Annotated in this window: 59 protein-coding genes and 1 tRNA gene (1 of these 60 cut by a window edge); 20 read left to right on the top strand and 40 right to left on the bottom strand. The window is 38.2% G+C overall.

Features of this window, described 5'->3' with window-relative positions:
• The first annotated feature begins 139 nt into the window (after window positions 1-139).
• Complete coding sequence (locus PLEUR7319_RS43430; RefSeq protein ID WP_083892551.1) at window positions 140-319, top strand: CHASE domain-containing protein; 180 nt, start codon at window positions 140-142, stop codon at window positions 317-319.
• Between the two features lie 44 nt (window positions 320-363).
• Here the strand turns inward: PLEUR7319_RS43430 and PLEUR7319_RS0107805 are convergent, their stop codons facing one another.
• The 4 genes from PLEUR7319_RS0107805 to PLEUR7319_RS0107795 form a co-directional block, all read right to left on the bottom strand.
• Window positions 364-2,097, bottom strand: a complete 1,734-nt coding sequence (locus tag PLEUR7319_RS0107805) for an ABC transporter ATP-binding protein (protein ID WP_019504659.1) — start codon at window positions 2,095-2,097, stop codon at window positions 364-366.
• Window positions 2,098-2,619: 522 nt separating this feature from the next.
• Window positions 2,620-3,012 (bottom strand): response regulator, encoded by a 393-nt coding sequence (locus PLEUR7319_RS0107800; RefSeq protein ID WP_019504658.1) that lies wholly within the window; start codon window positions 3,010-3,012, stop codon window positions 2,620-2,622.
• Window positions 3,013-3,094: 82 nt separating this feature from the next.
• Entirely contained in the window at window positions 3,095-3,292 is a 198-nt protein-coding gene (locus PLEUR7319_RS40550) for a hypothetical protein (RefSeq protein WP_144054268.1), read from the bottom strand.
• A gap of 374 nt (window positions 3,293-3,666) precedes the next feature.
• Window positions 3,667-4,950: a serpin family protein gene (locus PLEUR7319_RS0107795; protein WP_019504657.1), complete on the bottom strand. Its 1,284-nt coding sequence runs from the start codon at window positions 4,948-4,950 to the stop codon at window positions 3,667-3,669.
• A gap of 182 nt (window positions 4,951-5,132) precedes the next feature.
• Between PLEUR7319_RS0107795 and der the strand changes: the two genes are divergently transcribed.
• Window positions 5,133-6,494: a ribosome biogenesis GTPase Der gene (gene der / locus PLEUR7319_RS0107790; RefSeq protein WP_019504656.1), complete on the top strand. Its 1,362-nt coding sequence runs from the start codon at window positions 5,133-5,135 to the stop codon at window positions 6,492-6,494.
• Between the two features lie 143 nt (window positions 6,495-6,637).
• On the opposite strand, the gene PLEUR7319_RS0107785 is transcribed toward der, so the two are convergent.
• The 4 genes from PLEUR7319_RS0107785 to PLEUR7319_RS37900 all read right to left on the bottom strand — a co-directional run bounded on the left by PLEUR7319_RS0107785 (window position 6,638) and on the right by PLEUR7319_RS37900 (window position 9,635).
• Window positions 6,638-6,973 (bottom strand): STAS domain-containing protein, encoded by a 336-nt coding sequence (locus PLEUR7319_RS0107785; RefSeq protein WP_019504655.1) that lies wholly within the window; start codon window positions 6,971-6,973, stop codon window positions 6,638-6,640.
• A gap of 556 nt (window positions 6,974-7,529) precedes the next feature.
• Window positions 7,530-8,048 (bottom strand): hypothetical protein, encoded by a 519-nt coding sequence (locus PLEUR7319_RS0107780; RefSeq protein ID WP_019504654.1) that lies wholly within the window; start codon window positions 8,046-8,048, stop codon window positions 7,530-7,532.
• A 42-nt stretch (window positions 8,049-8,090) separates the two neighbouring features.
• Complete coding sequence (cysC, locus tag PLEUR7319_RS0107775) at window positions 8,091-8,627, bottom strand: adenylyl-sulfate kinase (RefSeq protein ID WP_019504653.1); 537 nt, start codon at window positions 8,625-8,627, stop codon at window positions 8,091-8,093.
• 177 nt (window positions 8,628-8,804) lie between these two features.
• On the bottom strand, window positions 8,805-9,635 hold the full coding sequence (locus PLEUR7319_RS37900) for a response regulator transcription factor (protein WP_144054267.1): 831 nt from the start codon (window positions 9,633-9,635) through the stop codon (window positions 8,805-8,807).
• Between the two features lie 272 nt (window positions 9,636-9,907).
• On the opposite strand from PLEUR7319_RS37900, the gene PLEUR7319_RS0107765 reads away from it, so the two are divergent.
• The 3 genes from PLEUR7319_RS0107765 to PLEUR7319_RS0107755 all read left to right on the top strand — a co-directional run bounded on the left by PLEUR7319_RS0107765 (window position 9,908) and on the right by PLEUR7319_RS0107755 (window position 12,909).
• Complete coding sequence (locus PLEUR7319_RS0107765) at window positions 9,908-11,620, top strand: ABC-F family ATP-binding cassette domain-containing protein (protein WP_019504651.1); 1,713 nt, start codon at window positions 9,908-9,910, stop codon at window positions 11,618-11,620.
• An 11-nt stretch (window positions 11,621-11,631) separates the two neighbouring features.
• Window positions 11,632-12,093, top strand: coding sequence for a hypothetical protein (locus PLEUR7319_RS0107760; protein ID WP_019504650.1), 462 nt, complete (start codon window positions 11,632-11,634; stop codon window positions 12,091-12,093).
• 336 nt (window positions 12,094-12,429) lie between these two features.
• Entirely contained in the window at window positions 12,430-12,909 is a 480-nt protein-coding gene (locus PLEUR7319_RS0107755; protein WP_026102376.1) for a hypothetical protein, read from the top strand.
• 20 nt (window positions 12,910-12,929) lie between these two features.
• Here PLEUR7319_RS0107755 and PLEUR7319_RS0107750 read toward each other — a convergent pair whose 3' ends face one another.
• From PLEUR7319_RS0107750 to PLEUR7319_RS0107740, 3 genes are all read right to left on the bottom strand, one after another.
• On the bottom strand, window positions 12,930-13,280 hold the full coding sequence (locus PLEUR7319_RS0107750; RefSeq protein ID WP_019504648.1) for a carbon dioxide-concentrating mechanism protein CcmK: 351 nt from the start codon (window positions 13,278-13,280) through the stop codon (window positions 12,930-12,932).
• Between the two features lie 177 nt (window positions 13,281-13,457).
• The gene (locus PLEUR7319_RS0107745; RefSeq protein ID WP_019504647.1) at window positions 13,458-13,772 is read right to left on the bottom strand and encodes a carbon dioxide-concentrating mechanism protein CcmK; all 315 of its coding nucleotides are present in this window, start codon (window positions 13,770-13,772) and stop codon (window positions 13,458-13,460) included.
• A gap of 51 nt (window positions 13,773-13,823) precedes the next feature.
• A complete protein-coding gene (locus tag PLEUR7319_RS0107740; RefSeq protein WP_019504646.1) occupies window positions 13,824-14,432 on the bottom strand; it encodes a hypothetical protein in 609 nt (202 codons plus the stop codon).
• Window positions 14,433-14,586: 154 nt separating this feature from the next.
• On the opposite strand from PLEUR7319_RS0107740, the gene PLEUR7319_RS0107735 reads away from it, so the two are divergent.
• Together PLEUR7319_RS0107735 and PLEUR7319_RS0107730 are read left to right on the top strand one after the other, a co-directional pair.
• A complete protein-coding gene (locus tag PLEUR7319_RS0107735; RefSeq protein WP_019504644.1) occupies window positions 14,587-14,817 on the top strand; it encodes a hypothetical protein in 231 nt (76 codons plus the stop codon).
• 87 nt (window positions 14,818-14,904) lie between these two features.
• The gene (locus tag PLEUR7319_RS0107730) at window positions 14,905-15,513 is read left to right on the top strand and encodes a hypothetical protein (protein WP_019504643.1); all 609 of its coding nucleotides are present in this window, start codon (window positions 14,905-14,907) and stop codon (window positions 15,511-15,513) included.
• A 34-nt stretch (window positions 15,514-15,547) separates the two neighbouring features.
• On the opposite strand, the gene ilvA is transcribed toward PLEUR7319_RS0107730, so the two are convergent.
• From ilvA to PLEUR7319_RS0107715, 3 genes are all read right to left on the bottom strand, one after another.
• Entirely contained in the window at window positions 15,548-17,059 is a 1,512-nt protein-coding gene (gene ilvA, locus PLEUR7319_RS0107725) for a threonine ammonia-lyase, biosynthetic (protein ID WP_019504642.1), read from the bottom strand.
• Between the two features lie 317 nt (window positions 17,060-17,376).
• Window positions 17,377-19,098 (bottom strand): ATP-binding protein, encoded by a 1,722-nt coding sequence (locus tag PLEUR7319_RS0107720; RefSeq protein ID WP_019504641.1) that lies wholly within the window; start codon window positions 19,096-19,098, stop codon window positions 17,377-17,379.
• 179 nt (window positions 19,099-19,277) lie between these two features.
• Complete coding sequence (locus PLEUR7319_RS0107715; RefSeq protein ID WP_019504640.1) at window positions 19,278-19,508, bottom strand: hypothetical protein; 231 nt, start codon at window positions 19,506-19,508, stop codon at window positions 19,278-19,280.
• 170 nt (window positions 19,509-19,678) lie between these two features.
• Here PLEUR7319_RS0107715 and lepA point away from each other — a divergent pair, with 170 nt between their 5' ends.
• Together lepA and PLEUR7319_RS0107705 are read left to right on the top strand one after the other, a co-directional pair.
• Complete coding sequence (gene lepA / locus PLEUR7319_RS0107710; protein WP_019504639.1) at window positions 19,679-21,493, top strand: translation elongation factor 4; 1,815 nt, start codon at window positions 19,679-19,681, stop codon at window positions 21,491-21,493.
• A gap of 60 nt (window positions 21,494-21,553) precedes the next feature.
• On the top strand, window positions 21,554-23,011 hold the full coding sequence (locus PLEUR7319_RS0107705; protein ID WP_019504638.1) for a BCD family MFS transporter: 1,458 nt from the start codon (window positions 21,554-21,556) through the stop codon (window positions 23,009-23,011).
• Between the two features lie 233 nt (window positions 23,012-23,244).
• Here PLEUR7319_RS0107705 and PLEUR7319_RS0107700 read toward each other — a convergent pair whose 3' ends face one another.
• Window positions 23,245-23,628, bottom strand: a complete 384-nt coding sequence (locus tag PLEUR7319_RS0107700) for a hypothetical protein (protein ID WP_019504637.1) — start codon at window positions 23,626-23,628, stop codon at window positions 23,245-23,247.
• Between the two features lie 350 nt (window positions 23,629-23,978).
• On the opposite strand from PLEUR7319_RS0107700, the gene PLEUR7319_RS0107695 reads away from it, so the two are divergent.
• Window positions 23,979-24,052, top strand: a tRNA-Lys gene (locus PLEUR7319_RS0107695).
• A gap of 85 nt (window positions 24,053-24,137) precedes the next feature.
• On the opposite strand, the gene PLEUR7319_RS0107690 is transcribed toward PLEUR7319_RS0107695, so the two are convergent.
• On the bottom strand, window positions 24,138-24,725 hold the full coding sequence (locus tag PLEUR7319_RS0107690) for a gamma-glutamylcyclotransferase family protein (RefSeq protein ID WP_019504636.1): 588 nt from the start codon (window positions 24,723-24,725) through the stop codon (window positions 24,138-24,140).
• A gap of 89 nt (window positions 24,726-24,814) precedes the next feature.
• Complete coding sequence (gene rpoD, locus PLEUR7319_RS0107685; protein ID WP_019504635.1) at window positions 24,815-25,945, bottom strand: RNA polymerase sigma factor RpoD; 1,131 nt, start codon at window positions 25,943-25,945, stop codon at window positions 24,815-24,817.
• A gap of 411 nt (window positions 25,946-26,356) precedes the next feature.
• Between rpoD and PLEUR7319_RS40545 the strand changes: the two genes are divergently transcribed.
• The 7 genes from PLEUR7319_RS40545 (at window position 26,357) to PLEUR7319_RS0107655 (ending at window position 31,165) form a co-directional block, all read left to right on the top strand.
• Entirely contained in the window at window positions 26,357-26,788 is a 432-nt protein-coding gene (locus PLEUR7319_RS40545; protein WP_019504634.1) for a hypothetical protein, read from the top strand.
• 78 nt (window positions 26,789-26,866) lie between these two features.
• On the top strand, window positions 26,867-27,199 hold the full coding sequence (locus tag PLEUR7319_RS40540; protein ID WP_019504633.1) for a hypothetical protein: 333 nt from the start codon (window positions 26,867-26,869) through the stop codon (window positions 27,197-27,199).
• Window positions 27,200-27,284: 85 nt separating this feature from the next.
• Window positions 27,285-27,776: a hypothetical protein gene (locus PLEUR7319_RS0107675; RefSeq protein ID WP_019504632.1), complete on the top strand. Its 492-nt coding sequence runs from the start codon at window positions 27,285-27,287 to the stop codon at window positions 27,774-27,776.
• A gap of 14 nt (window positions 27,777-27,790) precedes the next feature.
• A complete protein-coding gene (cbiM, locus tag PLEUR7319_RS0107670; protein WP_019504631.1) occupies window positions 27,791-28,429 on the top strand; it encodes a cobalt transporter CbiM in 639 nt (212 codons plus the stop codon).
• A gap of 3 nt (window positions 28,430-28,432) precedes the next feature.
• Window positions 28,433-29,221, top strand: coding sequence for a cobalt ECF transporter T component CbiQ (gene cbiQ / locus PLEUR7319_RS0107665; protein WP_019504630.1), 789 nt, complete (start codon window positions 28,433-28,435; stop codon window positions 29,219-29,221).
• Window positions 29,222-29,266: 45 nt separating this feature from the next.
• On the top strand, window positions 29,267-30,034 hold the full coding sequence (locus PLEUR7319_RS0107660; RefSeq protein WP_019504629.1) for an energy-coupling factor ABC transporter ATP-binding protein: 768 nt from the start codon (window positions 29,267-29,269) through the stop codon (window positions 30,032-30,034).
• Between the two features lie 54 nt (window positions 30,035-30,088).
• The gene (locus PLEUR7319_RS0107655; protein WP_019504628.1) at window positions 30,089-31,165 is read left to right on the top strand and encodes a RuBisCO accumulation factor 1; all 1,077 of its coding nucleotides are present in this window, start codon (window positions 30,089-30,091) and stop codon (window positions 31,163-31,165) included.
• 46 nt (window positions 31,166-31,211) lie between these two features.
• Here the strand turns inward: PLEUR7319_RS0107655 and PLEUR7319_RS0107650 are convergent, their stop codons facing one another.
• From PLEUR7319_RS0107650 to PLEUR7319_RS0107615, 8 genes are all read right to left on the bottom strand, one after another.
• Window positions 31,212-31,634 carry a hypothetical protein gene (locus PLEUR7319_RS0107650; protein ID WP_019504627.1) on the bottom strand — a complete coding sequence of 141 codons (423 nt, stop codon included), beginning with the start codon at window positions 31,632-31,634 and terminating at the stop codon, window positions 31,212-31,214.
• A gap of 154 nt (window positions 31,635-31,788) precedes the next feature.
• The gene (locus tag PLEUR7319_RS0107645) at window positions 31,789-32,676 is read right to left on the bottom strand and encodes a carbohydrate ABC transporter permease (protein ID WP_019504626.1); all 888 of its coding nucleotides are present in this window, start codon (window positions 32,674-32,676) and stop codon (window positions 31,789-31,791) included.
• 55 nt (window positions 32,677-32,731) lie between these two features.
• The gene (locus PLEUR7319_RS0107640) at window positions 32,732-33,484 is read right to left on the bottom strand and encodes a DNA alkylation repair protein (protein ID WP_019504625.1); all 753 of its coding nucleotides are present in this window, start codon (window positions 33,482-33,484) and stop codon (window positions 32,732-32,734) included.
• Between the two features lie 60 nt (window positions 33,485-33,544).
• Entirely contained in the window at window positions 33,545-35,251 is a 1,707-nt protein-coding gene (locus PLEUR7319_RS0107635; RefSeq protein WP_019504624.1) for an NAD+ synthase, read from the bottom strand.
• A 198-nt stretch (window positions 35,252-35,449) separates the two neighbouring features.
• Window positions 35,450-36,292: a hypothetical protein gene (locus tag PLEUR7319_RS0107630; protein WP_019504623.1), complete on the bottom strand. Its 843-nt coding sequence runs from the start codon at window positions 36,290-36,292 to the stop codon at window positions 35,450-35,452.
• Window positions 36,293-36,439: 147 nt separating this feature from the next.
• Window positions 36,440-37,186: an NUDIX domain-containing protein gene (locus PLEUR7319_RS0107625; protein WP_019504622.1), complete on the bottom strand. Its 747-nt coding sequence runs from the start codon at window positions 37,184-37,186 to the stop codon at window positions 36,440-36,442.
• 20 nt (window positions 37,187-37,206) lie between these two features.
• Window positions 37,207-37,791 carry a nicotinate-nucleotide adenylyltransferase gene (locus PLEUR7319_RS0107620; protein WP_019504621.1) on the bottom strand — a complete coding sequence of 195 codons (585 nt, stop codon included), beginning with the start codon at window positions 37,789-37,791 and terminating at the stop codon, window positions 37,207-37,209.
• A 3-nt stretch (window positions 37,792-37,794) separates the two neighbouring features.
• Complete coding sequence (locus PLEUR7319_RS0107615) at window positions 37,795-39,165, bottom strand: nicotinate phosphoribosyltransferase (RefSeq protein ID WP_026102374.1); 1,371 nt, start codon at window positions 39,163-39,165, stop codon at window positions 37,795-37,797.
• A gap of 311 nt (window positions 39,166-39,476) precedes the next feature.
• Here PLEUR7319_RS0107615 and PLEUR7319_RS41575 point away from each other — a divergent pair, with 311 nt between their 5' ends.
• A complete protein-coding gene (locus PLEUR7319_RS41575; RefSeq protein ID WP_019504619.1) occupies window positions 39,477-39,638 on the top strand; it encodes a hypothetical protein in 162 nt (53 codons plus the stop codon).
• A gap of 120 nt (window positions 39,639-39,758) precedes the next feature.
• Here PLEUR7319_RS41575 and PLEUR7319_RS0107605 read toward each other — a convergent pair whose 3' ends face one another.
• Together PLEUR7319_RS0107605 and PLEUR7319_RS0107600 are read right to left on the bottom strand one after the other, a co-directional pair.
• A complete protein-coding gene (locus PLEUR7319_RS0107605) occupies window positions 39,759-40,190 on the bottom strand; it encodes a hypothetical protein (RefSeq protein WP_019504618.1) in 432 nt (143 codons plus the stop codon).
• 45 nt (window positions 40,191-40,235) lie between these two features.
• Window positions 40,236-40,643, bottom strand: a complete 408-nt coding sequence (locus PLEUR7319_RS0107600; protein ID WP_019504617.1) for a phasin family protein — start codon at window positions 40,641-40,643, stop codon at window positions 40,236-40,238.
• Between the two features lie 196 nt (window positions 40,644-40,839).
• On the opposite strand from PLEUR7319_RS0107600, the gene PLEUR7319_RS0107595 reads away from it, so the two are divergent.
• A complete protein-coding gene (locus PLEUR7319_RS0107595; protein WP_019504616.1) occupies window positions 40,840-41,640 on the top strand; it encodes a hypothetical protein in 801 nt (266 codons plus the stop codon).
• 30 nt (window positions 41,641-41,670) lie between these two features.
• On the opposite strand, the gene PLEUR7319_RS0107590 is transcribed toward PLEUR7319_RS0107595, so the two are convergent.
• The 4 genes from PLEUR7319_RS0107590 to PLEUR7319_RS0107575 all read right to left on the bottom strand — a co-directional run bounded on the left by PLEUR7319_RS0107590 (window position 41,671) and on the right by PLEUR7319_RS0107575 (window position 45,878).
• The gene (locus tag PLEUR7319_RS0107590) at window positions 41,671-42,777 is read right to left on the bottom strand and encodes an acyl-CoA dehydrogenase family protein (protein WP_019504615.1); all 1,107 of its coding nucleotides are present in this window, start codon (window positions 42,775-42,777) and stop codon (window positions 41,671-41,673) included.
• Complete coding sequence (gene kaiC, locus PLEUR7319_RS0107585; RefSeq protein WP_019504614.1) at window positions 42,767-44,356, bottom strand: circadian clock protein KaiC; 1,590 nt, start codon at window positions 44,354-44,356, stop codon at window positions 42,767-42,769. The genes PLEUR7319_RS0107590 and kaiC overlap by 11 nt, the downstream gene beginning before the upstream one ends.
• A 117-nt stretch (window positions 44,357-44,473) precedes the next feature.
• A complete protein-coding gene (gene kaiB / locus PLEUR7319_RS0107580) occupies window positions 44,474-44,782 on the bottom strand; it encodes a circadian clock protein KaiB (protein ID WP_019504613.1) in 309 nt (102 codons plus the stop codon).
• A 109-nt stretch (window positions 44,783-44,891) separates the two neighbouring features.
• Window positions 44,892-45,878, bottom strand: coding sequence for a hypothetical protein (locus PLEUR7319_RS0107575; protein ID WP_019504612.1), 987 nt, complete (start codon window positions 45,876-45,878; stop codon window positions 44,892-44,894).
• A gap of 418 nt (window positions 45,879-46,296) precedes the next feature.
• Between PLEUR7319_RS0107575 and PLEUR7319_RS0107570 the strand changes: the two genes are divergently transcribed.
• On the top strand, window positions 46,297-49,122 hold the full coding sequence (locus PLEUR7319_RS0107570) for a hybrid sensor histidine kinase/response regulator (protein ID WP_019504611.1): 2,826 nt from the start codon (window positions 46,297-46,299) through the stop codon (window positions 49,120-49,122).
• 58 nt (window positions 49,123-49,180) lie between these two features.
• Here PLEUR7319_RS0107570 and PLEUR7319_RS0107565 read toward each other — a convergent pair whose 3' ends face one another.
• From PLEUR7319_RS0107565 to nusA, 9 genes are all read right to left on the bottom strand, one after another.
• The gene (locus PLEUR7319_RS0107565) at window positions 49,181-50,050 is read right to left on the bottom strand and encodes a metallophosphoesterase (protein ID WP_019504610.1); all 870 of its coding nucleotides are present in this window, start codon (window positions 50,048-50,050) and stop codon (window positions 49,181-49,183) included.
• A gap of 248 nt (window positions 50,051-50,298) precedes the next feature.
• Window positions 50,299-50,847, bottom strand: coding sequence for a ribosome recycling factor (gene frr / locus PLEUR7319_RS0107560; protein WP_019504609.1), 549 nt, complete (start codon window positions 50,845-50,847; stop codon window positions 50,299-50,301).
• On the bottom strand, window positions 50,834-51,556 hold the full coding sequence (gene pyrH / locus PLEUR7319_RS0107555; RefSeq protein ID WP_019504608.1) for a UMP kinase: 723 nt from the start codon (window positions 51,554-51,556) through the stop codon (window positions 50,834-50,836). The genes frr and pyrH overlap by 14 nt, the downstream gene beginning before the upstream one ends.
• A gap of 105 nt (window positions 51,557-51,661) precedes the next feature.
• The gene (locus PLEUR7319_RS0107550) at window positions 51,662-52,201 is read right to left on the bottom strand and encodes a redoxin domain-containing protein (protein ID WP_019504607.1); all 540 of its coding nucleotides are present in this window, start codon (window positions 52,199-52,201) and stop codon (window positions 51,662-51,664) included.
• A gap of 196 nt (window positions 52,202-52,397) precedes the next feature.
• Window positions 52,398-52,592 (bottom strand): hypothetical protein, encoded by a 195-nt coding sequence (locus PLEUR7319_RS0107545; protein WP_019504606.1) that lies wholly within the window; start codon window positions 52,590-52,592, stop codon window positions 52,398-52,400.
• 198 nt (window positions 52,593-52,790) lie between these two features.
• Entirely contained in the window at window positions 52,791-53,405 is a 615-nt protein-coding gene (locus PLEUR7319_RS0107540; protein WP_019504605.1) for a low-complexity tail membrane protein, read from the bottom strand.
• A 90-nt stretch (window positions 53,406-53,495) separates the two neighbouring features.
• Entirely contained in the window at window positions 53,496-56,456 is a 2,961-nt protein-coding gene (infB, locus tag PLEUR7319_RS0107535; RefSeq protein ID WP_019504604.1) for a translation initiation factor IF-2, read from the bottom strand.
• 269 nt (window positions 56,457-56,725) lie between these two features.
• Entirely contained in the window at window positions 56,726-56,980 is a 255-nt protein-coding gene (locus tag PLEUR7319_RS0107530; protein WP_019504603.1) for a YlxR family protein, read from the bottom strand.
• Between the two features lie 106 nt (window positions 56,981-57,086).
• A protein-coding gene (nusA, locus tag PLEUR7319_RS0107525) for a transcription termination factor NusA (protein WP_019504602.1) crosses the window boundary here: on the bottom strand, window positions 57,087-57,234 show its 3' portion. Its footprint extends 1,256 nt past the window's final position; 148 of the gene's 1,404 nt are visible here — the last part of the coding sequence; the start codon falls outside the window, past its right edge; its stop codon occupies window positions 57,087-57,089.

Here is a 57,234-nt window from a genome sequence, read left to right as displayed (position 1 = left end):
TAATAGCAGTTGTTATTGTGGCTCTTGGCGATAGAGACTGATTCAGCGATCGCCCTGGATTTAGTAAATTCTTTCTCCTCAAACACATTAGGCTGGAAAATAGAACTTATGTTCCTATTCTAACGATTTTTCTCAAGCGATCTCGACAGTTCCCATTACCTTAGCCCAAAAAAGTCATCTGTCCAAAAAAGGCTTTTTAGTTTTCTCCCCAATTTATAAAAACCAGACCTCGACTAAGACAGTTGGCGATCGCCGTCAAAATCTTCAAGGTTTTGCTTTAGGGGTATTTATGATTGAAGATATTGTTGTTCTTCGATAAATTGAGGCGATCGCCTCAATCTGGAGTGATGGCAACTGTATTTTTCAATCAGCTTGAAATTGTCGAGCATAAAAACTGGCATAAACACCATTTTTATCTAGTAGTAATTCCTGATGATTACCAGATTCAACTATTTGTCCTTTTTCTAATACCAAAATTCGGTCTGCCCGTCGCACTGTGGCTAAACGATGAGCAATCACGAAGACAGTGCGTTTCTGCATAATTCGTTCTAAAGCTTCTTGCACTAAAGCTTCTGATTCTGAGTCTAATGCTGAAGTTGCTTCATCTAAAATCAGGATACGGGGATTGAGCAAAATAGCACGGGCGATCGCAATTCTTTGCCGTTGTCCTCCTGAGAGGTTGACACCCCTTTCCCCCACATAAGTGAAATAGCCTTGGGATAGTTCAGTAATAAACTGGTGAGCATTAGCAATCTTGGCAGCAGCTTCCACATCTTTTAATTCATAATCAGTTTTGCCAAAGGCTATGTTTTGAGCAATCGTTCCCGAAAATAGAGTAGTTTCTTGAGGAACGATACCTATTTGTTGGCGGAGACTTTTAAGGGTTACATCTTGAATATTTACGCCATCAATCAATATTTCCCCCCGATCAAGATTATAAAAACGGGGTAATAAATTAACTAAGGTGGATTTACCTGCTCCAGAAGAACCCACCAGGGCAATTGTCTCTCCAGGATTGGCAACTAAACTGAGATTGTTAATTACAGGTACGTTCGTAGTGTAGCTAAAGCTAACGGAATTATATTCAACTTTTCCTGTTACCCCTTCCAGAGCGATCGCCTTATCTTTCTCGATTACGGTTGGTTGAATTGCTATTAACTCAAAAATTTTATCTGCTGAGGCTTGTCCTTCTTTAAAGCCATTATAGTTACTAGTAATATGGCTAATTGGGTCAATTAATAATGCTACCCCGGCTAGATAACTAACAAATTCTTTCCCTGTTAGGTTGCCCTGGGAAATTTGCCAGCCACCCAAGAAAAAAATAAAGACTACACTCATTGCTAGCAAAAAACCTACTACCAAAAACTGAAATGCTTTGGCTTTTTCTGCCTGATATTTTGCCTGACGATTGCCTTCTGCTTCCTGACTAAAGCGTTCTAGTTCATAACTTTCTGCGGCAAAAGCCTGGACTAAACGAATTCCGCCTAAGACTTCGGTTAATAATGCCGATAAATTAGAGATCCGATTTTGACTCCGTCGTGAATACTGCAAAAGTTTTTCCCCAAATGCCCCAATAATTACCGCCATTAGAGGAGCTAAAACCAAAGTTGCTAAAGTTAATTGCCAGTTTAGCCACAGCATATAGCCCAACACGACAATTAACTGCAAAATACAAGGGACAAAATCATGGAAAAACTGGTTAATTACTTCTCCAATGCGATCTATATCCTCTGTTAAGCGATAAGTTAGATCCCCTGTTTTAGCTACCTCGAAATAATTTAAACTCAACTTTTGTAAATGACTATAAACGACTTTACGCAGGTTTAAAGCAATAGTAAGAGCTGCTTTTGCCATCAGGGAATCTTGTCCATATTGAACAATACCTTTGGAGAGAAAAATAATTGCCGCAATTCCTGCAAGTCCCGCAATACCCTTAAGATCTCCTTTGCCAATATATTCTGTCATTTCTCCTGCTAGCCAAGCTTGAGCTGGCCAGAGAGTAGTAAACAAGAGAGTACAAATAAAAGCCAAGGTTATAGTCAGGCTTTGAGGTCTAATAAAAGGAATTAGCTGCCAGTAGCTAGAGCGATTATTCACGTCTATCTTCGGAGTGGAATGGTAGTCCTCAGTCTACACCAGAGCCTAATGCTGTCAATTTATTTATCACTAAATATGGCAATTAATGAGCAAAAATTGCCAAAAAAAAAGCGCGTTAGGTAGCAACGCACTGATTAAAATTGGTAAATAATAATGAATATCTAGTCTTAAATTTATTATTTCACAATTTTTTTAAAATTTTAATTTGTTCATAAAATCTTGTTGTAATTGTAGTTTTCTTCATCTTAACTTTACAAAATTCTGGCTCTTACTTTAATAAGCGATTATACTCACGGGCAATCAGCCAATAGCATTCGCAAGCAGCATTTTCTAGCTTCGCTTGAGAAATAATTTTGATCAAACCACGTTTATAGTGAATAATGCCAGCTTTTTGAAATTTACTAGTGATCGCTGAAGCGTTGGTATTCTGGTTGAGATAGTGCTGCTAATATATCGTTGCTTGCTGGAGTATTCAATCTTGAGGAAACTTTTTTTTCCTACTGAAATTTAGTTTATAAGTAACTAATGACGTAGTGTTGAATACTGATCGTACAGCTTAATTACTTCATTCTTTAGTTTGACAATATTAAAAGGCTTAGTAATTAGCTCTGCATTTTCAGTAATTCGCAAGGTAATTATTTTCTTCATTCCCACCATAGCTGTTAAAAAAATAACGGGTATAGCACAGGTAGTCCAATTAGACTTGAGCAAGGAATAGACAGTTAATCCATCATGTTTAGGCATTGATGTATCAAGTAAAATCACATCTGGCTGATATACTTGTGCTTTAGAAATTCCTTCTTTCCCATTCAAAGCCGTGAAAATATTCCAGTTCGTATCGTATCTTAAAACAAACTTAACTAGAGTATTGAAATCATTATCACCGTTAATCAATAAAAGGCTTTTAGGAATCATACTTAATTAGACACTTTTGTTCAAATGCTGATTTCAACTGCTCTATCATATTTAATTTGAGAAGCGGGTGTAAAAAGTGACTTTAATCTATCAACCAATGAGCCGATAATCTCGCAAATTCTTTTGCTGTATATGTAGCTTCATAACCACACCGATGACAGTTAAAGCTAAATTTTCGATTCCGTTCTACTTCGTAGTATTTGACCTCAACCGAGCCACAACGGGGATACAAACCTTCAAGAACAGTTGTCTCTAAATCCTTTTGTCTCTGCTGGTTCAATATATTATCGGTAATCTTCAAATAAGAATAAAAACTACTAAGAGAAGTCCAGATCAACCAAACAAGCGTCCAAACCCCCTAACTGGCTGGTCGATATCTTACCCAATTCGGATCAAGCTCGATGTTTAGTTTTCTAGAGTTCCCCAATAGCCGTAAATTAATTAGGATAATACCGTTATATTTTTGATTTCAACCAATCGAAAATATTCAATTTAATCGGTTAGAACCATTAACTTAAAAATTTGACATAGTTTTCTAGCTGTGTCTGACCGCTAGCGGACATAGTAACAACTCAATCTGAACGAAATTGGTGTTTTTCAGGCGATCGCCTGGTACATCTTTATCTATCTCAGCCGTAGGGATATAGAGAGAGTTCAACCAGGTTCTACAATATTGCCCATAAAGAGTACTGTTTCTGTGACATCATCCCTAATCGCAAAAAAGAAAGGACGATTGACATTCATAGTAAATGGTTGTGCTTCTGGAGTGGCGGATGTGATGCGAATACCAATAGAGGTAACTCCAGCGGCTTCTGTGCCTTCTTCATTAACTTCAATTAAGGTTTTATGTTTAACTTCGTCTACAGCGACGGGAGTATCAGTCAGGGGGGAAAATTCTGCCTGAGAAGGATCAAACATCTTTTTCAGGCCTAAACTAGCTAAGATATTTTTGAGTTCAGTTTCATATTCCAGCTTAAAACGGGGAATAGTAATATTTCCCTGTTGCGATCGCATTTGACTGAGCCATTCTTGCCAATTATCCAGCGTTAACTGTTGATTAAATTGTTCTAAGTTATTGGTTTCTCTAGGAAGAAAAATATACATACTTAATTCTTCTTTCTTTCCATAGGGCAGTCTCACCGCCTGAAACTGTTCATTAGCATAGTAGCGATAGTTCCCAGTTTGACTCATCATCATTTTCGGGATGGAGACGTTGGGATTGATCTGGAAAGATTGTTCTGTGGTGGAGTTGGGATCAAATTTATTAGTCCAGCTACCTTTAAAGTAAATAGCGTTAATTAAATACAGGGCATCTTGTGGGGAAGTAGAATCAATAATACCAGGAATCTTATTGGCAGTATTTTGAGCAACCCATTTATTAATGGTATTTTTGGCTGTGGAATTCGCAAAGTTTAAATTGGCTACTTCCGCTTGATAAAAGTTCTTGGCATTGTCAATGAATTCTTTTTTTAAAGCGATATTTTGGTTTACCCAAAGTGAGTTAGCGATCGCCAGTTGAACATCAGAGTCAGCAGTTTTTAGAGTTTCAATCAGTTTTGAGTAACTAGCGTCAATAGTCTTAGTTTCTAATTGGTTGAACTGCAAAACTTCAGTCATCTCCCTAAGAGTTTCGCCACTAGTACCATTGCGAGTCATAGCCAAAGCAAGGGCAATACTACTGGGAGAGATCATTACATTTTCTGTGGGTTGTCGGGTCTGAATCTGTGAGAACAAATTAAACCCAAAACTATTGTTCGCGCTAACTATTTGATTTGTTTTGGTTGCCATATCCGTTTGGGAGACAATTAACTTGCTGGGTGCAAAGTTATTATTATTTTTAGTTGAATGTAAAGAACCAGCTTCTTCTTGAGAAACGAGCCAAATTAAAATTAGAAGTAAGCTAACCCCAAGAGTTCCCAAAATAGTATTACGGTTCATTAGCCACGATAATATAGTGCAGATTGTATAGCTTTAGACAGAATCGATTAATCGTAAGTTCCTTGAGTCGGCTATAGAGATCAATTATTATTAAAGGAGTATTAACTTGTGTCAAAGCAAACTAATTCTCTTCACATTGTTTATTTAAATTGCGGACGTGATGTGTAGCGTCTTAACAGGATATGAAATTACCTATTGTTGCTGTTATTGGTAGACCCAATGTTGGGAAATCTACCTTTGTTAATCGTTTAGCCGGAGATAAACAGGCGATCGTCCACGATGAACCAGGAATTACTCGCGATCGCACTTATCGTCCAGCATTTTGGCAGAATCGAGATTTTCAGGTGGTAGATACGGGAGGATTGGTTTTTGATGATGATACTGAATTCCTACCAATGATTCGCCAGCAAGCAATGGCAGCTTTGGTCGAGGCTTCTGTCGCCATTTTTTTGGTAGATGGTCAATTAGGTCTCACTGCTGGCGATCGTGAAATTGCTGAGTGGTTACGTCGTCAATCTGTTCCTGTTGTTTTAGCAGTTAATAAATGTGAATCGATAGAACAGGGTATGAGCCAGGCAGCCGAATTTTGGGAATTGGGTTTAGGTGAGCCTTACCCAATTTCAGCAATTCATGGTAGTGGCACTGGAGAACTACTAGATGAACTAATTACCCATTTGCCTTCAGTAGATGAACTAGTAGAGAGTGACGAAATCAAGGTAGCGATTATTGGTCGTCCTAACGTTGGCAAGTCTAGCTTACTCAATGCCATAACTGGGGAACAGCGTTCAATTGTTAGTCCAATTTCTGGCACAACTAGAGATGCGATCGATATGATAGTCACCCGTGGAGATCGAACCTATCGTCTGATTGATACAGCAGGTATCCGTCGCAAGAAAAATGTCAATTACGGCGCAGAGTTTTTTAGCATTAATCGAGCATTTAAAGCCATACGACGTTCTGATGTGGTACTGTTTGTGATTGATATTCTTGACGGTGTTACAGAGCAAGATTTAAAACTAGCAGCACGCATTATTGATGAAGGTAGAGCAACTATTTTAGTCTTAAATAAATGGGATGCAGTAGATAAAGACTCTGGCACAATCTATGAATACAAAAAGCAGATTATGGATCGCTTATACTTTATGGATTGGGCAGAAATGATCTTTGTCAGTGCTATTACTGGTCAAAGAATTTCCAAAATATTAGATTTAGTAGATACTGCCGCTGAAGAACATCGCCGTCGCGTTAGCACCTCAGTAATTAACGAAGTATTAGAAGAAGCTGTTAGCTGGCATTCACCACCGACAAATCGTCAGGGGAAACAAGGCAGAATTTACTATGGAACTCAAGTAAGTACTCAACCACCAACTATTGCTTTATTTGTCAACGACCCAAAACGATTCAATGATAACTATCGTCGTTATATAGATCGTCAATTTCGTAAGCAGCTAGGTTTTACCGGCACACCCATGCAGCTAATTTGGCGCGGTAAGAAAATGCGAGATTTGGAACGAGGAGCTAATAAAGCAACTAAAGTTAAATAACTGATATTACCCAGCTCAAGGAGATTTGAAAGGATTTACGCAGTGAAACGAAAAACCAGGGGTTAGGGAATTGAGGGTTTTGGGGGATTTTTATCAATTTTTCCCTATTTCCTTATTTCCCTTACTCGTTTTAGCTAATTACTCTAATCGATTGTTGACTGAAAATCGTCCTGATCGGCGAAAATTTCAAAAGCCTTATCTAATTGGGTAAGTTCAAACATAATACGTACAGAGGGAGCCAAAGAACAAATTCCGAACCTAAGACCCAAACTTTCTGCTAAACGAAACGCCTTGATTAAAGCCATTAATCCTGCACTATCCATGAACTCCACGGATTCCATGTCTACTAGTAAAGCAGAATCAACTGTAGATTTTACTTCAACAGCCAGGCGCTCTAAAAATTCTGAAGCATTAGCGGCACTCAGAAATCCTTGGGGTCGAAAGGTAGTAAACTGCGGACGTATTTTTGTGCTGCTCATGTCGATTTTTTCTCGCTCTAGATATTACTTAAAAAACTAATTGAGTTTTATGTTCCAAGAATAATCCGTTAATTCACGGATATCCACATTTAATAATCTACTTGACATAAACTTTACGAAATCTTGATATGAATATGAAGTATGACTAAACGTTTAAATGGAAATGTATTTCAGCTTACTTATAATTAATAATGCCTTATCAGCATCATACTAAATTAAAATCAATGGTTGATTGATTTCAAAAGCTTTAGTCAGGTGAAATAAATCATCCTTACAGTTTATATTCAATTTTAAAATTTTTCATATCGCGAAAATTACCGAAGTTCTAGTTAGCTTTTGCTGAACTGTGACAAGTATCGTTCAATTAAGATGGATATATTATGAGTTAATTTAACCAAATAGTTGGTAATGAAATTTACTAAAAATGAAATTTGCTTAGACAAGCTTGCTAAGATGATTTTTCTGTCAATTAGACTAGAAGATAAATGTAAAAAACTAGAACAAAACTTAAATTATTGTTTTCATCCTGAAACAATAATGATGAAAAATTCTTTTTTTAGATTGAAAACTTATCTTTATTGGCTTGCCAAACTTGTTGCACAAATTTGTTTAGGTATTGTCGACTAGATTTCTTTTGTACTGAAGATTCGGCAGAGTCGTCACTTAATAGATGTACGAAAGAAACTACTTCCGTATCCAAAGCAGGTCGGAATAGTATCATGGGCCACAACAGATCAGAACACGATTTCAAATTAATTAAATTTAAACTAGTACCATTAAAATGGTCACTAAAATTCCCTTTAGTCATGCACATCGGTCTAAACCAACATAGTCCACGTTGAGGCAATAATTGAATTACTTCACCGTAGAGACGGGTATGTTGATGTTCTAGATAGATGATTTGAGCAACTGCGAATAGCAAATTTTGATCAGTAGCAGCAGTACCATCCATAGTTAACAGAGAAAAAAAATAATTTTGGAGCCTGATTATTCGCCAAGGCTGGGTCAAACTGCTTAATCTGTAAAAATTGATTTTCCGAGACTTTTTGAACTTGACCCAGGTTGTATCAGGCATTTAAGGTGGCTAATAGGCCTGATTCTGGTTAATCAAATCAACTTAAGATATATATATGTAATTTAAATCTTTGAGTTTATTGCATATTTTATCTACGCTTTCTGACAATTCTTCAAGATCAGTCCGACATTCGACTTCTGGATTAGTAGGTGGTTCATAAGGATCATCGATACCAGTAAACTGTTTGATTTCTCCTGCTCTGACTTTCTTATAAAGACCTTTAACATCTCGCTCTTCACAAACTGATAAAGGCGCGTTGACAAAAACCTCGACAAAGTTGTCAATATTGCCTCTCATTTCTTCTCTAATCGCACGATAAGGAGAAATAACAGGAACTAAAACAATTACGCCATTACGAGCTAAAAGCTTAGCTACAAAACCAATTCGGCGAATATTTGTATCGCGATCTTCTTTCGAAAAGCCGAGATCTTTAGTTAAGTTTTCTCTAATTTCATCACCATCTAACACTTCAAGTTGATATCCTTCGGATTTCAGCTTTTCAGTGAGTGCATCAGCAATGGTACTTTTACCCGCGCCACTAAATCCCGTGAACCAAACAGCTACTCCATTCTGCTTCATAATTGTTTATATTCCGTAAAATGATTTTACACCTCTCAGTATTTTACTTGCTTTGATCGTTTTTGCAATTTTTTAAATTTTGACCAAGTTTTGATGAAGTTATTATTTTGTTTGGGAGTAATTGCTGAAGGTAGATCATGAAATTCTATTGACAGGAGCAAACTAGGAGAAGCGACTTTATAATACCGAGCCTAGTGTCATGATCAGAAACATCAAAACCAGGACAGTAAATACTCCTAAAAAAAAGCTACTAATAAACAAAATATTTTGTCGGCTTTGACTCAAATATTTGGATATACTTCGGGATTTATAATTAAGACCCCTAACTGTCTCCCAAGGACCCTTATTTAGATTATCTGTCAACAATTTAGTTCTAATTTCTTGCTGCACCTTGGCATACTGATTAGTTAAATCGACAATTGTGTTTTCTTGAGATTGAATCGCTTTTTGTAATTGCGACATACCAGTTGTTAGATTAGATAGAACCTGGTTTATCTGTGATGAATGGGTCGAATCAAGTTGAGCTTCAGCAGATTGAGGAATAATCGTGGCGATTTCATGGGTTACTGCTTCTATGTCTGAAGAACTCTCTTCGGATGGTGATTTAGACCAATTACCCACTAAAGGTCCAATTTGAAAAAATCCTTTTTCTGTTAAACGAATAATATCGGCGATATCTTTAACATTGCTGTTTTTAAGGACATAACCTCTTGCCCCAGCCTTAAGAGCAAGATCGAGTTGTTGTCGATTATCCTGGCTAGTAAACAAAAGTATTTTTATCCCAGGATGTTCTTGAGTAATTATCTCTGTTGCTGCTATACCATCAAGTTCTCCAGGCATTTCTATATCCATCAACACAATATCAGGTTGATGTTCTTTGATTTGAGCGATCGCCGCTGAACCACTGTCAGCTAAACCAACTACTTGTATATCTAGTTGATTAGCTAAATTAATTTTGAGAAACTCTCGAATAGTATGTTGATCGTCAACGATGATAACTCTAGTCATAGTTAAGGAAACATTGTGGTGTTGAACTTGAAAATCAACGTTGAGAAAATTTAGAAAAGCCAAGCGTATACTTTTATTTAATAATCATATAATATTATGTGGAAAATGTAATAAAAATAGACAAAAATCCACTATTGTGTACTAGTAGTTGTGGGTGTAAATGAAATTATCAGTTCCAAATAATTAAAAAGCTGAGAATTAATAGCTTTTGATTTTCTACTTTCTGATGGCAATACTAGTACATTTCAAAGTTATTCAATAGGAGATAATGCATGTTGCGACTCGAACAAATAAGCAAAATTTACACCACGGGCGAGGTTCTAAAAAATGTTACTTGGGAAGTAAAGCCTGGGGAAAGAGTTGGCTTGGTTGGGGTTAATGGTGCAGGAAAATCCACCCAACTAAAAATAATTAGCGGCGAAATTGAGGCTACTTCAGGAGAAGTCATTCGTCCTGCCAGCCTTAAAATTGCCTACCTAACTCAAGAGTTTGAAGTAGAACCAACTCGGACTGTTTACGAAGAATTTTGGACAGTTTTTACGGAAGCAAACTCTCTTCATCAGGACATGGTTCAAGTACAGCACGATATGGAGGATGCTGAACCTGAGGAGTTAGATAAGTTAATTAATAAGCTTGATAAGTTACAGCGTAAGTTTGAAGCCTTGGATGGTTATGCTTTAGATGCCCAAGTAGAGAAAATATTACCAGAGATGGGATTTGCTGCTGAAGATGGAGAGCGACTGGTAAGTTCTTTCAGTGGTGGTTGGCAGATGCGAATGAGTCTCGGTAAAATTCTGTTGCAAGAACCAGATTTATTACTGTTAGATGAGCCAACAAATCACTTAGATTTAGAAACTATTGAGTGGTTAGAAAATTATCTGCGAGGCATTAATACACCAATGGTCATAGTTTCCCATGACCGTGAATTTTTAGATCGTCTCTGTACCAAAATTGTCGAGACAGAACGGGGCATTTCTACTACTTATCCAGGCAATTATTCAGCATATCTACAGCAAAAAGCAGAAATGCGCTTAGCTCAGGGAGCTACTTACGAAAGACAACAAAAAGAATTAGCCAAGCAGCAAGAATTTATTGAAAAGTTTCGTGCCAGTGCCACCCGCAGTACCCAAGCTAAAAGTAGAGAAAAGCAATTAGAGAAAGTCGAATTAGTAGAAGCACCGGCTGCCAACTTAAAAAGTCTTAAATTTCGTTTTCCTCCATCTCCCAGAAGCGGTCGAGAAGTAGTTGTGATTGAAGACTTGGTTCATACCTATAACAACGATATTTTGTTTTTAGGCGCAGAATTGACCGTTGAAAGAGGCGATCGCATTGCGATTTTAGGACCAAATGGTTCAGGAAAATCTACTCTATTGCACATGATCATGGGAATGGAAAAATTTGACGAAGGAAAAGTAGAAATTGGTAAACACAATGTAATTCCTGGCTATTTTGAGCAAAATCAAGCAGAAGCTTTGGATCTAAATAAAACTGTGATGGATACGATTCACGACGAAGTTCCTGACTGGAAAAATGAGCAGGTACGAACTCTCTTGGGTCAGTTTTTATTTAGTGGAGATACGGCTTTCAAACAAGTAGAAGCTTTAAGTGGTGGTGAAAAAGCTCGTTTGGCACTAGCAAAAATGCTGCTCACCCCTGCTAATTTATTGTTGCTGGATGAACCAACTAATCATTTAGATATTCCCGCCAAAGAAATGTTGGAAGAAGCGTTACAAAACTATGATGGGACAGTGGTTATTGTTTCCCACGATCGCTATTTTATTTCCCAAGTCGCCAACAAAATTGTCGAAATTCGGGATGGGGAGTTAGTTATTTACCCAGGAGATTATCACTATTATTTAGATAAAATTGCTGAGGAAAAAGAAAAAGCAAGGCAGAAAGCCGAAGCTGAACTGAAAGCTGCCAAACAAGCTGCTAAAAGAGCCAAACAAGCCGCTAAAAAGAAGCAGAAAAAAGCCAAAGCTTAGATTGATTAATCATGGAATTAGAGCAACAATTAGCGGAACTAATTAACGATGCCACCAATTATGGTCTTCCTCCAATAGTAATTGAAAAAGCGATCGCTCCAGTTTTAGAGCTATTTGCTGGTCAACTACAACACCTAGAATATTATGTATTGCAAAATTTAGATCATGATTGGATTTTAACTACCATAGCGAATCCCCAACGATCGCAGGAAAAGAAGGTGATTTATGCTTTTGTTTCGGTGCAGGATGCTCGCACCTTTCAAAGAGAAACTAATCCTGATTTAATCGCTATGCCGATTCCGATTGCTCAGCTTTTATTTAGGCTATTTTCACTACAGCAAGTGGATAGCATTATTTTTTTAGAAGATTCTCAGAATTTTAATCGCGGGATTGAAATCAAGCGTGAGCAGCTATCAAACTTAATCAAACAGCAACTTAAGCAGCTAAAACAAAATCCACCTAATATTGCTTAAATATCTGCAAAAAAAAAAAATATTTTGCTAAATAATATTGATATTTATATCAAATCTAGATCGATTCAGTCATTAGTCTAATCTGTCTCGCTATAATTGCACTTTGGCTTAAAATTTTGCTTGAATAGTCGGATAGTTAAACAAAAAATATCACACATAATATTTATTCAATCAATTTATCACCTCTATCTCAATCAACTGCAAAATTTTAAGCCTGATAATTTTTTGTATTTAATCAGTACTTGGAAAGTATCACGACATTTAAAGTATATGTCTAACGCTCTTAATTCAAATAATTCCTCAGGATATTCTGGAGTTGATCGCCTACAAAAAGAATTGACAGAGTTTAATCGCTTTCATTTAAAAGGAGAGTATTCTTGTCCTGTATGTCGCCACGGTAAAGTTTCAGAAATGCCGTTGATGGAAACTTTTTCTTGTAACTTTTGCCAGCATATTTTTATAACCAACTTTGACAAACAATTACTGAAGATGGCTGATAGTCAGTTACCTTTAACCTGGTACTGGAATGGCAAAACTTGGAAAGGAATTCAAAGAGAAGGGACAGAGATGGGTTGGGGATACTTCGTATTTGCAGTAGGATTTATTTTCATTCCTACTGCAATTATCGCTTGTGGTGCATACCTGTTTCCTCCAGTAACTGGTAGCTTTTTATCTTGGTTGCCTCTATTTTGGACGATCCTAACTTTTTGCGCTCATTTATTTTGCATAATTTGGTTAGTAATTGAATATTATCAATTTCCCATTTTTCTATACGTTAGAGCTTTAAAAAGGAAACTATCTTTAATTGATAATTGAGAAAAATAGAATGATTAAACTTAGTTAGGTGCAATGGGTAATGTTCTTCCTTCTACTCGGTCGAAGTAAGGCATTACTTCATCGGTATAGTCGATCGGTAATACAGCACAAACATTTTCATGAGGACGAGGAATAATTACCCAAGATTCCAAGGTAGCTCCTTCGGCTCGTTCTACAGCGTCTATTCCGGCAGCCATAGCGGTTTTAACTTCAGAAACATCACCGCGAATATTAACGGTAAAACGTGCACTACCGACACGGATGTAGCCTACCAAGGTTACTCTGCCTGCTTTTACCATAGCATCTGCTGCTGCTAGTATCCCTGGAAATCCTTTGGTTTCGATCGCTCCTACCGCAGATTGAGACGGCATAAAATTTCTCCTTAAACTACTAATTACAAATACCAATAAAAGTAATTCTTAATTACATTTACGAGTTCTAATTTTAGCTGCTTTTGGTAATTTTTGAACTAAAATCAACTCGCACTATCAGTCCACAGCTTGGCTAGGGCTGAATTACGAGGGTAAAATTGTGCTCCTGAGGATAATCTAGAAGCGATATTGCTCTACTTCTGTAGTGTACTCAATCGGTAAAACAGCAACTACATTGTCTGGAGGATTAGGCACAGTATAGTGAGTGATTACTTTTCCGCCGAAGGTGTTATCGGCAGTAATTAGTCCTGCTTCCATAGCAGGCTTTACTTCCGAAATAGGACCACGAATGGCAATTACAAATGTGCCACTTTCCCCTTTGTCAAAATAAACTAAAGTAACGCGACCAGCTTTTAACATCGCATCAGCAGCAGCTAAAATAGCAGGAAAACCTAGAGTTTGAATTACTCCTACTGCATGTTGTTGTGACATAAATTTTCCGACTTCAAATTTTAATGATTGAGGTAATGATTATCTAGATTACTATATCTTGATGGCACTCGGTTCAGATCCAGTTGCAATAATGCGATCGCAACCTGATTTAGGTCTTGCCCACTGATATTGGTGTTCTTGAGGATTGCCCCAACATAAACCAAGATAAATTTCAGTGCGGGCGGCATCAATTTCGGCCCATTCGGTTTGTTTAACTATCTTCTGTAAATAGTTAAAGGTTATTTTTTGATGGTGTTTACCGTTATGATCGGCTTTGCCATTAACTAGCCAAAAATTCATCTTGTCAGTAACTTGGTACCAAAAGTTCAAAATCTTGGTTCGCGCTGCCAGCAAAATCTCTTTATCCCCTGGGATAGGGATCAATTGATTATGTATTTCGGGATAGGTAATAGTTTGTTGGTTAAAAGTACAGGTTCGCCAAATAATCCCTGAGACTTGATGCTGTTGTTGATACTCATGAATCTGATGCCGAAAATCTCGATAAGCAAAGACTTTGTTCACTTGATCCATATTCAAGGCTTTAGCAACCACAGGGTCATTAATCCTTTGTGCTGATGATAAGACAATCCGTTTCCCTTTCCAGTTTTCTTTTAACTCGCAGTCTAGTATTTTGATTAGTTCGTCGGTGGTATATGTCATCAATCTAATGCGACTATGCCTTCTCTATCTGCAATTGTATCGTTGCTCTTAAGCTGCTTAACAGGGTTTAATTTTTGATTAACCTCAGACTTAGTATTATCCGTAACAATTTCAATATTATGATGATGATGGAGCAAGTATTGGTTGATAAGTTATGTCGTCAGAAAAGATAGAAATTTGTCCAGTATGTCAAGTTCAGATCAAAAATGATCGCGAAGTAATATTTAGTACTGGGAAGCCAGGCGATCGCACTAAACTTTGGGCGCGAGTCTGTCAGTATGTCGCAGACAAACGAGAGGGCTGTATCAATCAAGATGCTGATAAAATCGGCATGATTAAACAAACGGATGGCTATAAAGCGATCAAATTCGAACAGCACGAGTGATAATAGTAGTCTTTAGATTGAGGATTGACGAATTTCTTGGTTACGATTACCAATAAAATCTCTTAAGTAGTTAACAGGTAGCAACCTTTGATTAGAAAAATACCCGATAAATCTTATACCTTTAGCGACTATTTTAAACTCAATTGTGAGCCTTTGGATATTGCCAATCACTTTGGCTACAAACTAGAAAAAATACAGTTTTCCACAACTATTCAAATCAAACCTTTGCCCCAAGAAATAGAGCAGAATGTCGGTGACTTAAAACACAAATTAATTAAACGCCTTAAAGGTTACTATTTTAGTGCTGAGATAGCCAAGCGTGGCGTATATGTCGATCCTGTTATTGCCCTACTTTATGATTGGCTGGAATTCAAGGTTCTGATTGAATATTCAATCGAAGTTAATGATCGGTTGAAGGGAACACTAGATTATTTAATTACTACTGAAGATAAAAAAATAGCGGTGATTGAGGCTAAAAAAGATGATTTGGAAAAAGGCTTTTCTCAGCTAATACCAGAGATGATTGCCTTGAGAGAAGATAACGAACAAGATATATTTGGTGTAGTTACCACTGGATCGTCATGGCAGTTTGGGAAACTTAACCAAAACACCATCTATCAAGATATTGATTTGTACTCTTGTCCTGGCCAATTAAGACAAATAGTAACTATTTTTGCCGCTTTTCTGACTCAATAATCAACAATTTCAACGATCTAATGATCTTGTTTATTTAACCTAAAAATAGCTTATAAGAAGGATTCGAACTTTCGTCCCAGTAACGATAACCCAGGGAATTAATAAACTTTTGCCACGCTGGCATTTCTTCAGGGGGAACTTGCATTCCCACCGCAATTCGCCCATAGTCCGCACCATTATTACGGTAGTGGAACAAGCTAATATTCCAATTAGGACTCATACAGCTGAGAAACTTCATCAATGCCCCAGGACGTTCAGGAAACTCAAAACGATATAATAATTCGTTTTCGGCTAAAGGAGAGCGTCCTCCTACCATGTGACGGAGGTGCATTTTAGCCAATTCATCATCAGTCAGATCGATAGTTTTAAACCCTTGGGTTTCAAATTTAGCTTGAATTTCTGTGGCATCAGCGCGATTTTGAATTTGTACTCCCACAAAAATATAAGCTTTATTCTCGTCGGAAATACGATAGTTAAACTCTGTCAGATTGCGTTTGCCGATACACTCACAAAAGCGCTTAAAGCTGCCTCGTTCTTCAGGAATAGTAACCGCAAAAATTGCCTCCCGGCGTTCGCCAAATTCTGCCCTCTCTGAGACAAAACGCAGCCGATCAAAGTTCATATTGGCACCACAAGCGATCGCCACTAGGGTTTCTCCCTGAATATTTTCTCTCTCAACATAGGCTTTGGCTCCGGCGATCGCCAATGCTCCTGCAGGTTCTAGAATAGAACGAGTATCCTGAAATACATCTTTAATGGCGGCACAAGTATCATCAGTATCCACCAAGATAATTTCGTCCACATAATCCTGACAGAGACGAAAAGTTTCGGCTCCCACCTCTCTGACTGCTACCCCATCAGCAAATAAACCCACTCTGGGCAAACAGACCCGATATCCGGCTTGCAAAGACTGAGACATAGCATCAGCATCAACGGGTTCAACACCAATAATCTTAATTTCAGGACGTAATCGCTTGATATATGCAGCAACCCCCGCAATTAAACCACCACCACCAATTGCCACAAAAATAGCGTGAATTGGTTGCTGATATTGGCGCAAAATTTCCATGCCGATTGTTCCCTGTCCGGCAATTACGTCCGGGTCATCAAAGGGATGAATAAAAGTTAAACCTTTTTCTTGGCATAACTGTTTGGCATAATCACAAGCATCATCGTAGGTATCTCCATGTAAGACAACATTACCTCCCCGGGACTTAACCGCATCAACTTTTACTTGGGGGGTAGTAATAGGCATCACAATAATCGCCGTTGTTCCTAGTTGCTTGGCAGCCAAAGCAACTCCCTGAGCATGATTTCCAGCTGAAGCAGCAATTACCCCTTGATTAAGGACTTCACCAGGTAGCTGTGCCATTTTGTTATAGGCACCTCGCAATTTGAAAGAAAATACCGATTGCATATCTTCTCTTTTCAGCAAGAGTTTATTTTGTAGTCTGGCTGACAAAATTGGTGCATATTCTAGAGGGGATTCTTGGGCGACATCATATACACGAGCGTTGAGAATCCTCTCTAAATAGTCGGATTTCATGGCAGGATTGCTAGATTAAAGATTGCTAAATAAAGATGATCTTTAATCTTATCTTAAAAAGCTGTCAGCTTTCAGCCTTCAGCTCTTAGCTTTTAATTTACATAACTTAGAAAATTTTTTTTAAAACCTTGCACAATGGTTTTTTTGAGGCGAACATTAATACTGTTTAAACACAGTTATATTGATTTAGTAGCAATCAATATTCCAAAAGTGTCGTAGGCTTTTGCGAAGCAAGTCCTTAAACTCAACCTTCTCGAAGAGTACCCGAAGGGCTAATGGCTAATAGCTGATAGCTGATAGCTAGGAGCAAAGCTCCTTTACGTTTCAGATTGCACAGTTTTAATCACAGGTAAATGACTCAAGGGAATGGTAAAAGTTACAGTAGAACCTAAACCTTCACCCATACTGTAAAAAGAAATTGTTCCTCCCATTGCCTCCACAAGTTTCTGAGAAATTGCCAATCCTAGCCCAGTGCCTCCATAAGATTTAGTTCGTGAACCATCCACTTGATAAAAGTTTTCAAACAGCTTATTTTGCTTTTCCAGAGAAACCCCAATTCCTGAGTCAGCAACGCTGATTTTCACCATCCCGAGAAATTCTTGACCCTGGAATTCAACTTTTTTATTATTTACTTCAGCACTGATTACAATCCCTCCCTCCCGAGTAAATTTAATTGCATTGCCCACGAGATTTAAGATGACCTGAAGTATGCGTTGATAGTTGCCGTACATGGTCACTGGAGTCAGGGTGGCAGGATATTTAATTTGGAAACTCAAATTTTTTTGTTCTGCTTGGGTGCGAATTAGATGATCGACATTGTGAAACAGTTCGTCTAATTCAATTTCCGTCAATTCTAGCTCCATTTTGCCCGCTTCAATTTTAGCGATGTCGAGAATATCATTAATTAAATTGAGCAGGTGAATTGAGGATTTATAAGCTTCTTCAATAAATTCTCTCTGTTCTTCGGGATTATCTGCCATTCCCTCCAGAAGCAACTTTAAAAAACCAATAATGCCATTGAGAGGAGTACGAAGTTCATGAGAAGTATTAGCCAAAAAATCGCTTTTGAGACGATTTGCTTCTTCTGCTTGAATACTTGCTTGCTCCACTTCACGATAAAGCTTCGCTAAAGATATTGCTGCGTCAACCTGTTCGGCAATTTCTTTGAGCAATTCCATTTCTGCCGTTGTCCAATGACGATAGCGATCGCACTGCTGCAAACAAATCAAAACATTGTGTTTACTATTGCAATCAGTTGATACAACTAGAACTGATTTACGTTGCAGAATATCTTGTCCGATAAAATCGACGGCTACAGGATAAGCGGATTTTAGAGCTGGTTTATAATGGGCCTCGTTATTCCAATTTGTTTGATGTTCTGATGTTGAGCGGTATTCAGGGTGACAATATTCTGCTTCTACAGCTAGTTTAGAAAAATGAGTATAGTTAGTTAGAATTAAGCAGCGACTGACGGCAAAAGTTTCTCCCAGGTTGTTGACCGTCTGCTGAAAAATAGTCTCTAAATCTAGACTGCGACGAATTTCACGGACAACTTGATTTAATAGTTTTTGATAGCTGTAAATGGCAGCTGGTACTTCATTTTGAGCAAATGAAAACATAGCAGTTTTCTGTAGCAAATGCCCCATGACCAAAACTTTCTGCGGTTCTCCTTCAGGCGGAAGTATAGGGCTAATTACCAACTCAAAAGAATAGGTGACTTGACCACATTGAAATAGGCAATAACATTGTTCAGGTAGTCGACGTTGAATAACGCGATTAATCTTTTCTAGATAAGCTGCAAAATCAACTGGAGCAAATACATTATTTTTAGATAAACTCGAAGCTGAACTAATATCTGAATAAACCTTGTCTTGGCATTTTAATCCGTGTTCGTCAGCTTTTGACCACCAAAAAGATAAATAATTACCTATATTATCTTGGGTGAAAACTAATTCTGCTCCCAAATTCTGCCACCCGATTTTATCGGCTGACGAAGCAATAGTAGTATCAGATAGTTCTGAATCAAATCTTGGGAGCATGGGCAAACAGGTCAGATTTGGCTGGAGTTCCAACCTCAAAATTGAACTCCTTCCTGAAACTATAACCTATAGATATCCAAGCTAGGAAAAACCGTTTGCTTGCTATTTATATATACCCTATGTATTTCAATTATTTGATGTAACATCAGAATAATTAACAAAAGATATATTAATTTCTTTTAATCGTTCCATTCTCCATTGGGTGGCAGAGGTGGGTTACGCCGAAAGGTTCGAGTTAAGTCGGTGTTATCTTCCCGTTCTCCGTTGAGCCACTGCTTGATAGCTACTTCGATAACTCGACTGGGATCGTTGGTCAAATGCTTAATTTGTTCTACAATCTCCGAGTCAAGATCGATTGAAACTCTGATTCTTTCCCGCGATCGCTCTAAAGGTGATAGATCATCATTCATAGAAGTTCTTTTCCTGATTTTATTTTCATTCTACCTGCTGAGCTTGAGCTGAGATAAAAACAAATGAACTTGAGGAAAATCTGTAATAGATTAGAAAATAGGTAAAAATGAACATTACAATAGTTTAAAGAATACTAACTTTTAAAGACTTTTAATTCTTATAAATTTTTATGACTGACGTTCCCGTCTCTCGCATCCGTAATTTTTCAATTATTGCTCATATAGATCATGGTAAATCGACCTTAGCTGATCGTATGTTGCAAGACACTGGCACTGTTGCTCAAAGGCAAATGAAGGAACAATTTCTCGACAACATGGATTTAGAGCGAGAGCGAGGAATTACCATCAAGCTTCAAGCCGCCAGGATGAATTACACGGCTCAAGATGGACAAGAGTATGTTTTAAATTTAATTGATACTCCTGGTCATGTAGACTTTTCTTATGAAGTATCTCGTTCTCTAGCTGCTTGTGAAGGAGCATTACTGGTAGTCGATTCCTCCCAAGGAGTTGAAGCACAAACTTTGGCTAATGTTTATTTAGCCCTAGAAAATGATCTAGAAATTATTCCCGTACTCAACAAAATCGATTTACCTGGTGCAGAACCGGAGCGTGTTGCCCAAGAAATTGAAGATGTAGTTGGTTTAGACTGTACTGATATTATCCAAGCTTCAGCTAAAGTGGGTTTAGGGGTAGACGATATTTTAGAGGCGATCGTGCAACAAGTGCCACCGCCCCAGGATACTGTAGACGAACCGTTAAGAGCCTTAATCTTTGATAGTTATTATGATGCCTATCGGGGCGTAATAGTCTATTTTCGCGTCATGGATGGCAAAGTCAAGAAAGGTGATAACGTTCGCTTAATGGCATCAGGCAAGGAATATGTAATTGATGAGCTAGGAGTTCTGTCGCCAACTCAAATTGAAGTTGATGAGCTTCATGCAGGAGAAGTAGGCTATTTTGCAGCTGCCATCAAAGCTGTAGAAGATGCTCGTGTGGGAGATACGATTACCTTGGTTGAAGCTGCTGCCCCAGAACCTCTTCCTGGTTACACAGAAGCCAAACCAATGGTTTTTTGTGGGCTATTTCCTACCGACTCCGATCAATACCCCGATTTAAGGGAAGCTTTGGATAAACTAAAGCTAAATGATGCCGCCCTTTCCTACGAACCTGAGACCTCAAGTGCTATGGGTTTCGGTTTCCGTTGTGGGTTCTTGGGATTGCTGCATATGGAGATTGTCCAGGAAAGACTGGAGCGAGAATATAATTTGGAACTGATTACTACTGCCCCTTCCGTAATTTATCGCGTTACCACAGTAGACGGTGAGATAATTGAAATCGATAATCCCAGTCTGTTACCCGACCCCCAAAAGCGCGAGAAAATTGAAGAACCCTATATTAAAGTCGAAATAATTACTCCCGAAAACTTTGTCGGTACCTTGATGGACTTATGTCAAACTCGACGGGGAGTATTTAAGGACATGAAATACTTTACTCAAAATCGTACTTGCTTGGTCTATGAATTGCCTTTAGCAGAGGTAGTAACTGACTTTTTCGACCAGATGAAATCGCGAACCAAAGGTTATGCCAGTATGGAATATCAGATGTTGGGCTATCGTTCCGATCAGCTGGTTAAGTTAGATATTCTGGTAAATAAGGATCCAGTAGATGCTCTTTCTACTATTGTCCATAAAGATAAAGCTTACTACGTTGGTCGTGCATTAACCGAAAAACTCAAAGAATTAATTCCTCGTCATCAATTTAAAGTACCAATTCAAGCTGCTATAGGCTCTAAAGTAATTGCCAGCGAACATATTCCTGCTTTACGTAAAGATGTCTTGGCAAAATGTTATGGGGGTGATATCTCCCGTAAGAAAAAATTGCTTCAAAAGCAAGCTAAAGGTAAAAAACGCATGAAAGCTATTGGTACTGTAGATGTACCTCAAGAAGCTTTTATGGCAGTTTTAAAATTAGGTTCCAGTTCTTGATACCTTCTCCTACTAAACCACTGTCGGGATAAGTTTTCTTGTCTTTAGTACTTAAAAATTATGACTACTCAAGATTTTTCCGAATCTTCTGAGATGAATAATCGCCCGAAACGTCAGGTGGGAATGTTGACTATTTTTCGTCTCGGCTTATTTAATATGGGACTGGGATTAATGGCAGTATTAACCCTCGCCGTATTAAATCGGGTAATGATTAGTGAATTAGATATACCCGCAACTCTGACAGGGGGAATCCTCTCGACATCGTTATTTGTTGCCCCTGCAAGAGTCTGGTTCGGACAACTATCGGATCATAAACCCATAGCAGGAAAATATCGTACTAATTATGTCCTGCTAGGAACAGCTATTTTCGGTTTAGCAGTATTTTTAGCAGTTCAAGTATTATGGCAATTAGGAACAGTTGTCAGAAATAGCGGGGGGTGGCTGTGGAATACCCAAACTATCGGCTGGAGTGCTTTGTTAGCTCTGATTATGACAATTTATGGTTTAGCAGTTAGTTCCAGTTCGACACCATTTACTGCTCTACTCGTTGATATTTCTGAATCAGAAAGGCGCTCAAAATTAGTCTCGGTAGTTTGGTCAATGTTGATGGTAGGTATAGTAATTGGCGGAATTACCGGTAGTGTCGTTTTTAAAAGAATCGAAGTTGACGGAGTTGCCGCAGGTAATATTCCCTTAGAAATATTACAACCACCAATAAATTTTGTATTTGGTTTTGTCCCCTTTTTAGTTCTTGCCTTAGCTATTATTGCCACTTGGGGAGTAGAAAAAAAATATTCTCACTTTATGGCTAGGAACTCTTTAACTAATCGGGAAGACAGTATTAGTATCGGTAGGGCAATTCAAGTATTGACTACTAGCCGACAAACTGGAATCTTCTTTGCTTTTTTATCTGTTCTCACTATTGGTTTATTTATGCAGGAAGCGGTATTAGAACCCTATGGTGGGGAAGTTTTCGGCATGAGTATTGGTGAAACGACTAAGTTAAATTCTTACTGGGGAATAGGCATTTTGCTTGGGTATAGTATTACAGGATTTTTCATTATCCCTAAATTGGGTAAAAAATCAACAATCAAAATTGGTTGCATTTTAGTTGCCATCTGTTTTGGTTTAATTATTCTTTCAGGCTTTACCCAAGAGCCAAAAATTTTGCAATCAGCAATGGTACTATTCGGGGCGGCAGCAGGAATGGCTACTGTTGGTGGTATTAGCTTGATGTTAGATTTGACTGCTACCGAAACCGCAGGTACTTTTATTGGTGCTTGGGGATTAGCTCAAGCTATGTCGAGAGGTTTGGCTACTTTTGTTGGGGGTGTTATTCTCGATGTTGGCAAAAGTATTTTTGCTACTCCCCTGATGTCTTACAGTTTGGTATTTGCAATGCAAGCTGTAGGCATGATTTTGGCGATCGCCATTCTCGATCAAGTTAATGTCCAAGAATTTAAAGAAACCACAGCTAAGGCACTTTCAACCGTAATGGAAGGAGATTTGGATGGGTAATATCGTTTTACTTTTTGGTTAAAACGGATGACTACGATTAACTTTGATGTTCAGTATTTAAATCCTGATAGCTAATAGCTGATAGCTGATAGCTAAAAAGGACAAATGCTGTATCTTAGCAAAAACTTAAATCACATAACATGATTGTGCAGAAGTAATAAGTAATAATTACTAATTATTAGATACCTAGCTAGAGATAAGATCAGCATTAGATGTTATTAGTCAAATGGTAGTTATGACAGTTTTTTTTGCTTTAGACTTTGTTCACAATCTGCACACCGGCTATCGAAAGACTGTGGAATTTTGACATCCCGTAATGATCGATTTCGGAGATTTGAGCTATTCATAATTTTCACCAATTCTCTTAAATTTGATAAAGCAGATTCTAAAGACTCATCTCGGGTTCTTTCATAAGATTCCAGTAAAATTGCAGTTTTCTGCCAATCTTGCTCCGTTTGACGACTATTAACATTGATATCCCAAATAATATTAGTTAACTCTCTAGCACGCGCCATTTGTTCTAAATTGTCAATAGCATTGATAATGAAAAACCACGTTTGTTCAAGTTCTGCCGCATCAGCAATTGAAATATCGAATAAATTAGTCAATGAGCTCATAATAGATTTTCTCTATGTTAGAGATTAAATAAGTAATTAAGTATTCTTGTTTCTTTTTCCAGCAGTGTCTTAAGTGTGTTTAGCAATTTCTGTTGCCGAAGTGCCACTGGCTTACAGATCCGTCTGGTTGATAGTATAAGAACTTTATAACCGCAAAAATTTTAAATGCCCAGTGAAAATACTTAAATTCCTATAAATAAAATCTCAACTCTTTTTTCTGTCTGGAAATAGTTGAATGACGGACGATATGATCCTAAATCCTGTTGGTGTAAGTTACTTAAATAAACAAAGTAGCGTCCAAAATTTTGCTTCTGCCATACAATCTTCTAATAGGAGTTTGATTGATGCCGGGGAACGTAGCTCAATTAGGCAGAGCAAGCGACTCTTAATCGCTTGGTTGTGGGTTCGATTCCCACCGTTCCCATTGAATACCATTTAGAGTGTGATTAGGCAGTTTTTAGATAATTATGATTATTTTGAAAGCGATCGCGCATAACAAATAGCAGGAATTAAGAAATACCCACTTTGCATCTCTTGAGGTTTACAGTTGGTACTTCAAGTTTATCGGTAGTGGCAAGATAGTTAGAAAATGCGCAATTACCTAATGAGTAATAGGCATCATTAACTAAATCAAAATATTCTTGAGAAATTGCAGTACAGTTTTTCTGCAAGCCCTCATGATAACGATTTTTGGCTTGTTCAAGACCTAGGTAAACCCAGGCTTTTCCCTGTATTGCTCTATTAATCAGATGAGTTATATCAATTCTTTGATAATTTCTTTCACGTTGATCTAAATTTTCTAACTCTGGTTCAGAAACACGAAATAAAATCCCGATAATAGTTTTATCTTGATCAAAACGAATGTTTAAAAAAGTGACAAAACCATTAAACCTGTTACCAGTTTGTTCTTCGATGTAATATTTGTAATTGGGTAAATCAAGGCGATTATCCATGGCAATATTCCAGCAACGATGGAAATTGTGCAAACCACAAATAACAAAATCTAAACCAGGAGTTAATTTACGTCCTAAGTATTGTTGTAAATTATCCCAGTTGACTAGAGAGCCGTAACCAAAGACAAAATTAGATTGATGCATTACTGAGCTTGATTGCCAAAAACAACTAGGGGTCTGGCGACAATGCCGACCCCTATTATTATCTGTCTGAAGATGGATTCTTCAGTAGCTTATCGAATATATTCTTTAAGTATGCTGTTGCGGTTGGGATGACGCAACTTACGTAGTGCTTTAGCTTCAATTTGACGAATGCGTTCGCGGGTCACATTAAAGATTTGTCCAATTTCCTCCAATGTTTTCATACGACCATCATCTAGACCATAACGAAGACGTAAAACATCTCGCTCACGAGGGCTTAAGGTATCTAGTACATTTTCCAAATCTTCTCTGAGTAAACTTTTTGATACCTGATCCTCTGGAGTTTCACCGTCAGCCTCAATAAAATCGCCTAAACGAGAGTCTTCTTCTTTCCCGATAGGCGTTTCTAAAGATATAGGTAACTGAGCCGATTTAGCAATAAATCTGAGCTTCTCGATGGTCATTTCCATGCGAGTAGCAATCTCTTCTTCTGTAGGTTTGCGTCCTCTTTCTTGAGAAAGTAATTTAGTAGTTTTTTTAATGCGAGAAATAGTTTCATATAAGTGAACAGGAAGGCGAATGGTACGAGATTGATCGGCGATCGCTCTGGTAATTGCCTGTCTGATCCACCAGGTAGCATAGGTGGAAAATTTATAACCTTTTTCGTGGTCAAATTTTTCGGCGGCTCTGATAAGACCCAAAGAACCTTCTTGAATTAAATCCTGAAAAGACAAGCCGCGGTTCATGTATTTTTTAGCAATGGATACAACTAAACGTAGGTTAGACTGCACCATTTTATCTTTAGCCCGGCGACCAATAAACAGGCGACGACGGAATTTACGATATTCCATATCGACTTCTCTGGCCCATTCTTCGTCGGTAGCCTCTCTACCCAAACCATCTTCTAAACTATCTTTAAGTCTTTCTAATTCTAATAAGTCGGCAATTTGGCGAGCCAGCTCAATTTCTTCTTCAGCTCTTAACAGTCTAATACGACCAATTTCTTGTAAATAAATGCGAATAGAATCTTCTGTATAGGGTTTTTTTCTGCCACGTTCAGCACGGCGAGGAGTAGCAGCTTTTTTCTTTTTCCCTTGGACTGCTGACTTTAGCTCAACATCATCTCGATCATCCCGAACTTTATTACTATCTTCTTCGATTAGGCTCTCCCAATCATTCCCAGGGTTGGCGATCGTGGCTAGAACTTGATTAGCTTGGGTCATGCCGTTTTCCTCTTGCTCCTTCAGTGAAAAATTAATGATATTTATTTTAGTTAAGTGGGAACTAGTTTGTGTCAAATTACACTTGATTTGACTATTCTTTCCTAAGTGCTAGTTGTCTGCACGCAAACAACCCTAATATAATGCTGAATCTTTATCTAAGACAAATCACTTCATGAGTGTTATTAACTAGAAATTAGCGATTATTTTTCGATTTTAGCCTCAATTGCTATAACTTTGGTGAAGATTAGACAGAAATTAGGAGATTTTTCTTCAAGATTTATAAAGAAATTACAAATCCTACTACAATTTTACCCCTATGGCATTGTAATCAATTTAACGAAAAATAACATCCATCAATCTTTTAGAATTTAAAAGTTAGTCTCTAGAATTAACTGTTAGAAAATCAAAAACATGAAAAAAATTACTGTGCTCGTCGAGAGTATAGCTCTAAGTTCAGTAATTTTGACTAGTTGTGAGTCAAAAAACGATAATCAAACTATAGCGACAACTACTGATAAAGGTACTTTGACGCTAGTAGCTAATGGAGAAGATTTCGTCAGACAAGGTTTTGTTAGTAAAGATGGCTGGCAAATCAATTTTGATCACTTATATGTCAATATTTCGGAGGCTACTGCTTATCAAGCTGATTCATCTTTTCAACCCCAGAAAGGTGACACAAAAGACAGCTTCAAATATCAAGATCGGGTAGAGTTCATTAATATTGGAGAAACCACTGATTTAGCTTCTGGAGATGCAAATAGTGCGCCAATTTTAGTGGCTAAAACTGATGATGCTCCTGTTGGCTTTTATAATGTTCTAACTTGGAAATTAAGCACCGCATAAGCTGCTAGTTCAATCCCTGGGAATACCATTGTTTTACAAGGCAAAGCAACTAAAGATGAATAAATAATTAACTTCAACTTGGGTTTTAATCAGCCAACCGAGTATATCTGCGGCGAATTTATCGGCGAAGAACGCCAGGGAATAGTAGCAGTAGATGCTTCAGGACGAGTGAAAGCAACGTTTCATTTCGATCATATTTTTGGTGATGTCAATGCTCCAATCGATGATGCTCTTAACCAAGATGTCTTAGGATTTCAACCTTTAGCTGATTTGGCTGTCAATCAATCCTTGGAATTAGACGAGCAAGCTTTATCTTCTAACTTGTCTGACCAAGATTATCAAAAATTAACCGAAGCGGTTTTGGGTTTGGGTCATGTTGGGGAAGGACACTGTGTAATCAGCAATCAGTAGTCAATCCTTGAGAAAAACAAGAGAAACTTTATTTATCCTAGTCAAAAACATTACAATCATTTATCAGTAGCCTGAATATTGACTTATGAATAGGTTTTACTTTTTTCTAACTCTACTAATACTGATAGCACCGCCCAAAAAAGTCTTCGCTCACGGTGCCAATATTGAGTATCGCGAAACCTCGGCTATCACCATTCAAGCAAAGTACGATGATGGTAAACCAATGGCAAATGCTCAGGTGGTTATTTATGCTCCTAGCGATCGCTCTACTCCCTGGCTTAAAGGTACAACCGATAAGTCTGGTAATTTTACTTTTGTGCCTGATGATTCTAACTCTGAAAATAATGGCGATTGGGATATTAAAGTACGCCAGTCGGGACATGGGAGTATTATCAGCATTCCAGTGACAGACAACAAATTAGCTGACCATACTTCTGATATTCAATTGTCATCTACTGAGAATGGTTATACTCCCGCACAAAAAGTAGTGATGGCTGCCGCAGGTGTCTGGGGCTTTGTCGGTACAGCTTTGTTTTTTTCGCGCTCTAAATCTTCTAACTCTAAGTCTTCTAAATAGATATTTGTTTCTGAATGCACATTCCTGACGGCTTTCTTCCCCCTAGTATTTGTCTTGCTGGTTATGCCTTGACTGGTGGCGTTACTTGGTACTCTCTACGCCAGATAAATCGGGATCACTATACTCAAGCCAATATACCCAAGGCTTCTTTGTTGACTGCTGCCTTCTTTGTCGCCTCTTTGATCCATATTCCGATTCCTCCTACCAGTGTCCATTTAATTCTTAATGGTTTGATGGGGGCAGTTCTTGGTTATTATGCTTTCCCTGCAATACTAATTGGTCTATTTTTTCAAGCCGTAATGTTTCAGCATGGCGGAATGTCTACTTTGGGAGTTAATGCCATCATTTTAGGCGCACCAGCGATCGTTGCCTATCATCTCTTTCGTCAACGCCTCCATCTAAACGGTAAAAAGATTTTTCTATCTAAATTCTTGTCCTTTGCTTCTGGTGCGGGAGCATTGTTGTTATCGGCAATGATGTTTGCCATGTTGCTAGTGACTCATATTTCTCCTGATATGGATATTAACGCCGAAAGAACGGCTATCTTGATATCTTTAGGTAGCTATAGTATTCAAGCCATTATTGAAGGACTATTTACTGTTATGTTGATTTCGTTCCTAGAACATGTTAAACCCGAATTATTGAGATCATAAGCAATGAAGTTAGTCCTCGACCAGTATGCTGATTTAAATTCACCACTTCATCGCTGGCAACAGAGCTATAAGTTAGTCGGTTTACTAAGCTTGATTTTTGCATTTGCCTTTATTCAAAATGTCTGGTTATTACCAATAATGATAGTAATAACAGGTATTTTATTTAACCTGTCGGCAATACCTTTTGCTTTTTTAGTTAAGCGTTTACGTTACCCAGGCTGGTTTATTTTGGCTGTGGTAATTTTACTACCATTTATATCTGGAAAAACTCCAGTTTTACAGTGGGGATATTTAACGATTAATGAGGAAGGATGCTGGCAAGCACTACTTATTTCAGTACGTTTTTTCTGTATTTTAACTGTAAGTCTAGTGTTATTTGGAACAGCTCCATTTTTAAATAGTATTAAAGCAATGCGCTCTTTGGGTTTACCTAGAGTAATTGTCGATATGACATTGTTATCCTACCGCTACCTAGAAGAATTGGGAGGAATGCTAACAACAATGCAGCGAGCAATGAAATTAAGAGGATTTCAACCAAAAGGTTTTAACCGTCGTAATTTAAAAGTTTTTGCTCAATTAACTGGTACTATATTAATTAGAAGCTACGAACGTTCTTTAAGAATTTATCAGGCAATGATCTTGCGAGGTTATGGTTGCCAGATAAACTCTCAAAAAAGACCTAGGAAATTTAAATTAAGTCAGAGTGATCGCCATAGTTGCTTAGCAACAATAATAACAATTACAGCAGCAGTCTTACTAGTGACCTTAGAAGCAGTCTTACCCAGTTTTTAAATAAATATCTAGAATTATTGATTACCATTGAAGTTGACATAACCAATGAACGATCTAGTACAAACAGCAAATCAATTATCTCTAAAAACCAAAGCAATTTCTCTCAACAATTTGTGTTTTAGTTATGGACAAGAAAGATCAATTTTGACAGATATTAATTTAGAAATTTTTGCTGGGGAAACAGTCGGTTTAATTGGAGCTAATGGTGCTGGGAAAACTAGTTTGTTTTTAACTATTTGTGGAATTCTTCGCCCAACTTATGGGGAGATAAAATTATTTAATCGTCCCATACAAGCAGGACAATTTAATCCAGAAATTGGCTTGGTTTTTCAAAATCCAGACGATCAGTTATTTTGCCCTACAGTCAGAGATGATGTTGCTTTTGGTCTGGAAAATATAGAACTTCCCCCTGAAGAAATAGAAACACGAGTTAATGCAGCTCTCTCTTTAACCGGAGTCACACACTTAGCAGAGCGAATTTCCCACCAACTCTCGGGGGGAGAAAAATGCATGGTAGCGATCGCCACAGTCTTAGCAATGTTACCGCAGGTGGTACTCTACGATGAACCCAGTGCTAATTTAGATTTAAGAGCCAGACGGAGATTAATCAAATTTCTCCAAGCCTCTCACGAAACGATTATTGTTTCTTCACATGATTTAGAATTGATTATTGAAGTATGCGATCGCGTTGTTATGCTAAGCCAAGGAAGAATTGTTGCCGATGGTACTCCTCAAGAAATTATGAGTAACGCTAGTTTGATGGAAGCTAATGGGTTAGAAGTACCTCACTCCCTGACACATCATCATGAATAGACTGCCTACTGCAACTAGATTAAAGGGTAAGGGGAAAAGGAAAAAGGAGAAAATATGAATAATGTTCCACAGGATAGTCAAACTAAAATATCGGAAGCGGAAGCGCAAGAGTTGATGCGATCGCTACTGCATAAAGAGGGTACTTGGGTAGAATGGGGTCAAGTCTGTCAAAAGCTACAAAAATCAGGCTATAGTACCCAAAGAATTTTTGAAGATACAGGATTTCAAAATAGCCAGCAAAATTTAGTGATTGTGGCTGCCCAAGTTTTTGATAACTTGGTTCAAGGGAATGTTGACCCAGAGATATTGACCTATTATAAAGGTCCTCGTAGTGATGTACTATATGAATTTCGGGTGCTAAACCAAAAGCAGCGAGTAGATGCCAGCCTCCTAGCATACGATAAACGACTGGATATAGATGGAGCGCACTTAGTTGCCAAGACAATTAAAGATGTTTCCTTAATGTCTCAGTTACCAGAAGCCTTTACTAATCATCCTGGGGATTGGGTTGCCTACATATCTTGGAAAAGAGCTAAAAGCCAAAAAGATCTGCAACAGCGATCGCGTTTAATTGCTCAGGGATTAAAATTTGCTCATTCTGCCACTGCTAGAGAAGCGATCGAACAGTTATTAAGTGACTTTAGCGTTGTTAAGACTGCCACTGAACCTTTACTTCCACTGTATCGTTTGGAACTCGAAGAAGAATTACCGCGTATTGTTCCCTTAGCTGGTTCTTATCCTATCAGTAGTCAAGAAATAGCAGCGGTCGGCAAAGTAGAAATTCAGCAACCCTTTAGTAGTATCCAGGCTACTCACGGTACTTATCTACCTGTCCCTGGTTGGCAAACAGTCCTCAAGGCGGATGATCCTGTATCTTATTTATGTAAGAGCGATCGCCTACCCAAATCTCTATCAGGTAAGGTAGAAGAGGTATTAGTCGTTTTAGACAGAGCCAATAAAAATTGGGATATCAATAGCTATTTCATTGTCGAAATCGAAGATAAGTTGGAACTACGTTGGTTTGAAACCGAACCAGATCTAACAATTGTGGGTCAACTTGTCCTGGTACTGCGTCCCAAGAAAATTTTAGATGAAGGCAACATTACTCAGCCTTGGCAAATGGATGATTAGATTTGTGTGAGTTCGGAATTCGGAATTCGGAGTTCGGAGTTATAGGTTAGTTCGGAGTATCGCCTTCCTGATTTCCTGATGGTATTAATTCCTTAGATAATACTGGACTAACACTTTGGGCTGGACAATTTGCGATCGCCGCCAAGTTGACCAAATTGTCCTCAACTCCAGAATCAACAAATACATAAGCTAGATCGATCCCTTCTCCATTCACCCCAACTTGCCAATAATCTTGATAGTCAACTTTTTCCATTGATAAATGTTGAATCTTGACAGACTGAGGATCTTTTTCGCCACACGGTTCACAAAGTTTATAAATAGTCTGATTGATATCTAGCCTTGATATGGTAGCGATCGCCTGTTCCTTTTTAATGTAGGAACATTGATCGGCTAAGGCTGGCAGACAAAGCATCAGAGAAGAACCGAAGGCACAACCCAAGATTGATAAGCCAGAATAGATTTTGCTCATGTCAAAAATAAAATACAGATTAATTACTGATGTTACGCAAAAGAACCTAATAATAGTAGTTTTAAGAAATCAAACGAAAAGACTAACAAATCCTTTAACCCTTTCCCTTTGCCCTTTAACCAACCCCCACAAATTAATTAGTGCGTAATATCAGTTAATTATTATTTTTTGCTGTCAACTTTAAATTAATAATTGATAGTCCTAAAATTCCTAAGAATAAAACCAAACCAATCGTACAAGCATAGCTGATATCTAAGTCCTGAAAAGCTCGTTCATATAAATAATAAACCACCGTCTTTGAGCTATTGCGTGGTCCCCCCTGGGTCATAATATAAATTTCTTCAAATACTTTAGTGGCTGAAATTGCCGAGATTACTGCTACTAAAAATAAATAGGGTCGCATTAAGGGAATGGTAATATCTAGATGCCTTTGCCAGCTATCTGAACCATCGATCGCTGCTGCTTCGTATAATTCAGGAGAAATCGATTGTAAGCCCGCCAGATAAATAACCATGTAATAACCCAATCCCTTCCAGATCGTTACTAACATCACGCTCCAAATAGCTAGATTAGGATCGGTTAACCAGGGAATTCCTTCAGGAAAGCCAATTTGCTTGAGGAATTGATTGAGAATTCCATTCTGAGTATAAAGAGCTTTCCAGGCAATTCCTGCCACTACCATGGAAATCACCACGGGGGTATAAAATGCAGTGCGAAACCAATTAATGCCCCGTAATTTTTGATTCACAATGATCGCTAACCCTAATGGCGCAATTACTAAAATTGGTACTACTCCGATTAAATAGAGTAGGGTATTTCTAATCGTTTGCCAAAATAGCTCATCCTGCCACAATCGTTGAAAATTTTCCCAGCCAATCCATTGGGGAGCTTGGGTAATATCGTATTCATATTGCGTGAAACTTAGAGCAAAGGCTTGCAGGGCAGGAAAAAATACCGTCAACCCCAACAGAGCGATCGCAGGTAATAAAAATAAATAAGGAGTTAATTTATAGCGATTAATAATTGTTTTTTGGTAGCTCATAATAATTAACGTTTTTATCAAAAAGCTATTAGCTATTAGCTAGGAGCAAAGCTTCTTATGACAATTTTCGTTTAAGTTGTTTCAACTCTTTGTGACATGACAAATGTTTAGTGTGGCGATCTATAACTTCTCGATCAAGATAGTCTAAATATTTACGAAATAAGGCTTCTACCTTAACAGGGTAGATTTTAGACATATCAGCCAGAACCCAGCCAATACCTGTTTGAATAAAACGTTGGTCTTCTAAAACTAAATCCTCAATAATTTGTTCAATTAAAGCATGATATTCTTGATGACAACTTGCATGTCTAAAGGAAACAATTGCAGCCCGACGTTGCCAAAAGTTATCTGAGTATCTCCAATTAGCAACTATTTCAGCAGCATTGATGCCATGCTTGACAATAGTTGGATCTAAAACTCTGTTACAAAACCAATCTGTTGTCGACCAATCAAAAAAATAGCCTTTTTGAAATAGCGAGTTACATTCTGCTAATAATTCTTGATAGTCAACCTGAGCTAGAAGAAACTTTTGAATGTAGATTGTTCCTGCAAACTTGTCTTCAGCAAATTTACTAGCAATTAAGCTGTTACAGAGTTTGAGCTGTTCCTTGACAGTGTAATGTCCAAGGTCGTTAGCTTTATACCAATTTTTGACTAAGGAAGCAACTTGAGGTGTTTTAAGTCCCCGATATTCAATAGCTCCTTTGAGATAATTATCAAACCATTGTTTAGTTTTGACATCAGACTGCTGTTCTAGCTGGTTTGTTAATCTCTTAATCAGCTTTTGCCGTTGATTATTGTGCAGCACTATTAACCTGATACCTACGTCTTTTTTTGTCTAGTTTTTAAATGATGACTTTGGTTTTTTCTAAATTTGTAACCTTTTAGCGATGGGCATCCGCCAACCCGTTCCAAAGGCGCGATCGGTAATTTTGATCCCCGGAGGCGCTTGGCGACGTTTAAATTCAGCGCGGGTAACTAACTTCATTACTTTAGCCACCGTCTCTCGATCATGTCCAGCTTTAACTATGTCTGAAATTGATTGATGTTGGCACACAATTCTCTCTAGGATGTCATCTAATATTTCATAAGGTGGTAAAGAATCAGAATCTTTTTGATCGGGCTTCAATTCGGCACTGGGAGGTTTATGGATAATGTTGACAGGAATAATTTCACCATCTCGATTTAGCCAATGACATAACCTAAACACCATAGTTTTAGGTACATCGGCAATTACTGCTAGTCCACCATTCATATCACCGTAGAGAGTACAATACCCAACCGCCATCTCGGATTTATTGCCCGTAGATAGTAGTAAATAACCGAACTTATTCGCGATCGCCATCAATAAATTACCTCTTATCCGTGACTGGATATTTTCTTCGGCAACGCCAAACTCTGTTCCTGCAAACAAGGGTTCAAGTAAAGTGTCATAAGCTGTCATCGCCTCTTTAATCGGTAGCTTCTGACTCTTGATGCCTAAATTGTTAACTAAATCCTCCGCATCACTAATGGAATGTTCGGAACTATAGGGAGAAGGCATTAGTACTCCTAAAACATTCTCTGCACCCAAAGCTGCTGATGCGATCGCCGCTACCAATGCAGAATCTATACCTCCACTCAAACCGAGAACTGCCTTACTAAAACCACATTTACGGGCGTAATCCTTGACTCCCAAAACTAAAGCCGAAAATATCTCTTGATCAATCCCCCCCTTCGCAAGGGTTAGGGGGGATCGAAACTCTTTTCTAAGAGGTGCTAGGGGGGCACGAGATTCATTGTCTGGAGAAAGTTTCAGATGCTCTAACTCAACTATGATCAAATCTGTGTCAAAACCTTTGGCTTTACAAACCACTTCCCCTGAACTGTTTAATGCCACACTATGACCATCAAAAACTAAATCATCATTTCCCCCCACTTGGTTGGCATATAAAATTGGCTTTTGATAAGAAATAGCTGCATGGTTTAACATCGCCTCTCTTAGCTTTTGTTTGCCGACTGTGTAGGGAGAAGCAGATAAGTTGACAATTATATCTACTCCTAACTGGGCTAATTCTTCAATAGGATTGACTTCGTAGTTTCGTTTACCCCAAAATTGTTCATCATTCCATAAATCTTCACAAATACTTACTCCAATTTTGATGGAATCTAAGGTGAAGTAATTAGCCTTATATCCTGATTCAAAATACCGATCATCGTCAAAGACATCATAGGTAGGCAAAAGACGCTTGTGAAAAATTTGTTTGATTTCTCCCCCATCGATTAACGCCACGCTATTGTAGTGAGGTTTTTGTCCTTTTGAGTTGGCATGGAGATTAGTTTCTACTGTGCCCACTAAGACAGCAAGGTTTTTTGGAACTTGTATGGCGATCGCTTTCAATTCTTGTGCCATTGACTCAACAAAACCTGGATAGAGTAATAAGTCTCTAGGAGGATAGCCACAAAGGGATAATTCAGGTGTTAGTAGCAAGCGCACATTCTGTTTGGCTGCGGTTTTAGCAGCAGAAATTATTTGCTGGGCATTATTGGTAATGTCACCAATCGTCGGATTGAGTTGGGCGATCGCTATTTTCATTTTTTTATGGCGCGCAAAGACGCAAAGACGCAAAGGAGTTGATAGTTTGATTTTTGGTTTTTTTTAGTGAGGAAAGAGGATTATAGCGGTTCTCGAATTGGTAAAGTACACCTCGGTTAAAAATAGTTCGGAGTTCTACTCACTGTGCTCCATTCGGGGGAGAGTTGAAGATTTTTGAGTTTCTTATATACGGTCTTCTTATTCACAGCGTTCGTATTGAATGGCTTCAGGATAATTTTCTTTAGCGTATTGCTGCACGATAAGCACTTTACCGTTTTTCTGAGCTTCTAAAAGCGTTGGAGAATAGGAATAGGGCTGACTATCCTCTAATCGCCTACGCTTGAAGCTTGCGACTATCCATGTTGGTGTGTATTCCATAATCTCGCCAAGTTCTGCTCTATTTTCAAAAAATTGGATGGAGTTTTCATCGATAGTTATTTGTTGATGGTTATGGTTACGCACGCCGCAATTTTCTTTGCCGATAGCCCACTTGCCTCGAATACTTTTAGGTATGATGTCGTTTTGGTTTTTGTTAGTCGCACTACTAGTTTCACCATTCGGCATTCTGGCATAAACAATTTCTCCTGCTGCACTTCCTGGTGTTGTCCCTTTAATAGCGATTGAAAGAAAGTCCTTATTCAGTTTTATAGATTCACACGTTCGGTTTTCTTCCGAAACTGTAAAGTACGGGTAAGTCGCAATCTGCTCTTTATCTGTAGAATAAGGACAACTATCTGAGAGTCGAAACTGCTGAAATTGTGGTGGCTCTGCCGCCCCTTCTCCCGCAACAAACTTGACTTCGTTCCCTTTATATTCCACAGTTCCATAGGGATAAGTGGTTCTTTTCCACCTTCCTTGCAAAGCTGCTAGAAAGTCATCTATTTCTTGGGTCGCCTCATCACGATTAGTCAGGCTGTTATTTGTAGTATTCGTTTCTTGCTCGCTGTTTACTGACTTTTCGGTGTTTGCTGTTTGTTGGTTTGATTCACAAGCAGATAACAATAAAAGTATCACTGTTCCCAAATAGAGTAGTATTCTCATATATTTTTTAATTTTTAACGACAGGCTTATTCTGCTACAAGGATTTAATTATCAGGTATTACAACGTCTCAAAATGATAAATGGAAAGCAGTAGGCTGCTTCCTCAAATAATGTTTAAAATAAGTCTGTAAAAATAATTTTAGTCAGTCAAATAAACAATAAAGGTTTATCTTTCAACGGAGCAAAAGCTTCTGAATCAAACTTATATAAACTTGCAGGACGACCAGCACCACGACATACTTTGACTTCAGTATCTAAGAGAATACCTAACTTTAATAAGCGAGAACGAAAATTAGAATAATCAGAAAAATTTTCACCTAAAATTGTGCAATAAAGTTGATAAACTTCATTTAAAGTGAATTTTGATGGTAAAACATCAAAGGCAATAGGACTATATTGCAGTTTATTCTTAAGCCTATTCCAGCCATATTTCAATATTTGATCGTGGTCAAAAGCTAAATTAGGAACTTCATTCACCTTATACCAGGAGATATTATAATCTGACTTAGTAATAATCTCTGCCTCTTCATATCTGACTAAAGCAAAATAACTAACAGATAAATATCTCACGCCAAAACTATCAGGATTCTCTCTAGGATCTCGTCCAGGATCGCCAAAAGAATATAGCTGTTCTAAATATAAGTTATCTACCTGGATTTTTTCTGCTAAAGTGCGATAAGCAGCATCAGTTAAAGATTCTCCCTGACGGACTAATGTTCCCGGTAAACTCCAAGAGTTTTTAAATGGCGGCTCTTTTCTTTTACGAAGTAAAACTAGTACTCGATTATAGGTAGTATCAACTGAAAAAATAACGTTGTCTACCCCAACTTTAAAGTCTGCCAAATATTCGGATTTACTTGTGGTTTTAGGGGGAATTTGAGAATTAATATGCATATTTTTTATTCTTATTTCAACTAGCCAGCTTCTAATGTCTCGTTATATAAATTATTTTGCAAAATGTAGTTATTTACGGCAGGGGTAATTAAGCTTCGATCTTTTTGTAAACGATAAGTACTGGAAGAAACTTTGGGAGCGTTTAAAGTAGCGATCGCACATTTGCCTCCAATCTGAGCTAATGATTCTAAACTTTGTTGGCGGATGCTATATCCTAAACGTGGAACAACCAATACTTTGACCAGCTTTAATAATTCTTCAATACGATACCAGCTAGTTATTTGCTGTAGGATATCTGAACCGATTACCAAACTAGACTCTGCCTCCTTTCCCCAGATTTCTCTGGCTTTGTTTACCGTAACCAAAGTTCGGCGATCGCTTAACTCTGGATGGAGATTAATCTTATTTTGGATTGGATTGATATCGGCGATCGCCAAGCGTAACATTTCGGTGCGATCTTTCAAGGAAGTTTGGTGCTGTTTAAAGGGGTTATCCGATGCCCACACGACTACTAGATCGTAATGTTGTGATAACCAGTGCAGAATAGTTTGGTGTCCTACTGTCGGCGGATCGGCACTCGTACCAAAAAGGGCAATTTCTGTCATTGACTAATTGTTAATTACTGAGTTTTGCATCGCTACTGACTGTCGCAAAGATTCTAAAGCAGTTGAAATGTTGACACTGATAAATTTAGGGTTACTGATTTGGCGAGTTGCAGCAGGAAGACTAGCTATAGAATTAGCGGTACGCTGACGAATTGTGTTGAGAGCTTGTGAAGATTGTCTTCTTCTACCATTCTGCATCACTAACTGGAGTAATTCATGCTCATTTTCCTGGGGAATTTCCTCGAATAACCCCAATCGATCTTGTTGTATTTGACCATTAACCATCTTGCGAAATATTTGTTTACGTCCAGGATAAGAAAGCTTATTGCTAGACAACTTCATGGTTGGGATACGATCAATTTCGACTAATTTATATACTCCGTTAACTGGCTCGCCTGTAACTAATTTAGTACCAATACCATAACCATCTATAGCTGCCCCTTGTTGTCGCAACTTGTCGATTTCCCATTCATCTAAATCTCCACTAACGAATATATTAGTCTCGGGCAAATAGCTACGTACTTTTTGCGATAATTCTCCTAAATCTCCCGAATCAATGCGTACTCCGGCGATCTTCATCGCTCCTGATTCTACCTCTGCTTGCAAACGTTTAGTAGCAGCAACAGTATCGTAAGTATCAATTAATAACGATGCCTGAGGAAAATAATTTTGAAAAGCTCTAAAGGCTTCGTCCTCGCTACCGGCGATCGCCTTAATAGCCATTACTAAAGCATGAGCCATTGTGCCTTGCGGTTTTTCCCCTAATTTTAAAGCAGCTAAGACATTTGATGTTCCGTCAAATCCTGCTGCTAATGCAGCTCTGGCTGCCCAGATTGCTCCCTGAGGACTAAATGCCCTCCTGGTTCCAAATTCAAGAATCTTGGCTTTTTCTCCAGCAATATCCCTAATGCGAGCCGCTTTAGTAGCAATTAAAGTCTGATAATTGATTGTATTGAGCAAATAAGTTTCTATCAACTGTGCTTGCCATAAAGGAGCTTCGATTCTCAAGATCGGCTCGTTAGCAAAAATTGCAGTACCTTCAGGTACCGCCCAGACATCTCCTGTGAATTTTGCTGTTTCAAGCAAATTCCAGAATTCCTGAGGAGCGTGGTTAAATATACCAGTGTGTTTTAATGCCTTAATTTGCTCCTGACTAAAATTCAGCTGGTCAAGATATTCCAATACTTGAGCTAAACCCATGGCAATTAAATAAGCAAAATTATGAGGGAAACGACGAACAAATAGCTCAAAACTTGCAGTTTTATTAGCTATACCTTCTCCCACATAGCAGGAAGCCATAGTTAATTGATACAAATCAGTTAGTAAAGAATTTTCTTGCGAGTTTATATTTAAATCACTTTGGGCTGGTACGATTTTCAAAATTTTAATCTTAAATTTGTTTTGGTGCTTTCTACCATAAATATAAAAATATCAAATACTTTTTGTCAAGTATAGTAATATAATTCAAGTAATTATATCTCGAACAAAGCTTTTATATAGTTTGGTTAATTTGGTTGACAATTAACTGTTTATTTCTAACAAAAATAACTTCGTATTCAAAGATTTACAAATAAAAATTCTGCAATATAAATAAGCACAAATAATCATTGCAATTTGCTATTAGGTTGATCCTTAGTGTCTGACAATAGGGATATTAGGAATAATATCAATTAGGAGTCAAGACTATGATTGTAATAAGAATAGTTAAGGATATTAAAAATATTATCCAATACATAACAGAGGGATTTATCGAAATTTTTAGTCCCGATAATGATCACTATCCTGCAGTAGGGGTACAACCTTTTGGGGGCACTATTAACAATTATCCTTCTCGGTTTGACTGGTAAACCCTCTTTATGTCCTGACAAGGAGATGTATAGGATTTTAATAGTATGCCCTAGCTGAGAACAGTTAGGGTATTTATAGATTCATTAAATTCACAGTTGATTTGATAGATTTAATGTTAATTATTGATCTTTTTCCCAGTCGGGGCAGTTAGTCCCATGCCAACCTTCAGGATGCATTCCACACACTAGTAAATTGCCGTTATAACTTCGCCCATGATAGTTGGCACAATTTATACATGCAGGATGACTTGTTGCAGAAGGATGATGATAGCTTACATTCGTAAAATCATCATCAGTAAAATCTTCCCATTCTTCTCCGATGGTGAAATCTAGTTCATCACTGGTAGAATTTAGAACATCAATAAAATCTTGTATAAAGCTGTCAACTTCATCAACTACTCCGGATTGAAACTCTTCCAAAAATGAACTGAAGTTTTCGCTCGCTTCATCGACAAAGGACTCTGTAGCTTCTGCCACATCAACCAAAAACTCTTCCATTTCGGCGGCAGTATGCTCAAGTTGTTTCCACCATTGTTGCGGCCAATCATCCATAATTAATCGTAGTTACAGGTATACTGGTCAGCATAACTTAATAGCTTACATTTCTTTTTTTAGACGGCGTAATTCTTCTTGTAAAGACTGCACTTGCTGGCGTAAATTATCATTATTTCCGCCAACTTGGTTTGGTGCTTGAGATTCTAACTCGACTTCTGGTTCGGGCTGAGGCTGTTCGTCTTCATCTACGATTTCAATACGACGAGGCTCTCTTGGTTCTGTTTTATTGTCGCCGGTAACTGTACCTTGTTGAGCTTGCGCTACTAGTTCATCAACGAACTTGCGAGCTTCCTCAGTACTCATTTTACCCCGTTCAGCCATTTCATCAGCGAGTTTTTGTGCCTGAACTTTTAAGTCCTTAAGATTATCTTCTGCTTTTTCTTGAGCGTAGGAGGCAAAACCAACACCCATGTAAAAAGCTTTTTTTGCAATATCCTCAAAATTTGCCATATTCTGTTTTCTCTAGCGTACTGACAATTTATTTTTAGTTTATATCATTACCTCTGACTACTGCTTCTCTACGAAAGAGGAGAAACAAAGCATTCCTTAAATTACATCGAGTTGGAGTATTCGTCCGATATCGTGAAGAAGGTTAATTAAAACTTTTTTTGCTTGATTAACTATTTACACTAGGGAAATTTAAACAATGGAATTAAATCTCAAACTATATCTTTATCTGTGCATTGCCTTATTGGCCGGCGTAATAGCTCTACACAGTCTTCCTCGTTTGGGTAAATTGGGCAAAAATATTTCGGATTCTTTTTGCCAGGCTCCTGGTATCGATCTTGTATTGGCATACTTTATGCTGGCACCGATCGCCGTGGGGTCGTTAATATCTGGTTGGATTGGTGTGGTAATAGCTCTGCTAGCCGAATTAAGCGTTTTATGGGTGTGGATTTTGGCTCATGAATTTGCTCATCGAGACCAAAAACAAACAGGTAGGATTGCTCGTACCATGAGTGGTATTTTTGGCACTTGGCGGAATCATGTGGCGATTTGGATTACTGCGTTGGCGATACCGGTTTTTTGGGCAGTTCGTTTTGCCGAATTAGCTGTTTACCCCCCTTTAACGAAACTGATTGGATTACCCAAATATCAAACTGAAGATTGGGTTAATGTTTCACGGCATAAATTTGAAGGATTAGTTGGCTACGATTTAATTTGGTGTTTATATTGTGATTGGATGACTGGAGTATGGTCATTGGGTACAGAAATGCTACGAAATGTTGAGTCATTTTGGTGTCCAATTCGTTTTTACTCCGACAAGAAATGTGAAAATTGCCAGCAAGATTTTCCCGATCTTGACAATGGTTGGGTTGCTGCCGATGGAACTATGGAAGACGTAGCTGATGTCTTACAAAGTAAATACGATGGTGAGAATGATTCTAGCTGGTTTGGTCATCCTTGCCGTCAACAAACAGCTCAAGAGTCGAAAACTGAAGTGTAGAATTCCAGGTAATTCTCTCATACAGCATAATTAAGCATTGTTATCAGAGGCTACTGCATCACGTAATAATCTTTTCAAACTTACTTCCATCACATCAGTAGTTTGTCCTGAAACACTAAATAATAAAGCTTCTCGATAAATTCGTCCCGCACTGGAATTTAAATAGTTGGCTGCGCCACTAGAAGCAATTACTGCTGCCAAACTAGAGCGTTCAGCTAAATCTATTGCCCATGCACGAAGCTGTAACCGTTGTTGATAAGTAGCATCACTATTAGCTGTAGATGTAATCGCCTGTTGTTCACATTGTTTAACTTCTGCTGTCAGAGATTGCCAGGATTGTCGCAGAAAAGCTAATGGTTTTTGGTCTGCCACTGTCTGAAGCACATCTAACCCTGCATAAGCACAACCCAAAGCGAAAAAACCATGATTGAGGATGTTTTTACGGCTACTTTGGTGGATGGAACCTGCTGGTTTAATTGTTATTAGGCGATCGCAACTTAAAAACCATTGATTTATCTGGGCACTAACGGTATTGGTAGCGCTCATTGCCATCAATGCCATGGGTTTACTGAGAGAGATTTTACCTCCTAAACCTTGTAATCGGTTTTGCAAGGGCAACATCCCATAAAGCTCTTGACCATCAGGCAAGGTTGCACCCAAAATAAAGTGAGCAAAAAAATCATAGCCAGTAATCCAGGGGACTTCCCCAGTTATGAGATATCCTTCCCTGGTTGGAGTAGCCGTAATCATTGGTGTACGACGACGAAGATGAGAAAAGCCTACTCCGATCAGGGATTCTCCCGTTGCCGCCTGTGGCAAAAACTGTTGCTGTAGTGACTGATTAGGGCTTTTGGCTAACATCGTTGCTGCACTTTGATGTTGAGTTTGCAAAAAGGTTAAAGCTCCTGAAGCTCTAGCCATCAAAATTTGTAGACGACGGTAATCTAATTCACTTAATCCAGCCCCACCTAACTCTGAAGGAACTTTCAAGGCTAATAAAGAGCGATCGCCCATTGCTTGCAATGCTGATTTAAGAACCTGAGGATGACGATCCATTTTATTAGCCTGAGATGCCACTTGCTGTTGAAAAAAAACTTTAGTTAGTTGAAACTTGTCAGCAAGATTCTCATTTGTCATCCATTGTCTTTCCTTCGATGTTAATATCTTTTACATTTCTGGCAATACGAGATAGTTCGGTCTTTTCGTTGACTGCAACGCGTGAAGGAGAACCACTAATAATCCCTTCGTAATTACGGAAAGATTCTTTGATGTAGGGGATTTCTGGCGCATCAGAACTAATCACATATTCTCGAATACCTTTATCGTGCCATGAACCACGCATCTTAAATACGTTCATGGCTCGAGACATTTCACCCCTAATTTCTACATACTGCAATAAAATAATCGTATCGGTAATTGTAGAAATATGAGACTCCGTAATGGAATTAGCTCCCAAAAACTGATCGGTAGTATTAGTGAAAAAGCCCGTAATTTCCTCTTGTTTGGCGTAGCCAGTAACTCCAATCACAAACTGGCGAAAAGCATTATTAGTTACTCCTCTGGCCAGAGCTGAGAGAGAATCAATGGCAATACGGGAAGGTTTAAACTCAGCTATTTCTGATTTGATCATCTGTAAGTGATCTTCTAAACCAGCTGATTCTGGATAGCAACAAAGTAGCTTAAGCAATCCTTTGTGCTCCATTTCCTCAAAATCTACTCCCCAAGAGGAGGCATTACGAGACAACTGCGCTCGGGATTCTTCGTAGGCAAATAAGACAGCTCTTTCTCCTTGAAGACAACCTTCTTCCAAAAACTTACTAACCAGAAGGGTTTTACCCGTACCAGTTGCTCCAGTTGCCAAGATAATTGAATCTTTGAAAAAACCTCCGCCACATAGCCGATCAAGTGTTTTAACTCCCGATGAACGACGTACATTAGAAGAGCGTTGTGTAAGGCGCATTGCTCCCAAAGGAAAGATATTAATGCCGTCATTAGTAATAGTAAAAGGATACTCCCCCTTCATGTGAGTTGTACCACGGAGCTTAAGAATTTCAATAGTACGACGACGACGTTCTCCTTCTAAGACGTTGCGAATAATAATTACGTTGTCAGAAACAAATTCTTCCACTCCAAAACGGGCAATTGCCCCATATTCTTCCACTCTCTCCGTAGTTAAGATAGAAGTAACTTCTAATTGCTTAAGACGGGCCACTAAGCGAAAAATTTCGCGCCTAACTACAGAAGCCGCATCATATTGCTGAAATACTGCTGTAACAGAGTCGATGGAGACTAATTTAGCTTTATATTTGCGTATCGCATATTGAATGCGCTCAATTAGTGCCGATAGATCGAAATTACCAACAACTTCTTGTCCTTCCGGATCGGGAGAAGCATCCAGAATGAAAAATTTACCCTGATCGATCAGATTTTGTAAATCCCAGCCAAAACTATAGGCGTTTTCAATAATATCTTTGGGTGACTCTTCAAAAGTAACAAAAATACCAGGGCAATCAAAAAACTCAATCCCCCGATAAAGAAACTGAACCGCCAAGAGGGTTTTACCAGTACCAGATGTGCCGCTAACTAGAGTAGTTCTGCCTATGGGCAGTCCACCATGAGTGATTTCATCAAATCCTTCGATCATGGTGCGAATTTTTCGCACTCCTTTGGTGTACGTTTCTGGCTGCTGTGGCTGAATAGGATTTATTTGATTCATCTATAAATGAGAAACTGCTTGTTTGGCTACTATTTTTTGGCTACTTAATGTTAGACGCGATAGTTGCTCAAAACGAAGGTCACTGTATCATATCTTACAATAAACAATCCCCAGGATTTATAACTTTCGTTCACGAATTTCCTCATAGAGTAAATCTAATCCAATCAATACCTTTTCGCGATCGCTTAAGTCACCAATTATTTTGCGAACTGGAGGGGGCAATACTTTAGAAAGAGTTGGAGTTGCCAGAATTTTATCTTCTTCAGCTAATTGAGGATTCTTCAAAACGTCAATTACCTTAAGAGCATAAACCCCCTGAAAATCTTTTTCTAAAATATTTTTCAGGGTTTTTAGTGCTCGTACTGAATTTGGTGTGTTTCCAGCGACATACAACTTAAGTACATAAGTTTTTCTGAATTGATCCATAAGATTAAATAATTTATTAATTTATTAATTAGTCTGAGGCGACGAATATAAAATTTGGCTTAGTAAAGTACCAAGTTGTTTCGGGAAATTAAAGATTGACATATATTCATTATTCTACTCTAAACAACAAGTCTAAAGAGATATCGTCTCCAGGAATAGAGCGACGATACATCTCACATAAATGAGCAATAATATCGATTAATACCAAACGATAATCTAAAAGAATATCATCACTTCTTCCCTCTATCTGTAGTTGTTGAGCAAATTCATCAATTAACTCCATATGAATTTCTAAAATTTGCGATGTAGAGATATCCGCAAAAAATACTTGATCGACAAATTCATCAATAATACTATTTATTGTGGGACTATTAGTAAAGTAATCGAGTAAAATCTTGCGATAGCTTTGGCTCAATTGTCGATCTATTTCCTCCTGCTTTTCTGAGGTTAAATTACGGTAAAAATCTTTGGAATTACGCTTATAATAAACACCTAAATATCCTAGCCTTTCTTGAAGTTTCTCTGTGAGTCTGCGCTGTTGCAAAATCAGGTAATTACTCCCCCCTTCATCTTCTTCATATTCATGTTGCAACTTCTTTTTTGCCTGATGAGTTTGAACATCTGAATTAGGAGTAAGGCTCAGAAACTTGTTGATTGCCAAGTTAATATAAGAATTTATTTCGGCTAGCTGAGTTGGATAAAGATGTATTTCTGCTCGATGATAAAGGATGTGAGCCGATGCAGCTATGAAGGGGTCAGTTGAATTCTGCTCCGTGCCATTAACCAGATTTGCTAGCTGTTCAACTTCCACAATTACTATCGGTAATAAAATTTTTGCTTGCCATAATTGAGCCAGAATTGAATTTACCTGAGCATCATTAACTAAGACAATGCAATCTATTTGCTCCTTATTACTGGTGATGAAGTCAACAAATTCGTGAGTTAGATTAATAGATTTAAGTTTATAGTGAGCATTAGTTAGGAACTTTATTAATGATTGAGTAAATTGTTGCTGACTAGAAAACAGGCAAATATGCAATTTACTTGATACAGAGCATTCAGCGGTACGAGAATCTTTATCTTGATGATCTGACATTGTTAGGGGAGTCTTACATTATGGCTGCTAAATTGCTTCTGAAGACTAATCTGAAATTTTGTTGAATAACGGAATTGAGTCATTTTTTCTATTTCTCCACAAATGTTGTTGGTTACGGTATTAAGTTGCCAAAAAGACACAGATGAATGTCTTTGAAACAGGACTGGGAGTAAATACAGATGCTTTCTTGTCTAAAACATAAAATAATGGAGTAGTTATCAGACCGTATTAGAACAGATACACTCAGCCACTGAGCTACTATTTGCTTACAGTACTTAATAAAAATTTAACATTTATTGATACTCTTTGATAATTGTAATAAAACACTGCGCAGAATAGAGTCATTCTAGCCTTGTGACGTACTACTATATAAAATAAGGTGTCTCTTCCAATTTAGTTACTCAATTGTGAGAGCTAAATGCCAATTGTAATTGGGCAAAATACTAATCTTAATAATCTCAAAATTGAGCAGAAGACAATTTTGCTTTTGGAGGCAGTAACCAAGAAATTCATGTTTAGTCCTAATCTTACCCTCAATGATTTTGTCTGCCCCATTCCCGTCTGCCAATCAAAGGCAGATTTAGTAAGTATTCTGAGAATTTTTCAACATAGTAGTTGTGACTTCCTGGCAATTCCTCGAGAAAACTCTACCTGGGGAACAATTAGCTCAAAAAACCTACTTTTATTGCTAGCTCAAGTTAGCCAGTATTCAGCGATCGCTACCAAAGGTAATTCCAGAAGTTTATCTCAAGAAGAAACTTACTATCCTTTAACAAGGCAAGATTTAAATAAGTTAATCGAGCCGGCGATCATTTTTCAATCTGATACTAAGCTCGAAGACTTTTTGGACTATTTGAAAGAACCCTCTCAATCTAATCAGGAAGCTCAATATCTAATTGTTAATCATCAAGGTAATTTAAAAGGTTTTATCAATACAGAAAAATTACTGAAATCTTTGGTATTTAAGTTTAATCCTCTGCAGACTGTTAGCTCCAATTTGCCAGTTATGTCGATCCCTTACGGTTCTGCTGACAAAAGACTAATAGACTTGATTGAATCTATTCCCTTGCCCCTCAAATTAGAAACTGCCGAGGGACAGGATTTATTCATGAACCAATGCTGGAAAAAGTTAATTGTTACAGGTAAAGAGTTGGTCGCTCAAAAGTCTCAGACAAACGACTTGTCTCTAATTTGGCAGTCAATCAAGTCCGAGCAATCTCACTATCAGCAAAATGCTGCTCAGAAAAATAGTAACCAAAATTATCAACTGGGAACAACATCTCACGCCTCAAATTGTCTTTGTTTAGCTAGTGATTACCATGTTATCTCGCCAATAAATATTCCCTTCCAGAATACACATTTTAATTTCGAGTCAGAACAACTTACAACGAAAATTACTCATTCTACTGCCCCTTCATGTCTTTGGGATAATGTTCCCCTAGACTGGGCGACAAATTCTCCTTTAAGCATTCAAATTGATCGGGGAAAAGATTGGAGTTATCTTAAAATTCCTTTGACTCTTATAGTTCCCGAAAAACTCTCAAACACAACTGAGTCCCTAAATTGGTTGGTATTGGCAATTAAGTCATCATTAGGCGATGGTGATGAACAACTTCCCAATAAAGCATTAGCCACTTCAGAGACGATAGCTAATATTTTATTGGCAACTATCAGCCATGAACTCAAATCTCCTCTTACTGGTATTGTTGGTTTATCAAGCTTGCTTAAAGCGCAAAAACTAGGAAAACTTAACCAACGTCAAACTCGCTATGTTCAGTTAATCCATAATAGCGGTCAAAAATTGATGAGTATTGTTAACGAGTTATTAGAGCTCTCAAATTTAACTACAGGCGATCTGCCATTAAAGTCAGAATTAGTTGATTTAGATTCTTTATGTCGACAAATTTGTCAACAGGAAATAACCAAGCTCCAAACATCATCTGTAGTTTCCTCAGATTCTATAATTCAAGCTCCTCAGTTACGGCTCAATATAGAGTCAGGAGCGAAATTGGCGATCGCCGATAAATCTTGCCTAACGACAATACTTTCCCATCTAATAGTAGAGACGATTAAATATTCTCAGCCCCTCAACAAATTAGAAATTAAGATTAAAGCTGTTAAAGGTTTTACAGCTATTGTAATCAGCAACGATCTGGAAGCAGAATTTTCTTTATCTGAACAGACAGCTGATCCGTTAACACCATTATCAGATGATTTTGCCTCACTAAAAGGACAATCTAGTTTAAACTTAATTATCGCTAAATATTTGGCGAAAGTTCTTGAAGGAGACCTCCTTTTCAGCTTTGCTGCTGATAGTTGTCAATTCACTTTGTTGTTACCTAAAAGTAACTCGCAGCCGGTTCATTTTCTGCCCAATTTAAGTCCAACCATTAATGAGCATCAGTGTCTTGCTACAAATGTCGATGCTCCTCTAATTATGTTAATTAACAATAATTTGGATAGAGTTGATGAACTGACCTGCAAATTGAAAGAATTGGGCTACCGAGTAGTTCTAGTTCGTACCGGTATCGAAGCTCTTAAACAAATACGTAAGTTCAAGCCAAAATGTGTTTTCCTGAATCCAAAATTACCAGACCTCAACGGCAAAGATTTACTAAGTTTATTGAGATTGGATTCCCGTACTCAAGATATTCCTATATTTATTTTTACTTCCCCTCCTCATCAGCCAAATTATCAACATCTCTATCAGCAGGCGAACGGTTTTATTACTTTTTCTCCAGACAAGTTTACCCTAGAAAAGATTTTGCCCACTGTTAAAAACTCCCAGGCTACTACTAAGCAAAATTTGACTATCCTGTGCCTATATCCTGAACCTGAAGTTATTAATTCAGAAGTACCCAATATAAATAAGAGTGGTTTAGATTTTAATCTCAAAAAATGGGCTGAACAAGATTGGTCAAATAGTCATGAAGAGCAGCTCTCATCTCAATATCGCATCATTGAAGCTGAAGGTTTAGAACAAGCGCATACCCTTGCTCGTATCTGGCAGTTAGATGTCATAGTTTTAGATGGTTATCAAATCGCTGCTCCCTCTAAATACTTGCGATCGCTCCAAGAATCCAAGTATTTATCTGCTTTGCCTTTAATAACTCTGGATACTAAAACTACCGAAGCAGCTAACCAAATTGAAAATTTGAAAGTTTACCCCTGTTTACTTCCTGCTCAATGTCGTAGGGTTAGCGATCTGATGCAAGTTATTCAAATTGCTACCAGTCTTGAATAATTGACAATTGATTTATCCTCGAAGGGGGACAATTGACAATTAAATTAATAAATAATTTTTAGGTGATGGTGTGAAGAGTAAAAACAGTGATTTCTGGGCGACTGTTGAAACGGATAGGTAATCCGGTCATGCCTAAACCACGATTAGTATATTCAACGGTTTCTTCAACCTGGTTTAACCCCACAAAATATTTTCTGCCACCTGGTGGTAAGATTAGGGGATCTAGAAAAGGAATTCTGATTTGTCCTCCATGGGAATGACCCGATAACTGTAGAGCAAATTTGTGAGTTTTAGCACTTTTTTCAATATAATCAGGTTCATGAACTAGAAGAATAGCAGCACTATCATGGGGTAATTGGGTAATTACTCGATTTAAGTCTGGTTTACCCCAATAGGGATCGTCTAGTCCGGCAAAAGCTAGTTTTTCGGTGCCACGCTCAATTACATAAACCTGATTATCTAGGTTAGTAATCTTACTGCGTACCAGGACTTGTTTGAGTTTGTCAGTTACTTGGCTCCAGTGGTCGTGATTACCCAAAACTGCTAGATTACCTTCATGAGATATCAGTTTGCTTAGTTTTTCCTCTAGTTTTCGAGCATTAAAATCGTTATTTTTAGTAATGATGTCTCCGGTAATAGTGATCGCATCTGCTTGCTGCTGATTGACTAGTTTGATGATGTTATCTAACCGTTTCTCAGGCATAAAGCGGCTACTGTGTAGATCGCTAATTTGAACTATTTTAAATTCATTAAATGCAGGGGTTAAATTGGGAATTGCTAGTTGAATTGGCACCACTTCAATCCAGTTGGGTTCTATTTTGGCACCATAAATATAACAACCAATCAATAAGGCGATCGCCATAACTGTAAATTTACCGATCCATCTTCTGATTGTTCTTAAGGAAGGAGAATAATACTTCGCCTGCATAATAAAATTTAGGAGCTAAAATTTACTTTCCTATAGTAATCTTCCTTTACAAGAATTGACATTGTGTAATACTCTTAAGATTCCATGTTAATCAGGTGTTTTCAGTTTTATACAGCAAAAAAAATATCGGTCGCTGATGACCGATTTTTATTTGTCACAATAGTATTTATCTAAATTCAATCAGATCCTAAAATTCGAACAAAACAATGATATCGTCTAGAAAATCTCTATGACCTCGTCTTTGATTTTTAAACAGTCGTAATATCTTTTTCTTTTACAGCCAGTAAATCATCAATTTTCTGATTAAAACTATCGGTAACTTTTTGAATTTCGTCTTGTAAGTCTCTAGATTCATCTTCTGAGATATCACTACTTTTTTCCTGCTTGCGAACCTCGTCAATTGCATCACGACGAATATTACGAATTCCAACTTTTCCTTCTTCAGCTAGTTTCCCTGCCATTTTTACTAGCTCTTTGCGACGTTCTCTAGTCAGGGGAGGAATATTCAGCCTAATTAATTCTCCATCGTTATTAGGAGTTAACCCAATATCCGACATGGAAATGGCTTTTTCAATTTGACCCATACTACCTTTATCATAAGGTTGAATCATGATGGTGGTAGCATCAGGAGTGCTAATGTTTGCCAGCGATTTTAAAGGTGTCTCTGCACCATAATAATCGACCATCACACGATCCAACAAAGAAGTACTTGCTCTTCCGGTACGAATAGTGTTAAAAGACCTTTGAGTTGCCTCAACTGTCTTCTGCATACGTTCTTTTAGTTCAGATAACTTCACAGTTTCCTCCTACAATAGTGCCTACAGGTTCTCCTTGAGTAGCACGCATAATATTACCGCTAACGGAAAGATCGAAGACTAATATAGGAATGTCGTTTTCTTTGCATAAAGCGATCGCTGTACTATCCATTACTTTAAGTTCATTCGTTAGGACGTGATTATAGGTCAAACTTTGATAGCGATGAGCATTGGGGTTTTTCTGAGGATCAGAATTATAAATTCCGTCAACCTTAGTTGCCTTAAAAATAATTTCTGCATCAATTTCAGCAGCCCGCAAAGCGGCAGTGGTATCGGTGGTAAAAAAAGGATTTCCTGAACCTGCACCAAAAATAACCACTCGTCCTTTTTCCAAGTGACGAATGGCACGCCGGCGAATATAGGGTTCGGCTACTTCCTGCATGGATATAGCTGTTTGCAAACGATTGGCAATACCAATTCTTTCCAAAGCATCTTGTAAAGTCATGGCATTCATAACGGTTGCAATCATGCCTATATAATCAGCTGTAGCTCGATCCATACCCGCAGCCGATGCTTTCATTCCGCGGAAAATGTTACCACCACCAACCACGATCGCGACTTGAACGTTACTTTTAACCACATCTGCTACTTCTTGAGCAATTTCGGCGACTACTTTGGGATCGATGCCGTAGCCCAAGTTGCCCATCAGAGCTTCGCCGCTTAGTTTTAATAAAACCCGCTGGTAACTCATTCCTAGAAAAATAAACCTCGATCTTTCTTGTTATTTACCTCCCCATAACATAGCAGTTTTCTGTGCTTTGTCATTAATTAATCTAAGTAAAATATTTATGGTTTTTTATGATTTTGGTCGCCATTGGATAGGAGTTCCTTCTGGTTCAGTATAATCTTTGACTATTTTTTCTCCTGACAGTAGGACAGAAATACTATCCCGCAAATAATGATGATTAACCTTTTGTGCTGATTCTGCACAATCGTCAATTTTTCCTTGATACCTTATTACCGCATCACTATCGAGTAAATAGACGCTGGGCATAACTTTTGCTTTAAAAGATTTCGCCACATCTTGAGTTGGATCGCGCAAGTAAGGAAAATTGAGATTCTTCTCTTGGGCATATTTTTGCATCGCATCTATACTATCGGCAATTGGCTCAGTCCGATGATTAGAATCTATCCCCATCACTGTAAAACCCCGAGCTCCAAAATCAGTTTGGATTTGCTTGAGACGTTCTATATATTGATTCACCGGGGGACTATCATGATTCATAAAGACAACGGCGATCGCTTTTAATTTTTTACGATAGCTACCCAGATGATAAACTTCTCCATCGATACCAGGAATTTCAAAATCGGGAGCAAAATTACCTATAGTGTTCATCAATATTATTTCCTATAAAATTACTTTCATTAACAACCTTAAAAGGAAAAATCTTGATCTGCAAACACCTAATTCTGTCCATTTTAATCGGAATAAGGTCACAGTCTGCATACACACACAGTGGGGACGAATGTATAAATTCATCCCCACAAAACCAAGCAAAAACTAATCAAAGCTTTCTTTATCCAATTATGAGCTAGTAGGCTAAAGTTTCTAGCGTTTCTTCCAGATAGCGTCGAACCTGTTTCTCCAAATCACCATTAATGTCAATGTCTCTTTCTTGCTGCCAGCGTTGAAATCCAGAACTTTTGGCGATCGCCTGTCTAAGACCAAGCCAAATTTTTTGGTCTTGCTCACGCCTATTGTGCGCAGCGATGATTGAATTTGTCATATTATTGTGATGTTATCTCTGATTCATTCTATATGTGTTATTAGTTTAACTCAACTAAGATAACAGTCTGTAATTGGGATTACACAATTAAGAGTTAAATAAAGTAATGTTTTAAAGCAAGGAGAAAAGCGACTCATCACTTGCTAATGGCTAATGGCTAATGGCTAATGGCTAATGGCACAACTACGTGAGATGAGTTTAAGTAATCTCCTTAGAGTCTGAATCTGATTTTAAAAACCAGAGTATTTTACTGACCTTGATTCCAGGTACAGTAAAATCTTGCTCGATTTGGTCTTGGGGATATGGTTCAATTTGAGCAAACTGTGATTGTTTAGTCAATAAAACTAACAAAACACTGAGAGGCACTTGTAAGAACAAATTACTACCAAAAAAAGCAATCGTGGCGATTATCAGACCCAAAATACGCCACTGCGGAATAAAATCAAATAGTGCAACTGCTAGTGGAGATAAACGATACAATAACCACAGGAGCAAGAGCATAAATCCTGCTGCCAAAATAGCAAACAGCTTTTGCTTATTAGACTTGAATAGCGATAGTATCCTGGTCTGCTCAGTAGTTAAAGATTCTGGATTAAGGGAAAAGAGCAAAATACTAAAAATATCAAATGGACAGGTCAGTTGCATCCGCAACACAGGAATTATCCCAAAAGCCGCAATTAATAACAGTTCTAAAATATAAGAAAAACTATCTCCAGTAGCTAAACCAATCAAAACTATTTCTAACAAAATAGGAAACAAGACTATTCCTGAAAGATGAATCCACAGAAAGGGTTCAGAACGAAAAGTAGACATTACTAATTCGGGGATTCTAAAGACTAATTAAGGGGGATAATTTAGATCATAGTAGATCATAGCTAATTACCCCACTTGAGCCTAATTATCCTAGTTTGTTGCCAAAGTCCGGCGCTTAAACACTAATTCATAAGCTTCAATGATGTCGCCTTCTTTCCAATCAGAGAATTTAGCCGCACCAATACCACATTCAAAACCTGTGTTGACCTCTTTGACATCGTCTTTCATACGTTTGAGGGAACTTAAGTCTCCTTCGTAGACTATTTTGTTGCCACGACGAACCCGAATTTTACAGTTACGGACTATCTTGCCTGACAATACATAACAACCGGCAACAGCACCACGACCAACTGGGAATACAGCCCTGACTTCAACTTGACCGAGACTTTCTTCGACTTCTTCAGGATCGAGTAAACCTTCCATTGCTCCTTGAATATCATCTAAGAGCTTATAGATAATATTGTATTGACGAATATCTACTCCTTCTCTGTCAGCCGCTTGCCGTGAACCCGATGCCAAGGTGGTATTGAAGCCAATAATAACTGCACCGCTGGCAGCAGCCAAATCTACATCTGTTTCGGTAACTTCCCCAGGAGATGCTAAAAGAGTACGGATCTGCACTTCATTTTGAGGTAATTGTTGCAGAGAACCGAGAATAGCCTCTACAGAGCCCTGAACGTCAGCCTTAATAATTAAGTTGAGTTCTTTAAGTTCGCCTTCTTGCGCCTGAGCAGATATGGTGCTCAAACTAATACGACGAGATGACATTGATTGTAATAAGCGGCTATCTCGCTGGTCAATGGAACGTTGATCGGCGAGCGCTCTGGCTTCTTTTTCATTTTCGTAGACATCAAATTCGTCCCCAGCTTCTGGAACATCGTTCAAGCCTAAAATTTCTACAGCAAAAGAGGGAGTTGCTGCTTCTACTTTTGCCCCTGTATCATCAATCATCGCCCGAACTTTACCCAGCACAGAACCGGCAACAATACTGTCTCCTACTCTCAAAGTCCCATTTTGAACTAATAGAGTTGCTACAGGACCTCGATTACGATCTAGGTTCGCTTCAATTACGGTTCCTTTAGCAGGACGATCTGGATTAGCAGAAAGTTCTTCAACTTCAGCTACTAAAAGAATCATCTCTAATAGTTCATCCAGATTATCTCCTGTCAGCGCGCTAACAGGAACCATAGTTGTATCTCCGCCCCAATCTTCAGGTACTAAACCCTGTTCAGTTAGTTCTTGTTTAATTCTGTCGGGATTAGATTCTGGCTTGTCTACTTTGTTAATAGCTACCAATAAAGGTACCTCTGCAGCTTTAGCATGACTGATCGCTTCTTTGGTTTGGGGTTGAACTCCATCATCAGCAGCGACAACCAAAATGGCAATGTCAGTAACTCTTGTTCCTCTAGCACGCATGGCGGTAAAAGCTTCGTGACCAGGGGTATCCAAGAAAACAATCTGCTGTTTATCACCATTATGTTCTACGTCTACATGGTAAGCCCCAATATGTTGAGTGATCCCTCCAGCTTCCCCTGAAGCAACCGTACTTTTGCGAATTGAGTCCAATAAGGTAGTTTTGCCATGATCTACATGACCCATGATAGTAACTACGGGTGGACGAAGCTGAAGGTTTTCTAGATCATCAGCATCCAACATTTCAGTATCTTTGGTTGCTGCTGATTTTTCTGTGGGAGCTTCGACATTTACCCCTAGTTCTTCGGCTACCAAGCGAGCCGTATCTAAGTCTAAAGTTTGGGTGATGTTGACAGGAATCCCTTTGAAAAATAGATTTTTGATGATGTCAGTTTCAGGAGTATTCAGTCTTTCTGCAAGATCTCTAACAGTCAGATTATCCGATAAAATAATTGATTCTGGTAAAGATGGCGTAACTTTGCTTTTCGTCTGGCGTTCAGTTTTGGGAGTTTTTTCGGTTTTGAAAGATGGTTTGCGTGGTTTTTTGTGAGAACTAGCTGCTGGCTGCTGTTGTTGTAAAGACTGTGGTTTTGGCGGGCGAGCCGTAGATAAGCTAAACGCAGTGTTAACTTGAACTAAATTAGCATCTGAGTCAAAATCTTCATCTTCATCTAATACTGGTTTAGGCGCACGACGTTTTTTAGCCGCTTTTCCTTTGCCTGATTTAGATTGCTTTTCTTCGTCCTCTTCTTCATTTTCCCATTCTTTTTTGACTTTACGAGGAGGAGCAGGGCGTTTTAGCCGTGTAACTTTTTTGACCTCGGTTTTCTCGATAATTTCATCAGTTTCGATGCTGTTATCATTTGAATCGTCGGTAACGTTCTCATCAACCTCTTCTTCTGCAACCTGGCTAACTTTACTGACTGCTCGAACTTTCTGTGGTCTTTGATTTAGCTTAGGTAAGGGAGGAATAACCTTTTTCTTTTTCTCTGTATCTTCTGTTTTAGCTTGAGGTTGCTCTGAAGAGCGTATTTTTGGCTTGTTCGAAGCCTGAGTTGAATTTTTGACCCCAACCTTAGGTTTATTTATTTGGGGTCTTGAGGGTGGCTCAACCAACCTCGATGTCTTAACAGCAGGAGTCTTAGGAGCTGATTCTAGAGGTTTGTGGTCTTTACTGGAGGCTGATTTGACTTCGTTGCGGTTGAGAGAAGGCTCTTTAAGTTGAGGAGGTTTTGCTGGCACTGAAGATTCTTCTTGAGATGGTTTCGGTGTAATCGATTGAGGGCGAGTTGGTCTAGTTGGTGGTGATACTAAAGTAGGAGATGAACCAGTTTGGGGGTTATTCCCAGAAGAAGGGGAGTTAGGTACTTCAGTTCGGTGATGAACAGCCAAAATTTGCTGCTTAAGTTTCCCCGTGGGTTTGGGGGCTATAGATTCTTTCTTGGGACTATTTGCTGCTTTTGCGGCACGAGGGGATTTAGCAGCCACTGCTTTAACTCTTTCTGCTTGAGATGCTGTAATTGTGCTGCTATGACTTTTTACTGCAATGTTAAGCTGTTCACAAATCTCTTTGATATCTTTATTGTCCAAATTGAGCTCTTTTGATAGTTCGTATATTCTAACTTTGCCGTTGTTCATCCACTCTGCCCTTCAATTTACTATTTATAGTTTATTTGACCATTTGTTTATCCATGTAGTCTTTCATGTGTTTAAGATTGCTGGTAAAACTTCCGCGACCTTACCAAATAAAATCTATGATCGAAAATATTTAATAAGATATCGAAAAGCATTAATATTTAGCAGACCCTTTGTCTTTTATTTTAGGGAAAAATACAGAATTGTTGATCTGATTCTATATTTTAAGTACCCAAATTTTGCTTTTATTCCTTGACTTTAACATTATCAGGTTAAACGTTTTTTAGACGTGCTTGTAAATTTTGATAAATATCCTCAGGGACTCTAGCTTTCAAAGATCGGCTGAGACGATTATTAAACCTGACTTGGTTTAAACAATCTATATTAGGACAGAGATAAGCAGAGCGTCCCATACCTCGATCTAGCTGAATTTTATGAGTATGTGCCAATCTGATTACCCGCCATAAAGATTTTTTGGGCGCTAATTGGCGACAACTAATACATCTACGATAATTGATTTGATTCAAATTGGTCTCAATTGTTGACTGTAATTCTGAAAGTCAAAAAACTAGATAAAGGCGATCGGCTTCGTTAGTACGAAGAGGGCAATCACCTTTCTTCAAATATAAATAGTTACATAGCATCATTTTCGACAGTAGCGTTTGCTTCTTTCTCTGTTGTCGAGGTATTAATTGCTGCCTCGGAATTTGAGGCTTCTACTTCTGATACCTCTGTTTCTGCTGTAGCCTCATCTAGTTGAGTTACTGCTTCTATATCTATG

The organism is Pleurocapsa sp. PCC 7319, assembly GCF_000332195.1.
GTDB lineage: Bacteria > Cyanobacteriota > Cyanobacteriia > Cyanobacteriales > Xenococcaceae > Waterburya.
The sequence above is the reverse complement of the archived record's forward strand: the minus strand, read 5'-3'. Positions and strand labels throughout refer to the sequence as shown.

What these genes read in the sequence shown, in the direction of transcription:
- PLEUR7319_RS0107800 (WP_019504658.1), bottom strand. Translation starts at nt 3,012, where the DNA reads ATGATTCCTAAAAGCCTTTTATTGATTAACGGTGATAATGATTTCAAT.
- PLEUR7319_RS0107795 (WP_019504657.1), bottom strand. Translation starts at nt 4,950, where the DNA reads ATGAACCGTAATACTATTTTGGGAACTCTTGGGGTTAGCTTACTTCTA.
- der (WP_019504656.1), top strand. Translation starts at nt 5,133, where the DNA reads ATGAAATTACCTATTGTTGCTGTTATTGGTAGACCCAATGTTGGGAAA.
- PLEUR7319_RS0107785 (WP_019504655.1), bottom strand. Translation starts at nt 6,973, where the DNA reads ATGAGCAGCACAAAAATACGTCCGCAGTTTACTACCTTTCGACCCCAA.
- PLEUR7319_RS0107780 (WP_019504654.1), bottom strand. Translation starts at nt 8,048, where the DNA reads ATGCCTGATACAACCTGGGTCAAGTTCAAAAAGTCTCGGAAAATCAAT.
- cysC (WP_019504653.1), bottom strand. Translation starts at nt 8,627, where the DNA reads ATGAAGCAGAATGGAGTAGCTGTTTGGTTCACGGGATTTAGTGGCGCG.
- PLEUR7319_RS37900 (WP_144054267.1), bottom strand. Translation starts at nt 9,635, where the DNA reads ATGACTAGAGTTATCATCGTTGACGATCAACATACTATTCGAGAGTTT.
- PLEUR7319_RS0107765 (WP_019504651.1), top strand. Translation starts at nt 9,908, where the DNA reads ATGTTGCGACTCGAACAAATAAGCAAAATTTACACCACGGGCGAGGTT.
- PLEUR7319_RS0107760 (WP_019504650.1), top strand. Translation starts at nt 11,632, where the DNA reads ATGGAATTAGAGCAACAATTAGCGGAACTAATTAACGATGCCACCAAT.
- PLEUR7319_RS0107750 (WP_019504648.1), bottom strand. Translation starts at nt 13,280, where the DNA reads ATGCCGTCTCAATCTGCGGTAGGAGCGATCGAAACCAAAGGATTTCCA.
- PLEUR7319_RS0107745 (WP_019504647.1), bottom strand. Translation starts at nt 13,772, where the DNA reads ATGTCACAACAACATGCAGTAGGAGTAATTCAAACTCTAGGTTTTCCT.
- PLEUR7319_RS0107740 (WP_019504646.1), bottom strand. Translation starts at nt 14,432, where the DNA reads ATGACATATACCACCGACGAACTAATCAAAATACTAGACTGCGAGTTA.
- PLEUR7319_RS0107735 (WP_019504644.1), top strand. Translation starts at nt 14,587, where the DNA reads ATGTCGTCAGAAAAGATAGAAATTTGTCCAGTATGTCAAGTTCAGATC.
- ilvA (WP_019504642.1), bottom strand. Translation starts at nt 17,059, where the DNA reads ATGAAATCCGACTATTTAGAGAGGATTCTCAACGCTCGTGTATATGAT.
- PLEUR7319_RS0107720 (WP_019504641.1), bottom strand. Translation starts at nt 19,098, where the DNA reads ATGCTCCCAAGATTTGATTCAGAACTATCTGATACTACTATTGCTTCG.
- PLEUR7319_RS0107715 (WP_019504640.1), bottom strand. Translation starts at nt 19,508, where the DNA reads ATGAATGATGATCTATCACCTTTAGAGCGATCGCGGGAAAGAATCAGA.
- lepA (WP_019504639.1), top strand. Translation starts at nt 19,679, where the DNA reads ATGACTGACGTTCCCGTCTCTCGCATCCGTAATTTTTCAATTATTGCT.
- PLEUR7319_RS0107705 (WP_019504638.1), top strand. Translation starts at nt 21,554, where the DNA reads ATGACTACTCAAGATTTTTCCGAATCTTCTGAGATGAATAATCGCCCG.
- PLEUR7319_RS0107700 (WP_019504637.1), bottom strand. Translation starts at nt 23,628, where the DNA reads ATGAGCTCATTGACTAATTTATTCGATATTTCAATTGCTGATGCGGCA.
- PLEUR7319_RS0107690 (WP_019504636.1), bottom strand. Translation starts at nt 24,725, where the DNA reads ATGCATCAATCTAATTTTGTCTTTGGTTACGGCTCTCTAGTCAACTGG.
- rpoD (WP_019504635.1), bottom strand. Translation starts at nt 25,945, where the DNA reads ATGACCCAAGCTAATCAAGTTCTAGCCACGATCGCCAACCCTGGGAAT.
- PLEUR7319_RS40545 (WP_019504634.1), top strand. Translation starts at nt 26,357, where the DNA reads ATGAAAAAAATTACTGTGCTCGTCGAGAGTATAGCTCTAAGTTCAGTA.
- PLEUR7319_RS0107675 (WP_019504632.1), top strand. Translation starts at nt 27,285, where the DNA reads ATGAATAGGTTTTACTTTTTTCTAACTCTACTAATACTGATAGCACCG.
- cbiM (WP_019504631.1), top strand. Translation starts at nt 27,791, where the DNA reads ATGCACATTCCTGACGGCTTTCTTCCCCCTAGTATTTGTCTTGCTGGT.
- cbiQ (WP_019504630.1), top strand. Translation starts at nt 28,433, where the DNA reads ATGAAGTTAGTCCTCGACCAGTATGCTGATTTAAATTCACCACTTCAT.
- PLEUR7319_RS0107660 (WP_019504629.1), top strand. Translation starts at nt 29,267, where the DNA reads ATGAACGATCTAGTACAAACAGCAAATCAATTATCTCTAAAAACCAAA.
- PLEUR7319_RS0107655 (WP_019504628.1), top strand. Translation starts at nt 30,089, where the DNA reads ATGAATAATGTTCCACAGGATAGTCAAACTAAAATATCGGAAGCGGAA.
- PLEUR7319_RS0107650 (WP_019504627.1), bottom strand. Translation starts at nt 31,634, where the DNA reads ATGAGCAAAATCTATTCTGGCTTATCAATCTTGGGTTGTGCCTTCGGT.
- PLEUR7319_RS0107645 (WP_019504626.1), bottom strand. Translation starts at nt 32,676, where the DNA reads ATGAGCTACCAAAAAACAATTATTAATCGCTATAAATTAACTCCTTAT.
- PLEUR7319_RS0107635 (WP_019504624.1), bottom strand. Translation starts at nt 35,251, where the DNA reads ATGAAAATAGCGATCGCCCAACTCAATCCGACGATTGGTGACATTACC.
- PLEUR7319_RS0107630 (WP_019504623.1), bottom strand. Translation starts at nt 36,292, where the DNA reads ATGAGAATACTACTCTATTTGGGAACAGTGATACTTTTATTGTTATCT.
- PLEUR7319_RS0107625 (WP_019504622.1), bottom strand. Translation starts at nt 37,186, where the DNA reads ATGCATATTAATTCTCAAATTCCCCCTAAAACCACAAGTAAATCCGAA.
- PLEUR7319_RS0107620 (WP_019504621.1), bottom strand. Translation starts at nt 37,791, where the DNA reads ATGACAGAAATTGCCCTTTTTGGTACGAGTGCCGATCCGCCGACAGTA.
- PLEUR7319_RS41575 (WP_019504619.1), top strand. Translation starts at nt 39,477, where the DNA reads ATGATTGTAATAAGAATAGTTAAGGATATTAAAAATATTATCCAATAC.
- PLEUR7319_RS0107605 (WP_019504618.1), bottom strand. Translation starts at nt 40,190, where the DNA reads ATGGATGATTGGCCGCAACAATGGTGGAAACAACTTGAGCATACTGCC.
- PLEUR7319_RS0107600 (WP_019504617.1), bottom strand. Translation starts at nt 40,643, where the DNA reads ATGGCAAATTTTGAGGATATTGCAAAAAAAGCTTTTTACATGGGTGTT.
- PLEUR7319_RS0107595 (WP_019504616.1), top strand. Translation starts at nt 40,840, where the DNA reads ATGGAATTAAATCTCAAACTATATCTTTATCTGTGCATTGCCTTATTG.
- PLEUR7319_RS0107590 (WP_019504615.1), bottom strand. Translation starts at nt 42,777, where the DNA reads ATGACAAATGAGAATCTTGCTGACAAGTTTCAACTAACTAAAGTTTTT.
- kaiC (WP_019504614.1), bottom strand. Translation starts at nt 44,356, where the DNA reads ATGAATCAAATAAATCCTATTCAGCCACAGCAGCCAGAAACGTACACC.
- kaiB (WP_019504613.1), bottom strand. Translation starts at nt 44,782, where the DNA reads ATGGATCAATTCAGAAAAACTTATGTACTTAAGTTGTATGTCGCTGGA.
- PLEUR7319_RS0107575 (WP_019504612.1), bottom strand. Translation starts at nt 45,878, where the DNA reads ATGTCAGATCATCAAGATAAAGATTCTCGTACCGCTGAATGCTCTGTA.
- PLEUR7319_RS0107570 (WP_019504611.1), top strand. Translation starts at nt 46,297, where the DNA reads ATGCCAATTGTAATTGGGCAAAATACTAATCTTAATAATCTCAAAATT.
- PLEUR7319_RS0107565 (WP_019504610.1), bottom strand. Translation starts at nt 50,050, where the DNA reads ATGCAGGCGAAGTATTATTCTCCTTCCTTAAGAACAATCAGAAGATGG.
- pyrH (WP_019504608.1), bottom strand. Translation starts at nt 51,556, where the DNA reads ATGAGTTACCAGCGGGTTTTATTAAAACTAAGCGGCGAAGCTCTGATG.
- PLEUR7319_RS0107550 (WP_019504607.1), bottom strand. Translation starts at nt 52,201, where the DNA reads ATGAACACTATAGGTAATTTTGCTCCCGATTTTGAAATTCCTGGTATC.
- PLEUR7319_RS0107545 (WP_019504606.1), bottom strand. Translation starts at nt 52,592, where the DNA reads ATGACAAATTCAATCATCGCTGCGCACAATAGGCGTGAGCAAGACCAA.
- PLEUR7319_RS0107540 (WP_019504605.1), bottom strand. Translation starts at nt 53,405, where the DNA reads ATGTCTACTTTTCGTTCTGAACCCTTTCTGTGGATTCATCTTTCAGGA.
- infB (WP_019504604.1), bottom strand. Translation starts at nt 56,456, where the DNA reads ATGAACAACGGCAAAGTTAGAATATACGAACTATCAAAAGAGCTCAAT.